Origin of the sequence: Larsenimonas rhizosphaerae (assembly GCF_023700005.1) — a bacterium.
GTDB classification, from domain to species: domain Bacteria; phylum Pseudomonadota; class Gammaproteobacteria; order Pseudomonadales; family Halomonadaceae; genus Larsenimonas; species Larsenimonas rhizosphaerae.
Genome location: NZ_JAMLJK010000001.1, coordinates 1,804,825 through 1,860,852, shown reverse-complemented (window position 1 = coordinate 1,860,852; position 56,028 = coordinate 1,804,825). Strand labels below are relative to the sequence as shown.

Genomic DNA, 56,028 nt, shown 5'->3' with positions numbered 1-56,028 from the left:
AGGCGGCCACTGACCAGGGGCTGAACAAAGGGCAATAGCAGGACAAGTCCGAAAATATCGGAGAGCGGGCCGGGCAGAATCAGCAGAATACCGGCAAAGACGTAGGCAGCAATCTGAATGAAGGCGTCGCTGGGCGCAGCCTGTCCGGCCATGATGCTGGCCTGTGCATCACGCAGGGTTGCCATGCCTTCGCGACGGATCAGGTGAGAGCCCAGAGCAAACGTACCGATGATCCATAGAAGAGTCACGATAAAGCCAAGCTGCTGGCCCAGCATGATCAATGATGCAAGGTCCAGAACCAGCAGTAGCGCAAAAATAAAGAGGATGGGCATTCATGTTCCCCGGTTTCATGTTGAAGTCATGATGTGAGGCCGAGTGTACATGAATACAAGCGCGCCAGCATGCTGGCGCGCTTGTATCTGGAGAGGTGTTCAGGGAGTTTCAAGCGTTACCCTGTCACGATTTCTTTCCAGCAGATTGCTGCCGATACCCTTGACCAGGGTCAGGTCATCAATATGCTTGAAGTCGCCATGTTCGTTGCGATAGTCGACGATGGCCTGTGCCTTTTTCTCGCCAATGCCGGCCAGACCTGCCAATTGCTCTGTGCTTGCCGTGTTGAGATCAATCGGGTCGGTACTTTCCTGTGCCCATGCGCCGGAAAGAGTGGTCAGTGCTGACGCGGTGATCAGTGCAGCAATCAGTTTTTTCATCCGGTTATATCCCTGCAGTTGGTAGTGATTGTGTCGCCTTCACAGTCTAAAAACGTGCGATCTTTTCAATAAGTCAATAAGAATATAATGCTGCCTGTTATTAGTGCTTTTGTGAGTAACGGGGGGCTGCTCGTATACTGTGGTTTTTTACTGCTCGGGATGGGACCGGATGACACCGTTGATTATTGCGCTGGATAACATGAACTGTTCACAGGCCTTGAGCGTAGCCGATACGCTCGATCCTCTTGAGTGCAGGGTCAAGGTGGGCAAGGAATTGTTTACGCGCGAGGGGCCTGAGATCGTGCGCCAGTTGCAGAGCCGTGGATTTGATGTGTTTCTGGACCTGAAGTTTCATGACATTCCGCATACGGTGGCGCAGGCGGTGCTTGCGGCTGCAGACCTTGGGGTGTGGATGGTCAACGTTCATGCACAGGGTGGGCTGGCGATGATGAAGCACGCCGCAGATAGACTCAGGGAAGGCCACTATGACACTCGGTTGATTGCCGTCACGGTACTGACCAGTCTGTCTCAGGAAGAGCTTAACGCCAGTGGTATTCCGGGGTCACTTGAAGCGCATGTAAGGCATCTTGCCGGGCTGACTCGTGACGCAGGCCTGGATGGCGTAGTGTGTTCGGCCCGCGAAGCCGCCATGGTACGTGAGACTGCAGGCAAGGAGTTTCTGAAGGTGACGCCGGGTATTCGGCCAGCCTTTGCAGTCAGTGATGATCAGCACCGTATCATGACGCCGATTGATGCGCTGGCCGCCGGCAGTACTCATCTTGTGATCGGGCGGCCGGTTACGCGATCGGATAACCCCATGGATGCCGTGCGACGCATCAGTGAAGAGATTGCGGCAGGCTGAGACGGTGTGGCTTTATTCACCTTCAATGCCGGTAATGGGCAGTAGTGTGCCCCATTGCCGGCATTGTGGGCACTGCCAGTAATGCTGCTGCGATTTAAAGCCGCACTCCTGACACTGGTATTTGGGCCGCTGCTTCAGTAGATGTTCGGTATGCTGCTTGAGTAACCCCATTCTTGAATACAGGGGTTCGTCGCACTCATTCTCTAGGTACAGGGCGAGCAGGTAGTCAACGCCCTTGAGGCTGGGCGTCTGTTCAAGTTGTCTGCTGACCATTTCTGCCGCGCGCTCGGACCCTTCCTGTTGTTGAAGGCGTTCGGCAATAGTGATCAATGTTGTGCTGTGAGGATGATGGTGAAGCAGGTTGTTCAGATACTGCATCAGCCCGCTTTCATCCCCCAGTGCCTCATGGGCGCTGACAACTCGGGGCAGGATCAGCGAGATGCATCGTTGGTCCTGTACCTGCATGCGTTTCAGGAACTTGATTTCATCGCGGTATCGACCCTGCCGATGCTCCATGTCGGCCAGCAACCAGTTGGCTCTCAGGCACTCGGCATCTGTTGAAAGGGCCTGACGCAAGTGCTTGCGGGCATTGCCTGCCAGGCCGGCACGCAGCTCATCTTCGGCCAGTTCACACTGCCAGTGCGCTGCGGCTCGGCGTGTTGATGGAAAATGCCTGACAAGCGGTTGCGCAATGTCCAGCGCGCGCTGCCATTCCTGTTCGCGCTGGTAGATTTCAACCAGCAGTTGTCTGGCGGCCTGATTCATTTCCTGTGCAACGGTCGGGCGAATCAGTGCAATCAACAAGCGCTCCGAGCGGTCCAGAACGCCCAGGTGATAAAAATCGCGCGCCAGCTCGAGTTGCACCTGATCACTTTGCTGTTCCGACAGTGCCGGCCTGGCCAGAAGATTCTGGTGAATACGGGCCGCCCGGTCGGCTTCACCACGTAATCGAAACAGGTTTCCCAGCGCAATATGGGTGTCTATGGTATCGCTGTTGACTTCCAGGGAATGAGAAAAGGTTTCGATGGCCTTGTCGGGCTGTTCGTTGAGGAGGTAGTTAAGGCCGACAAAATAATCCCGGGACAACGTAGAGGTTGCTCCGGGACGGGCTGTGCGCCGTGGCCGTTGATAGCGACCCAGCCCCCAGCCGATGGCCAGGGCTGTAGTGATCAGCATCAGGGCTGCCACATTGAACATGATCAGGAAACGCCCTTCAGCTCCCGAGTACGAAGCTGATCAAGTTCCTTTTGCTGGGTGCGCTGTTCATGGCGCGCCTTGACCAGTGCCGTGCGCAGGCGCAGATACATGCCCGTCATCGCGATCATGCCCAGAAGCACGCCGACAACCAGGGTGCTTAAAAGCCAAAGGGAGAGGGACGCAGGAGGAAGGCTGGTCCAGATGATGTCAAGTGGAACCGATGCCTGGTTGCGAACGGCAAACAGGATCCCGAGCACGATAACCACCAGAGCGACGATGGCCATGATGACGCCTTTGATCCAGCGCATGATGTAATCCTTTTTAACTTGGCAATCAAGGAAGGGCAGTGATCAGGTTCAATAGCCCAGCGAGCGGCTGGCGTCGACCTGTTCGCGCAGTTCCTTTCCGGGTTTGAAATGGGGGACATATTTTCCCGTCAGGGGAACAGCGTCACCGGTTTTAGGGTTACGGCCCACTCTGGGTTCCCGGTAGTGCAGGGAGAAGCTGCCGAAACCGCGTATTTCGACTCGGCCGCCCTGGGCCAGCGAGTCGGTGATGTCATCCAGTATAAGGCGAACCGCTGATTCAACTTCCTTGAGCGATAGCGACGATTGGCGCGAAGCAATCTGCTCAATCAGCTCGGACTTGGTCATCGAGTACTCTCCGTACGTCTGCATCCCCGGCTGGGCACGTTTTTATTGTGTCGACAGCATAGCGGCTAACTGCCTTCAAAACAACGAACTAGCACATCACAGGTTATAGATAAAAGGCGGTATACCGCAACCTGCTGTTGTGGCAGCCGGGCAGGCGATATACTGATCAATTCAAGTCGGGACTGAAAAGGACGATGGTATGGAAGAAGCACAACGTAAGCGGCTTTACTGGCATTCACGTCGAGGGATGTGGGAACTTGACCTGATGCTTGTGCCGTTTCTGGAGCGCAGGTTTGATGCGTTGTCCGATGACGATCAACAGCTGTATGTCACGTTGCTGGCTGAAGAGGATCAGGATCTTTTCATGTGGTTGATGCGGCGTGAGGTACCCTCGGATCCCGAGTTGCATCGCATGGTGAATATGGTTATCAATGACGCCGAAACCGCTAACACCCGTGACGTTCGTCCCATCTAGACTGGCGGTTATCGTTCCGTCTCTTCTTGCTGCCTTGATTGCCCTGATCATGGCAGCATGCGTTTCTCCTCTGATTGCCCTTTTTACGGCCGTTGCACTGGCTGCAGCACTGCGTCTTGAATCCTGTCGCGTTCTGCCGGCCCTGTGCCACGATCGTGAACAGGGCTGGCGTTATCTTGACGGCCGTGCCGGCTGGCAATCAGCCGAGGTTGATGTCTTTTATGCCGGTGCGTGGCTGCTGGGCATCAGCTGCAATGGTCGCCATTACTGGGTATGGCCGGACAGTGCCGAGCGTGATGCTCTGTGGCGTTTTCGTCGTTGCTGCCGGTCACTCCCTGTCAGGCACCGTTGACTCCGGTCGTGCCTCCGGAACCGGTAGTGTCTTCTCGGTGCTGATCAGATGATGGCGACGTGATCGCTTGCGCAGTCGCTGGCTTGGCAAATGCTGCATGTTGGACAGGCAGGTGATCATGGCGTTGCTCTGGCGGCCAAGTTCACGGTTGAGCCATAAATATCCTGCCGGACTGTACAGTGCGCGTCCGGAGCTGCTTTTGGCGGTCATGGCCTGGTCTGCATACCTGTCGAGATGAAACAGGCCGACCGACAGATCGATGTTGCGGCCCGTCTTGACCAGATAGCCCAGCGTGCCCAGCGTGGTGGCCAGTTCATATTGCTCGTTTCGTAGCCCTTCAAATCGCTCAATGATGTCGTGACCATCCCTGGTGGCCCAGTGTGTCTCGAGCAACAGCTCTACCGTCGATATCATTCGTCGTTCCAGCGAGATGATATCTTCCAGCGCACCACGCTTGAGGCGGCCTTCCTGATGGACCGGGTCGATCAGGTTGCGCTGCTTTACCAGTTGCGCCGTGATTTTTTTCAGCATGTGCTGGACCTCGTCATCATCGTAACGTCGGTCGGTGGTGTGGGCATGGTAAAGCCGTGACAGCTTGTCGATATTATCGGCGATCAGGAATCGCATCAGGTCGGTTGCCTTCTGTGGCAGCAACAGAGCGGTCACGATAATACCGATCAGTGTGCCAATCAGCACATTGAATGAACGCCACAGGGCAATGGTGAGGTCGTGATTGCCGGCGCCAACGACCATCAGGATCGTGATGCCGAACATCAGGGCGCTATAGCTGAAGCGGCCCGTGAAGGTAATGAACAGTGCAATGGCAATACTGGCCAGCGTCAGAAATGGAATCAGCCAGCCGGGAGGAGACGGTATTGTCAGAATGAGCAGCCCCAGCAGGGCGCCAAGAAGAGTGCCCAGCAGTCTCTGTCCGCCCTTGTCGAGTACCCCTCCGACATGAGGCAGGTTGCCCATGACCATGAGTGTGCTGACCAGCGCCCAGGCACTGTGGGGCAGTTCAAAAAAGGTAATGATCAGAAAGGTGCAGGTCAGTGCAATCGATGACCTCAGGATATGAAGCTGCTTGCGGTAGTAATAAATGAGGTAGGGGTCGCGTAATCGGAACATGGATGTCAGTCATTTACCAGGCGTGGGGGCGCCGGAATGGCAGCGCTTGAGCGGGAGCGTAAAGGGTGTAGCTCGTCAGTGGGTGATGTTCTGAAATGAGTATCGGGACAGCCCCGCGTCATGCCCATCAGCGATGGGACGGGGTATTGAAATCAAGCGAGTGCAGATCAAGCAGGGCGGGGTGCCCATAGGGCCAGGCCATGTTGCGCGGGCCGTGACCAACCGGCAGGCCGCTCGCCAGAGCTATGCCGCGTGGGGTCAAATGATCCGTCATCATGGCTATCAACTCATCATGTTCTGCGCCGGGGCAGCGAACAAACTCACCCAGGACAATGGCTTGAATGGCCTCATCCGGCAGGCTGTCCAGAAGCTGGCACAGGCTTCGTTCAAGCCGGTAAAGCGGCTCGCCTACATCTTCGAGAATCAACAGGGAGTGCGAGGGCGGGGAAAGGGCCCACGGCGTGCCACAAAGACTTGCCAGAACTGTCAGGTTGCCACCTACTACCGTGCCCTTCAGTGGCGCATCAAGTATCAGGGGCGTGATCTCGAAGCGGGGAAGCTGTCCTTCCAGAATGCGCGCGACGGAATCAAGTGAGGTCTGTCGGTTGATGCGGTCTTCATCATGCTCTTCATGAATGCACCACTCGGTCAGCACTGGGCCATGGATGCCGTACCTTCCGTGTCGTCGGGCTGATTCAAGTAGCGCCGTCAGGTCCGAGTAACCGATGAGAGGCCGCTCTACCGAAAGCCGCTGCCAGTCAATCTGCTTCAGTAATTGCGCGCCGCCATATCCGCCGCGTAATGCCCAGACAGGCCCGCCGTGTGAGTCATCAAAGCTTGCATGTAAATCGTCGATGCGCTGAATGACCGTGCCGGCCATCGCTCGATGTCGCGCTCTGACGGCACGGCCCACGGTAAAGTGGATACCCTGATCCTTCAGCGCCCTGATGCATCCTTCGAGTCTCGCACTGTCGAGCGCACCGGACGGTGCCACGAGAGAAAGCGGCATGTCGATGGGCCAGGCGAGCGGAAATAATGGCGCAGGTATGTTCAAGGCGTGAACGTCCTTTTTCTCGCTGATGATCGGTAACAGTGTCGAACAATGTGGGGTGCCAAGGATATTACTCGCGTTGACGGCTTGCAATCCAGTGAGCAGCGTATGCCTTTGATCTGACTTCAAATGGTGACCGGTCTGTCATGCCATTGCCATGGGGAGGTCACTGGTGCAGATCAGGCTTGGGTTGAAGCATGAATTCAACCAGAGCGGGAGAGTTGGCAGATGAAGCAGGCGTTGATCGATGCGGCGATACAGCTGGGGCAGGTAAGGCTCACCTGTAATGGCTGTGCCACGCCACGCAATGAAATGCGCGATGGCTGGTATCATTTTTTCAGTTTTGCGGTAGTGCCGCTAAATGATGATGATCGTTATGTGGTGTGCCGGCGTTGTGGCAGTGCCCAGCGTATAAACGCCATTGGCTGTGGGGATGTCAGGGAAATCATGCGTAAAAAGGGAAGGGAGGATGTTGCGTTACAGGAAGGGTAATGCCAGACGAGGGGAAAAGAAAAAGCTGATGTAGACATGGTGCCCGGAGCCGGAATTGAACCGGCACGCCCTAACGGGCGAGGGATTTTAAGTCCCTTGCGTCTACCTATTCCGCCATCCGGGCCGGATGTGCGTTGAGTCATGAATGGAGGCTGGAGTCGGAATCGAACCGGCGTACACGGAGTTGCAGTCCGCTGCATGACCACTCTGCCATCCAGCCTTTCATGGAGCGGGAAAGGAGATTCGAACTCCCGACCCTCGCCTTGGCAAGGCGATGCTCTACCACTGAGCTATTCCCGCTCAACTCGGAGACGAATTATACGTATGGTGAATGACAAGTCAACAGGCGATCCGAAAAATCGCCTGAAAGCATGGAGTTGCTGATCTACATCGAGCGTGTCAGCTCCGGCCAGGCCGCTCGCAGGTAGATCCACATGGACCACAGCGTCAGCAGGGCCGCGCCGTAGAGTAGTGCGATACCTGCCATGGCAAGTGACGTACCCGGGGTGAAGGCCAGCAGTATGAAAATCGATACCATTTGCAGAGTCGTCTTCAATTTACCGATGTAGGACACCGATACGCTGGCCCGCTTGCCGATTTCGGCCATCCATTCCCTCAGTGCCGAGATCACGATTTCTCGCCCGATAATGACCAGGGCTGGCAGGGTCATCATGGGCGTGCAATAGAGCTCTATCAGAAGCCCCAGGGCCACGGCCACCATCAACTTGTCGGCTACCGGGTCGAGAAAGGCGCCAAACGGTGTGCTCTGATTCAGCTTTCGGGCCAGATAGCCGTCAAACCAGTCCGTAATGCTGGCCAGCCCGAACAGCAGGGCGGCGACCCAGTGCGACCAGCTGAACGGCAGATAAAAGACAACCACGAGAAGCGGAATGCATCCGATCCGGATAAGAGTAAGGATGTTCGGAATATTCATTGTAGCGTTGCGTCCTTGCGGGTCGCTTGAAGGCAGAAGCGGTGACGCCGGATAGTGTAACGTGGTTATCGAGACTTCTCAGCCATGAAGTGCGAGATAGATTTGTTCGGCAAGTTGTGCATTGATGCCCGGGACTCGCGTCAACTCCTCGCGAGTGGCCTGGCTGACCCCCTGAAGGCCACCAAAAAAACGCAATAGCTCCCGCCGGCGCTTGGGCCCGACCCCCTGAATGCCTTCCAGAGATGACGTGCGGCGTTGCTTGTCCCGGCGCTGGCGGTGGCCGGTAATGGCAAATCGGTGCGCTTCATCGCGGATGTGCTGAATCAGGTGCAGGGCGGGAAGGGTGCTATCAAGCGTGACACTGTTGGTACTTGTTTCGATATAGAGTGTTTCCAGTCCCGGCTTGCGGGTGGTGCCCTTTGCTACTCCCAAAAGGATGATGTTGGTCACTCCCAGTTCCTCGAAGACTTCCCGCGCCATGCTCAGCTGGCCCTTGCCACCATCGACGATCAGAATGTCCGGGCGCTTGGCTTCCTCGTTTTGAATTCGCTTGTAGCGCCGCGTCAGCGCCTGCTTCATGGCTGCGTAGTCATCTCCTCCGGTGATACCTTCAATATTGAAGCGACGGTAGTCGGACTTGACCGGGCCTCCGGCTTCAAACACGACACAGGAAGCCACTGTGGCTTCTCCCTGGCTGTGGCTGATATCAAAGCACTCGAGCCGGCATGCCGGTGCCTCGAGTCCCAGTATGTCAGCAAGGTTGGCAAACCGTTTGTCCATCTGATCCTGGCCGCTCAACTGGGTCTTGAGATGCTGCTCTGCATTGGTTACTGCCAGGGATTGCCACTGTGCTCGATGGCCACGTACCTGGTGAGCAATTCGAACGCGTCGAGCGGCCTGCTCGCTGAAGGCGCTTTCCAGTACGTCCTGATCTGTCAGTGCATGACTTACAATGATTTCCGGAGGCAGGTCACGGTCATGGCCAAGGTAATACTGACTGACAAAGCTTCCCAGCAGATCGCTGCCGGTCAGGCCCAGCTCGTTTTTGGGTGTGTAATGACGTGCGCCCAGCATACGGCCCTGTCTGACGGCCAGCACGCTGATACTGGCACCGCCGGGCTGCTCGGCCAGTGCCATGATGTCGGCATGGCCCTGATCCATTTCAACCGACTGCTGGCTTTGCAGGGTGCGAAGATCGCTGATCTGGTCGCGTAGATAGGCTGCCTTTTCAAACTCCAGCGCCTTGCTGGCGGCATCCATTTGTTCGGACAGGCGTATTGTCACCTGCTCACTCTTGCCCGACAGGCACATGACGGCATGTTCCACGTCACGCCGATAGTCTTCCCTTGAAATATAATCGACACAGGGCGCGGTACAGCGACCGATCTGGTATTGGAGGCAGGGACGTGTCCTGTTTGCAAAAACGCTGTCTTCGCAATTACGAATACGAAAGACCTTCTGCATCAGTGACAGGCTTTCCCGCACGGCAACCGAGCTGGGGTAGGGGCCGAAGTAACGGCCATCGGTTCCTCGCTGTCGAACTCGTTTGAACTCGAGTGCCGGATAGTCATGGCGCTGGCTGACAAATATGTAAGGATAGGACTTGTCGTCGCGCATGAGGATGTTATAAGGCGGTCGAAACGATTTGATCAGGGTCTGTTCAAGAATAAGCGCTTCGATTTCACTGCGGGTAATCGTGACCTGGATGTCGTCAATGCGCGCAACCAGAGCCCGAGTCTTGATGTTCAGGCCGGTCGTTCTGAAATAGCTCGCCAGCCGTGCCTTGAGGCGCTTGGCCTTTCCGACGTACAGCACATTGCCCCCATCATCCAGCATGCGGTAGACGCCAGGGGATTCCGAGACGGTTTTCAGAAAGGAGCGGGCATCAAACGCCATGAATAATGTCCTGGGCTTGTTGTGGGTAGTTATCACTGTAGGTGGGTTATGGCGTCGTCGGGGATAAAACTCAAGGCGAGCTCATGCAAAAAAGAAACCTGACCCCTTGACCTTAAAGAGAAAAATCCGTAAAGTACGCCCTGTCTTTAGGGGCCTTAGCTCAGCTGGGAGAGCGCAACGCTGGCAGCGTTGAGGTCATCGGTTCGATCCCGATAGGCTCCACCAGATTTCAAGGCCGCCGGAATAAATTCCGGCGGCCTTTTTAGTGCGCGATTTTATTGCCCATGAGCAGTGCGCCTCATTGGTAGCAGGGGCCGCAATATCGTTGCGGCCCCTCGTATGTCAGTCGTTCACTTCACCCAGCAGTAAAAATTCAATCATGGCCTTCTGGGCGTGCAGGCGATTGCCTGCCTCCTGCCATACCACGGCACGATCATCTTCAAGCAGCGTGTCGCTGATTTCCTCGCCCCGGTGAGCCGGCAGGCAGTGCAGGAAAATGACCTCATCATCGGCACTGTCCAGCATCGCTTCCGTCACCTGAAAGTCCTTGAAGGCGGCCTCCCTGATGGCCTGTTCCTCCTCCTGACCCATGGAAGCCCACACGTCGGTGGTAATCAGGTGCGCCCCTTCTGCTGCCTTCATGGGATCACGCTCGATGCGAACCCGATCTCCTGCGGCCTGCATGATATCGGCATCGGGCTCGTAGCCCTCCGGGCAGGCAATAACCAGGTTGAAATCGAATTGCCGTGCAGCATTGATCCAGGAGTGGCACATGTTGTTGCCGTCACCCACCCAGACAGCCGTCTTTCCGGCCATTGGGCCACGGCATTCCTGCCAGGTCTGCATGTCGGCCAGTAGTTGGCAGGGATGATAATCATCTGACAGCGCATTGATAAGCGGCACTTGGCTGTGCGCTGCAAAGTCGGTCAGTTTGGTGTGCTCGAAGGTGCGAATCATGACGATATCGACCATTTCAGACAGTACACGTGCAGTGTCCGCAACGGGTTCACCACGGCCAAGCTGGGTGTCACGGTTGGACAGGAACAGGGCGTGTCCGCCGAAGTGCGCCATGCCTGTTTCGAACGAGACCCTTGTTCGCGTCGAGGATTTCTCGAAGATCATTGCCAGCGTACGGTTGGCAAACGGGGTGTAAACCGGGCCTTTCTCCTTCAGGCGCGTCTTGAGCGTAATGGCGCGTTGTATAACATGTCCCAGCTCCTGAGGAGATAGGTCCAGCAAGGTAAGAAAGTGCCTGACGGCCATGATGTCGCTCCTGTTTCCCTTGTTGTGTCACCGTAGCGTCTTGAAAGGGGCCACGAATGAAAAAAGCGCCGCATCGGCCTTGAAGCCCATGACAGCGCCCGGTGGTCATGGCGCAAGGGTGGGTAAGTGCGCCAGACACGTTGTTGGAAAACATCCTATCCTAGCCATAGTCATTGACTGACGCAATTGTGCCCCCATCTTTCAGGGCAGTACGCTGGCACCCGCTGATTTTCACTGATCAGACAGGTAGAATGGAAAAATACACACCTTGCCCCTGATCACAGGGGGCAGACATATTATCGAGGATGGTCATGAGCGCTACTGTAGACACGATCAAGCAGCAGATTTCCGAAAACGACATTCTGCTTTACATGAAGGGGACTCCCCAGCTGCCGCAGTGCGGATTTTCTGCACAGGTAGTTCAGGCCATGATGGGGTGTGGCGAGCAGTTTGCCTTCGTTAATATTCTGGATAACCCGGACATTCGTGCCGAGTTGCCGAAATACGCCAACTGGCCGACCTTCCCGCAGCTATGGGTGAAAGGGGAGCTGGTAGGTGGCTGCGATATCATCGTTGAAATGTATCAAAACGGTGAGTTGCAGACCCTGATCAAGGAGGCCGGCCAAAACCGCGCCGAGTCAGCCGAATAAGCTGCCTTCCGAGTAAAGAAAAGCCCGCCGAATGGCGGGCTTTTTCATGTCCAGGGATAAAAGAAAGGTTGGCGCTTATACGGCGGGCCTATATTCCTGGGTTTCACGCAGAACAAGGCCGGCACGCAGGCCAATATCGACGCCAGGATTGGGAAAGATCAAAAAACGGCTGTGCTCATCGGTCATCCAGCGGTGCGCACCATCTTCGGCCAGGCAGCTGTTTGGCGGATAGGCTACAAAGTTGGCCTGATCATTCGGTACGTGCAGCACGAACTGATCGCTGGTGCGAATGATCTCGAAGGTTACGTCAAACAGCCGTAGTGCATGAGGTGACTTTTCAGCGTGCTGCCGGTGTTCGATCAGCGCGGTCAGCAGTGATTCCAGCGCCTCGACCCTGACGCCCTGATTCTGGCCAAAGGGCCGTGCCTTTCCCAGTTCCAGGGTGACCGCACGAGCACCATGACGAAAATGGCTCAGGCTACTGAATGTGACACCCGGGGTGTGCTGTTGAATAACCGCTTCGATTTCTGTGTGTGACAGCATCGCCAGTAGCTGAGGGTCCGGGGTAGTTTCTTCATCGCCCGGCAGCAGGGCAAAGGTGGGGATGCGTGATTCCCGAATGGCCGTGTGCATATCGATATGAAGAGCCGATGGCGTCTGCTCGAAAAACTCGGCCGTTCTTGTCTCGATGATGCGTGCCCGCCGATGTTCTTCGGTATCACCGGCAGGGGCATCGGGTTGATTGAATAGCCGGTTGATATCTCTGATGATATAGCGGCGCTGGGCGCGAATGGCGGGTGGATTGCCGTAGACGATCAGGATCGGCCCGGCAGGACGAATCGTGTCTCTGGCAATGGCGCGCGTCAAGCGATCCAGCAGCTCCATGGGCGCGGTTTCGTTGCCATGAATGCCTGCCGAGAGCATCAATCGACGTGCCCCTGGCACGTCAGCTGCCGGTGTGATGCGCAGTATCCCTTCTTCCAGGTAGTCAAACCGGGTGCCAGCAGGAGTGATTTCCTGTTGTATCTCAGGTGTTTCCTCGCGGCGCACCAGGTCCAGTAACTGTTCCAGCATGCTTGCATCCTTTCCTGTATGACGTGTTTCTTGCGTACGGCATCGTAGCGCACCGGGCGGTATTATCCGCGCTGAAATCCATAGACATTGCCCAGCTGCAACAGGCCGGTCAGTTCATCAAGGGCATATCGGCTTTCGGACAGCAGGGCCGGGTCGGCCAGATCTGCGGCGACCAGATGGTCGCGATAGTGACGACGAACCCAGTCCTCGAGCTGGTCCAGACGGTCGGGCGTCATCATGACCCCGGGCGTCACGGCCTGACGCTGAAGGTTGTTCAAGACTACTCTGAGGCGCAGACAGGCCGGCCCACCGCCATTTTGCATACTCTGGCCGAGGTTGAAGACCCGAACGTCATTGATGGGGCCGTCGGATGCAACAAGATTATCGAGCCAGGTCCTGACGGAAGGCACTTCCATGCATTCGCTTGGCACTACCAATCGCTGCCCACCCTCTGGAATATCCAGTAGCTGGCTGTTGAACAGATAGGTCGCGACAGCATCTTCGAGGCTGACTTCACTCGTGGGAACTTCGATGGGCACCAGTGAGGTGCCAACCTGCGCCATGGCCCGGTTCAGGTCATCGATCACACGATCTGTGTCGATAAAGGCCTGCTGATGGTAGAAAAGGGTTCGTCGGCTACCCACGGCAATCACATCGTTATGAAAGACGCCGGCATCGATGGCATCGGGGTGCTGCTGGGCAAATACCGTACGCTCTTCCTTGATGCCATGCTGTCGGGCTATGGCCTGGCTGGCCTCACGGGTCTGGCGCGCCGGATAGCGACGTGGTGCCGGCCTTGTTCGATCCAGACCGTACTGGCCATACACGAAAAAACCGATGCCAGGTTCACCATGGGTGTGGCATAGCCGGGTATGGTTGGCTGCTCCCTCATCACCCAGGGCTGCGACAGCAGGCAGGGCCGGGTGATGGGCAAAATAATCCTCATCGGCGAACATGGCTTTCAGCAGACGTTCCGTCGCTGGATGTTCGATGCTGCGATGAAAGCTGGTCGCCATGTTGGCCGGTGTGAAGTGAACCCGGCCATCCAGGGTGTCGGCACCGGGAGTAACCGTTGCGGCATTGGCTACCCACATGCTGGCAGACGAGCTGACCTGACTCAGCAGTGCGGGCGCGGTTTGCGCGGCAGTCTCAAGCACACGTGCGTCGGTGCCGGTAAACCCCAATCGGCGAAGCGTGGCGACATGCGGGCGTTCCTGGGGGGCGATGATGCCCTGGTGATACCCCATATCCACCAATGCGCGCATTTTGGCCAGCCCCTGCAGTGCAGCTTCCCTGGGGTTGGAGGCCGTAAGGCCATGGCTCTGGCTGGCAATATTGCCTTCGGCCAGTGCGCCGTAGTGGTGGGTTGGCCCGACCAGACCGTCGAAATTGACTTCCGTACTCATGATGTGACTCCGGCAGCAGTTCGCAGGGGCAGGGAGAAATGCCCCTGACATGATGCGTCTTCTTGAAAGAATAAGCGGTAACTGCGCCGTTGTACCAGTCAGTCTGCGGCAGAAGACAAATGGTTCAGTCAGAAGGCGGGTGTGTCAATTGCGCCGAGACATGAAGACAGATTATTGACGCCCCGGCCGGTGAAGCCGTACAGGGCGCACAAGGTAAGGAATATGATGACGTGAGTCTCGGGCTCAGCGTGTCAGCGCTGTCTGATTATTCAGTGTCATGATGCAGGCACCGGCGGCTTCTGCTCCCTTTTCAATGAAGTGCTCCTTGAAAAAGGCCAGATGAGCGCTGCTCTCCTGAAAATGGTGTGGGGTCAATACCACTGACAGAATCGGGCAGTGAGTATCAAGCTGCACGCGCATCAGTGCATCAATGACGGTCGAGGATACAAAGTCATGGCGATAGATACCGCCATCGACAATAAACCCCGCGGCTACCAGCAGATCATAGCGGCCTGTATCAGCCATGAGTCGCGCCTGCAGCGGAATTTCCAGAACGCCAGGCACAGTGACATCTTCGATCTGATCAGCCTGCAGGCCCAATGCCACAAGCCTTTGCTCGAATCCTTCGCGGGCGCGGGAAACAATATCTCCATGCCAGCCGGCCTGGATAAAACCGATACGTGCCTGACGGGCATGTGAGGAGGGGGACGTGCTTGACTGATTCATGGTTTGCCTCAAGGTAAAAAATAGCACCAGAATCAGGGCTTTAACAAGGCATACGGGGAGGCTCGGGCATGGGATGTCCCGGGCTCATCGGTAGCGTTGTATTCTCTTTCATCCGGACTATCACCGTCGGCTCCGGCATCACACCGGATCTGCTGACCCTGCCATGGCAGGCGCTCGCGGGCTCCTTTCAGCGACTGACATTATCCTGCCAGCATGAAAGATACCGCCGGTGGGGACTTGCACCCCGCCCTGAGAATAATACGCCTACACCAAAATAAGCGTCGGATGAGCATATCCTGCGAAATCCTGGAAATCAATCAGGTGACTCTGGCGCAGTTTTCCATCAGCGTCGACAGCGGCGTGGGGCGGCCGAGGTAATATCCCTGCAGGAACGTGCAGCCCATGGCATGCAGCGTTTCTGCCTGCTGATGGGTTTCGACGCCTTCGGCTATTACATCAAGCCCGAGCTGCCTGGCGAGCACCATGATGGTTTCTACGATCGGAGTGCTGTCCTTGACGTTATCACCGCCCCCCAGCCGCTTGATGAATGAGCGGTCCACTTTCAGGATGTCGAAGGGAAACTGATCAAGGTAGGCCAGTGATGAATAGCCGGTGCCGAAGTCATCCATGGCCAACCGTATGCCACGCTGGTGAAAGTGGCCCAGCAGACGTGTGGCCTTGTCTGCATTATGCATGAGGGCACTTTCCGTGACTTCCAGTGTCAGCCGAGAGGGGGCCAGGCCATGGGTGGCCAGCGCTGTTTCGACGGTATGCAGCACGTCATCGGTCTTGAGTTGATGCGGGGAGAGATTGACCGCAACGCCGTACTCGGCCGGCAATCTGGACAGTACGGCGCATGCCTGGTCGATGACCCAGTTGCCCAGCGCATGTATCAGCCCGGTTTCCTCGGCCAGGGGAATGAAGACATCGGGGCCGATAAATCCTCGCGTCGGGTTATTCCATCGAAGCAGCGCCTCGAAGTGGGTCGGCTGATGGCTGCCGGTCATGACAATGGGCTGAAAGTAAAGCTCCATTCCCTTGTCATTTATGGCCTGACGCAGATCGGTAATCAGCTGTCGGCGCTCCCGGGCTGCCAGATCCAGCTGGTGGTAATAGGGTACAGCACAATGTCCACCTCGGCGCTTGGCTTCGTAGAGCGCAAGGTCTGCCTGCTGCATCAGTTTCTGGACATTAATTGTCGCACCGGCATGCAGGGTCAGGCCGATCGAAAAGCGTGCCTGTACTTCCTTCTGCTGAATGTTTAGCGGGATATCGAACCGTTTCAAAAGACGGTCAGCGAAATCAAGCGCTGCGGCCTCGCTTTTGAAGATGCCGAGAAGGGCAAATTCATCTCCACCCTGACGAGACGCACAGATGTTTTCAGGTGTGCACAGTATCTTCAGCAGTTCCGAGAAGGCGATCAGAAAACTGTCACCGAACGCGTGACCCCATTGATCGTTGAGTGGCTTGAAATTGTCGATATCAAGCATGAACAGCACCGGCACACCCTGACTTGTCCGTGGCTTTTCAATGGTGACGTGCAGATGCTGCTGAAACCAGGCACGGTTGCGAAGCTTGGTGAGGCTGTCGTGCTCGGCAAGGTACGTCATGCCAAGGTGAGCCCGCTGGCGCTGAGTGATATCACTGCCGACGCCACGGTAGCCAAGAAATTCACCCCGGTCGTCAAAATAGGGTTTGCCTGAAATTTCCCACCAGCGTCGGGATGAATGAGCATCGATGCAGATGATCAGGCGCTTGAAGGGACGGCGTGCCTGAACGAGGGTTTCAATTGCTTCAATACCCTGAGCGCCTTCCAGATGCTGCAGCGCCGATGCACGGCCAAGCGCTCTCTCTGACATGCCGGTAACGCGCAATAGGCGAGGTGAGGCATGAATGATGAAGTGACCGGCATTCGTTTCCCATATCCAGTCGCTGACCGAGTGCTCGTATTCGTTGAGCATGACTTCAATAAAGTCATTGCGCCGAACAAGCTCGGCTTCATTTTGAAACCGGTGACAAAGGATCGAGGATATCTTCCAGGACAGAAGCGCGCTGACGCCGCTGTAAAATGTCAGGAAGGTGACAAGTAACAGCGGGCGATCAAAGGCGCACGCCCATATGGAAATGAATGCCCCCAGGCTGATGATGGCAATCCAGCCGAGCGAGGCCGTCAGGCTGGCGGCACGGGTAAAGCTGCCGGCGCCGAGAACGCTCATCAGCACCAGCCCTATAACCGCCTGATGTATCGGGTCACTGCCGGGCAGGGCGAGCAGCGGAAAGATGGCCCACATGCCCGCCAGGGCAAATGTATACTGCAGAAATCGTTTCTTGATGCGCTTCAATGCCTTTTCCGACTGACGCGTCGGAAACCGGTGGAAGAGGCCGAAATGCACCATGGCAATGGCAATGATGGCCACGCTCCAGAGCATCATCCCGATCGAAGGCATGTGCATGCTGAAAAAGGGGATGACCAGGGCACAGGCGCATTGAAATATAACGGCAAAGGGAATGATGCCTCGGATATAGGCCAGCCTGGCGTGTTCTACCATTACCCGCGTAGCCTGGGGCGTCCTGGCAGGTACGGCGCTTTTGGAGATGCTCATGTCGTATCAGCCTGATCACGGTCGGCACCTGCGCCGGCCTGTCCCTGATTATCGTCATTCATGGGCGGTAATTAATGGTTCGGCCGCTATTCACTCATGCAGCAGGTAGTTGGCACCTCCGTTAATGCACCATGTCGGTGTCAACTACTGCGCACAATGACCGATAATCCGGTGTGGGCGTATCCGTTACGTGCGCAGGGTAATGATCCAGATAAATAACCTGCCGACAGGCAGGCGCGAGGGGAAGCAATGAATATGATGCGAGTGGTGCTGGTCATGGCACTGGCGACAACAGTAGCGGCCTGCAGTTATCATCCGGCCCGCATTTCTGCAGAGCCACCGGTGATCATCGATGGTGGCCATGGCGGGCATGGTAATGGCAGCTTCTGCCCACCAGGCCAGGCCAAAAAGGGTAATTGCTGACAGGAACGCCCCGTAAGGGGCGTTCCTGTCTCATGGCCCTGGTATAACCTTGTGTGGCGGGCGTAGTCTGGTACCACATTGAAGGCCTATTCCTGTGGCGAGTGCCTGTCGAGCAAGTCGGTTTCGCCAGTGTTTTCGGCAATTTCCTGATCCACCTTTGCCATCAGCCTTTCATCGGGTCGTGCATCGAAGACGGTTTCGGCGCCCTGGCTGCGCAATATCTGTCTGGCTCGCGCCTTTGCCTTCTTCTTGTCCCTGTCATTGATGATGCCATGATCCGTGGTTGTCCGCGCCGTCGGCGTCGGCGCCACCTCCGGGGAGGCGTGCCCCTTTTCCCTGCTCTGAAGCTGCTCCAGTGCCTGTTCGAGCGTACTGTTGAACCTGAGTCGATAAATGGGTTCCGGCAGGCTGAAGCCCTGATTTTCCAGCGCATGCTTGGTTTCCCGAATGGCAATGCTTCGTGCTCTGGAAAAATCCGTTTTCGATTGATCCACCCACACCTGAAATTCGAGCACAATGTTGGAGTCGCCTACATGAGTGATGACGGCCATGGCTCGAGGGTCGCTCAGTACGAAATCCAGCTGATGGACGGCATCGAGTCCTACCTTGATGGCTGCCAACGGGTCATCGTTGGCATCCACCCCCAGTTCGAAGGTGAAGCGGCGCTCCGGATTCTGGGTATAGTTCAGGATGGTCCCCTTGAAGACCTCGGAATTGGGAATGCGTAACTGGTTGCCATCCAGTGTCATCAGAATGGTGGCGCGTGACGTCAAGCGTACGACAATACCTTCCTGGCCATTGATGACGATCTGGTCGCGCGCCCGAAAGGGCTGGCGGATACTGAGCATCAAGGAGGCAATATAGTTTTCGATGGTGTCCTTGACCGCAAAGCCAACGGCGATCCCGATGACGCCGGCTCCTCCCAGCAGGGTGCCCAGAATGGTTTCGGCACCGATCAGACTCAAGGCCAGAATCAGCCCGACCACAATGAAAATGACCCTGATGGTCTGTGACAGCAGTTCGGCCACGAAGGGGTTGGGGGTAAGCCGCTGCCATAGCGCCTGCCTTCTGGATAACCAGCTGCCAAACCAGGCAACCAGCCCGAACAGCAGCATGCCGACCAGCAGTAGGGGAAGTGCCTTGACCAGACTTCTGCCCTGAGCCACGAGGCCCTGAAAAACGGTTGAAACATTATCCTGAACGTCCAGCGTGCGATTGATGCTGTCGTCGACCGTGACGACATCAGTCAATCGGTTGGCCAGATTAATGGCCTGCTGAGCCTTCCTGTCATTTGAGGTCTCGCCGGACAGCGTGACTACCCCCTGGGAAACACTGATATCGACGTCTCCCAGACCCTCGATTTCCGAGAAAATCCCCTGAATGCGCGCCTGTATATTCCTGTCCTTGAGTGGCGTCGGTGTGGTTTCAATCCGTGCATTGTTGGAGCTCTCACCATTGGTCGCTGACGCTTCACTGGCCGCGGCCTGAGCAGGAGCCGCCCACAACATGCCCAGCATCAGCAGTAACAGACCGCCTGTGCGGTATCCGGTAGTTCCGGGTCGGGAAACGATCATGAGCATTCCTGATAATGGTGTCTTTGTTCGGGCGGGTGGGATGGTATGACTCGCCGCGTCGATGAGTTCATCCGGGTGATGATAGGCATTATCCGGCATTAAGCGACCATGAGAAGGAAAGAGGCGCGATGTACCCCAGCCAGGGGCTCCCTGAATCGCGGTATCCTGTAGCCTGTCAACAAACACGGTGCGATGACACGGGGGATGGTGAAATATCCATCGTGCGCCCTGTTGCGGCCTTCCTTGTGCCAGGCTTGTAGCCTGTACCTTTAACACCAGAATTCATACGGACGAGGAGAGCGCCATGGATGGCGAGACGCCCGCGATCGAATGCCGTGGCATTCATCGGTCATTTGAACATCATGTCCTGTTTACGGATTTGAACCTGAGTCTGCCCGCTCGTCAGGTAACGGCGCTGGTCGGGGCCAGTGGGTGTGGGAAATCGTCCCTGCTCAATCTGATGAATGGTCTGCTGCTGCCCGATCAGGGTGACATTCGCGTACTGGGTGAGCCGCTGGATTACGAGCGCCTGCCCGCCATGCGGCGCAACATGGGGTATGCCGTACAACAGATCGGTCTAATGCCGCATATGACCGTCGAACGCAATATAACGCTTCTGGCAACGCTGGCCGGCTGGAGTGCATCAGCGTGTCAGACCCGGTTGTCCACGCTGCTGTCGTTGATGGCGCTGGATCCAGCCCTGACATCACGCTATCCGCATCAGATCTCCGGTGGCCAGGCGCAGCGCGTTGGCCTGTGCCGGGCAATGATGCTGAATCCACCCATTCTGCTGCTGGATGAAGCCTTTTCGGCGGTAGACCCGATTACACGTGTCGATGTGCACGCCCGGTTTCAGGATTTACAGCGGGAAGAGCCGCGTACCGTGGTAATGGTCACGCATGACATGAGAGAGGCGATGAAACTGGCGGATTACCTCGTTGTGATGGGGCCGGGTCAGATCCTTCAGACGGGGGCCCCTGGGGACATCGCGGCCGCGCCGATCAATGAACAGGTCAGGCAGTTGATGGAGGTGGCCCAATGATGCGCTGGATACTGTTACTGGCTGGTCTGGTGTTGGGAGGACAGGCCCTGGCGGCGGATATTACCGTGGGCAGCAAGGCCGACCGCGAAGGCCACATGCTGGGTGAGCTGTTTGCCCAGACGCTTGAACATGCAGGTTTTACCGTTGACCGACGCTTTGGGCTGGGGCAAACGATTGTTTCCTGGCAGGCCCTCAAGGGTGGAGAGATCGATGTGTATCCGGAATACACCGGTACCATGGCGCAGGCCCTGTTTGACATGCCCGGTGCCGATATCGAGACGCTTCGCCGAGAAGCCGAGCGCCGGGGAGTGCGCATTCTGAAGCCGCTTGGGTTCAATAACACTTATGCCCTGACCATGAAGGCCAGCGAGGCCAGGGCAATGGGGCTTGAAACGATTTCCGATCTGGCGACGGCTCCGTCGCTTAAACTGGGACTATCCCACGAATTCATTGAGCGTGAAGATGGCTGGAAGGGGTTGAGCCGTGCATATAACCTGCCTCAGGTGCCGGTTGGCATCGAACACGGTATTGCCTACCAGGCCATTGTCGATAACCGCATAGACATGACCGATGCCTATTCCACCGATGGTGACCTTGATCGCCTTGACCTGATGCTTTTGAAGGACGATCGGCATTATTTTCCGGAGTATCTGGCTGTGCCCTTTGTCCGCGCCACGCTACCGGACAAGGCCGTCGATGCGCTTGATCAGCTGGCGGGGTCGATTACCGATCAACGAATGCAGGCGATGAATGCCGCCGTATCGGCGGATGGCGCAGGTTTTGGTCAGGTAGCTCACGATTTTCTGGTCAAGCAGGGCATTCTTGAGGCGGGGAGTGAAGTGGCTGTATCCACGCCCTGGTCACGGCTGGGGCATGATCTGGTCAGGCACCTGGAGCTGACGTTGAGTGCACTGCTTCTGGCGGCGCTGGTAGGGCTGCCGTTGTCGCTGGCGGTTTATCGGCTGCCGAAACTGTCCAGAACGGTGCTGTACGTGGCAGGTCTGCTACAGACCATTCCCTCGATTGCCCTGCTGGCGTTGATGATCCCGTTGTTCGGAATCGGGGTCTTTCCAGCCATTGTGGCGCTCTTTCTGTATTCGCTGCTGCCGATTGTGCGGGCCGCCATTACTGCCTTGCTGACCGTGGATCCGTTACTGACGCGAGTAGCGCGTGGTATGGGGTTGACCCGTCGGGAGCAGCTTCGTCATGTGATCCTGCCCCTGGCGGCCCCGAACCTGCTGACCGGGCTTAAAACAGCAGCGGTCATCAACATTGGCACGGCCACGCTTGCCGCCTTTATTGGTGCTGGTGGGCTGGGGGATCCGATCGTGACCGGGCTGAGTCTCAACAATTACGAACTGGTACTGTACGGGGCAATACCAGCGGCGATGCTGGCGATCGTGACTGAGCTGATATTTGAAATGCTGGAGCGCTGGTTGATACCTGCCCATATGCGTGGTCAGGTTGCAACGCCGGATAACAGGGCGTAAATCGACTAGACTGTTCAGTGACACGATGAAACACGCCTCGGGAGGCATCGAGAATGTATCGTTTGACAGCAGTAGTGTGTGCTTTGGGGCTTGCCGCCGGACTGGCCGGGTGCAGTAGCCAGCCGTCTGCGGATGACTATACCGTGACGCTGGAGCCCCCCAACGTGGTCAATAATGGCGAAGAAAACGGCGCATCCCCCTGCGTGCCGGGTCCGCAGTCGCCTTCATCCTGCCAGTAGTGCTCGTGGATTGACGTCAGCGTTACAGTTGATCGGGGGCGTGCCTTTCGGCGCGCCCCCGATCTTTATCATGATGCTTCAGAGGGCGTCTCGTCTTCTGACTTGCCCTTTAGGATACGGCGCAGCAGTGGCCGACCGGCCATGACCATGAAGACAGGTGCGCCGGCAACCAGATAAAAGTAATAGGTAACGGCACGCCAGATCAGAATCGCCGCGGCTGTCGTGGCCTGTCCCAGAATCGGTGCCAGCAATGCCGATGAGCTGATCTCAGTGCCTCCGGCGCCCCCTGGTAGTAATGTCAGCTGGCCGGCCGCCATGGAAAGCATCTGCACCAGAAAGGTCCATGACCAGTCCAGATGTTGCCCCAGCCCGATTACCGTGAAGTACAGCACGCTGTAGCGCACCATCCAGTGCGCTACGCTCACCACAAAGGCACCGATCAGCAGTTTTCTGGGCATGCCCAGGGTGTCAACCAGCGAGTTGCGAAAGACCAGCAGGCGTCGGTTAAGCCGTTGGCGTCGCTCCGGCTTGATTCGAAACCTGACCAGACTCTGTGCGATCAGGCGGATGGTACGGTCGTGATAGCGTGCCAGTAGCCCGATCAGCACCAGCCCGACGCTGAGCAGCAGAATCGGTACGCCCATCAGCCAGCCGATATGTAGATCCACCGCCTTGGTGACAATATAAAGCGTCAGGGCAATCATGGATGACAGGAAAAAAACCAGATCAATGATCTGGTCAACGGCAAAAATGGCCGTGGTCTGGGCCGGTTTCATGCCGTAGCGAGTCAGCAGGGTGATCAATGTCAGTGGCCCGCCAGTGCCGCCGGGGGTGGCGCAGATGGCAAATTCGGTGGCCATTATCACGCCGAAGGCGCGAGTTTGATTGAGCCCACGCGCGCGCCCCTTGAGCAGAATGCGCAGCTTCAGGGCATTCAGCTGCCAGCAGACCACGACCATGCCGAGCATGCCGATGAAAATGGACAGCGGGAAATCGCGCAACTGGGCAAATAGTCCGCTGCCGCCCAGAAAGAGCGGCACCAGCATGATGGCCAGCAGGCCAATGCCCAGTAACCAGAGAGTACGGGTCATGACGTCATCACCCGTACAGGGGGATTTGATGAAGCAGGCATCAGGCTGACCGCCGCTGTGTACTTGTGGTGCACAGCCACTGATGCTTGGTCAACGGGGCCCGACCTTCATCCATCATCTGTTCGATGGCAGACAGCCAGTAATCAAAGGCCACCTTGTGGCGCATATCGACCGGATGCAGCCCGAGGCGCAGCACGTCGGCCTGCTGGTGGCGTCGTTTGGCCACTTCATTGACCACGTAGGACATTTTGCGACGCCATGCGCTGCGCGCACTCCACACAAGCGTCGGGGCATCATGAGCCTCAAAGGTGGGCAGGCTGTAGATGTGCTTTGGATCGGTCGTGTATTCAAGCGAGCTTTGTGCCAGCGCATGGCGCGTGCCGTCACTCATCAGCCATGCCGGAGCCACGAACCCTTTCAAGGGCCAGCCCTGGCGTTCGAACAGGGCGATGCCTTCTTCCAGACGCGCCCGGGCATCAGGAGCGGGTAGTCCGTAGAATTCACCTTCATAGGTATAAATGCGGCGCATGAAATATTCATGAGGTGTTCTGGGGCGCGGGCCATCATCACAGTGATAAAACCCGTGCAGAATCAGCTCATCGCCCCTGGTCAGTCGGGACTCCAGCAGTTTCAGAAAGGCCGGGTCATCGAAGGTGGACCGGCCATGATGAAACTGGGGGACGACCAGCCAGCTCATGGGGACATTCACCGACAGGCGGTCTACTGTCTCCACGAATGGGCGATAGTCTTCCCAGGTTTGCGGTGCAATATCATGCAGCGCTACCAGCATGCTGGCAGAGGGCAGGCGTGAATCAACCATGTTCCATACTCATGTCATGAGAAAGAGGCGTGCCGACCAGGTGGTGATAGTGAGCGTTGATATCGCTGACCACCACGTCCCAGTCATGGCGCTGTTCTACATACTGGCGCGTGGCGGCCTGTAACCGGGTCTGGTCTTCTTCAAACAGGGAGTGTACCGCACGAGCCATGTCCCGGGGATTGTCCGGCTCACACAGGCGCCCGCAGTCGTCCGGTATGTTTTCAGGGAGGGCGCCGGCACGCACGGCCACCACCGGAGTCCCGCAGGCCATGGCTTCCAGTACGATCAGCCCGAAGGTTTCCTGTGTGCCCGCGTGGAGCAGGGCGTCACTTGATGCCATGTAACGAGCGACTTCATCCGGCGGGCAGAAATGATTGATCAGGCTGACGTTGTCGGGCACGCGGGCAGGGAGGCTGGAGCCTACCAGCAGAAGGTGATACCCCGTTCCCAGACACTGCATGGTTTCAAGCAGCACCGGCAGGTTCTTCTCGGGAGAACCGCGTCCGGCAAACATCAAAAGCCTGGTGGTCTCATCAAGGCCGAGCTCACGCTTTACATTCGGATCGGCCAGTGCCGGTCGAAACGTACGGGTATCCACCCCCAGCGGCTGCACACTGACGTGATTTACTCCGGCCTGGCGGAGCTTGTCTGCCATCAGCTGGCTGGGGGCCAGGACGCTTTGATAGTGGTCATACAATCGCCTGACGTAGCGGCGAGTATACGCTTCAAGGCGCTCGCCGAAGCGTTTACCTACCAGAACAGGAAGATCCGAGTGGTAGAAGCCGACCACGGGCACATCCAGCCGCCGAGCGCTGTCACGCACGGCCCAGCCGGTAACATACGGGTCGCCCGCTTCGATGACATCCGGCTGTCGGGCTTCAATGGCCCGGCACCAGTGATGGCGACGCAGGGGAAACCGGTAGCCGTTGCTGAACGGCAGGGGGGGGGAGGGCACGCTGAAAAGGCCCGGCCCGATCTCGGCATGTTCACTGCCCGGGACCAGAACACTGTGGCGCGTGTCCGGCATATGACACAAGCGTCGTCGCTTGGCCTCGATATAGGTACGAACACCCCCGCTCGAGGGTGCATAAAACATCGTGACGTCGGCTACATGCACAGTGCCGATACCTCCATGCAGCCTGCCGCCTCGTCCTTCGCCAGGCGTTTTATGGAGGAACAGGGCAGGCATTTGAACGTGGGGCCTGCCATGAGGCAGGCCCGTACTGCTGAGAATCTACTCGGATGCTGCCGGTCGGCCGACCAGCGAGCGGGTTTCTTCTCGTGCTTCCGTCAGGGCGATGGTGAGCGTGTCTCCCAGTCGCCAGGTCAGAGCATCCTTGATGGTCACCATGCCTTCCTTGTCATCAATGGCGACCGCATCACGGTCGCTGTGAAGGCTGGACGCGGGCAGGAATACCGTGGCTCCGTTTTCCGGCAGACGTACACGCATGCCGCCGCGACGAATATCCATGATTTCCGCAGCAAATTCACGGGCGTTGGCCGCGTCATCACTCAGGAAACGCACATAAAGCCAATCCTTCACGTCACGCTCGGCCATCCGGTTAAGACGGCGACGCTCGGTCAGGTGCTCGGTTTCTGCCTCGGTTTCCGCGGCTGGCATGCCATCTGCCTGACCGGAGAGCGTTTGCTTGATAAGGCGATGGTTGATCATGTCGCCATACTTGCGAATCGGTGAGGTCCAGGTGGCATAGGCGTCAAGGCCCATGCCGAAATGCGGCCCGGGGGTTGCCGTCATGTTGACGTACCCCTGGAAGCGGCGCAGCCGTGCTTCCAGCCAGAGATTGCCGGAGGCATCGATATCACGCCGCAGTGCCGTGAAGTAGTCCAGCTGGTCCAGCTGCTCTGCCGTGGCATTAATGGACTGACCGGCCAGAAATTCAGCCGCCGCTTCGCGCTTTTCAGGAGCGATGCCCAGGTGCACGTTATAAATCCCGTGTCCGACATGCTCGGCCAGATGGCGTGCACAACAGACGTTGGCGACAATCATTGATTCTTCGATCATGCGCTGGGATATATGGCGATGCTCGGCATGGATGGCCAGTACATTGCCTGCCTCGTCCAGCTCGAAGGCGTAATCCGGGCGGTCTCCGAAAACCAGGGCATGAGTCAGTCGCCACTGGTAGCGGGCCAGCGTCATGGCTTCCAGTGCCTTGAGCTGCTCGGCACCGCGCTCGAAGTTCGGCGCCCAGTCGGCCTGTTCCGGTGTTTCGATCCAGGCAGATACCTTGTCATAGGCCAGCCTGGCCTTTGAGCAAATGGTGGCGGCAAAGAAACGGTGGCCTGTCAGTTCACCGTCGGCCGCGATATCGATATCGCAGGCCAGTACCGGCCGCTGCTCGTTTTCCTTCAGTGAGCACAGGTCATTGGCCAGGGATTCCGGCAGCATGGTCACGTTCTGACCCGGCAGGTATACCGTAAAGGCCCGCTGGCGTGCTTCGCGATCGACCGGATCATTCGGAGCGATATAGCCGGTGGGATCGGCAATTGCTACCGTCAGGCGCCAGCCACCTTCGGGCCGTTCGATAATGCTCAGGGCATCATCCATGTCCTGGGTCGAGGCGCTGTCGATGGTGAAGAAGGGCACCTCGGTAAGATCTTCCCGCTCAAGGCCTTCATCGCGCAGGGTTCGCGGCGCCTCGTCGGCGGGTGAGGCCTGCTCCAGCGCATGGCGGGCCAGGGTGACGCGCCAAGGAACATCGGCGGCGTCCTTCGGGGCGATCAGTGCTTCGATCTGAACGAAAAAGCTTTTGTCGTCCGGTTTCATCGGGTGGCGGAGCAAGCGTGCCTCGACCCAGTCACCGTCGGCAACCTCCTGATCACCCATGCGCTTGCCCATTCGGGCATTCATCGCCAGACGGATCGAAGGGTGATCCGGTGTGACGGCCAGCTTGCCATCACGCTTTCTGACGCGGCCGATGAAACGATCAAGCCCCGGCTCCAGCAGGCTATCGGGCTCGACGCTTTGACGCTCGTTTTCGGTATGCAGAACGGCTTCTACCCGGTCACCGTGCAGAACGTTTTTCATGAAGGGCGGTGGCACAAAATAGCTGTTGCCATCATCGGCATCCATGAAGCCATAGCTTTTATCGGTAGCCTTGATGGTGCCGGTTACCCGTGGCGTCTGGCTGCGAAGGTTTTGCTTGAGCTGGGCGAGCAGCGAGTTGTTTTGAAGCATGAGTCTCGATCGTGTCTGGCGGGTCAGGGCGCCTTACTATAAGGGGTCGCCCTGAATGGGGAAAGGGGAAGTGACTATTTCAGCCGTGTGACAGTGATTTCTCAAGTTCGGACCAGGGCGTATCGCCGTCCAGCAACGGGAGATCAAGGGCGTCAGTGACGGGGGTGCCCAGAAGGTGCACGATAGCCTCGGCGACATTGTCACGGCTGGTTCGGCCACCATTTTCCTCGGTTACCGCGATGGAATAATGCCCTGTACCCCTGTCATCGGTCAGCCGTCCGGGACGTACCAGTACATGGGGGACAGTAGAGGCTGTTACCCGATAATCCGCGGCGCGCTTGGCCGCAAGGTACGGCACCAGGGCGTCGGGGCCATCCAGAGGCTCCCTGTGCAGGGTGCTGACCATGATAAAGCGTTTCATGTTCAGTGCCTCTGCGTATTCCACACAGCGCCATGCGCCGTTGAGATCGATCATGAGGGTCTTGTCGGCGCCGGTGTGAGGGCCTGAGCCGGCAGTGAATACCACCTCGTCACATCCTTCAAATGCATGAGCCAGATCACCTTCAAGATCACCGATTACCGTCTCGACGCCAGTCCGGGCAAGCTCGTTCTGCTGCTCCTCGTTGCGCACCAGCGCCCTGACCGACAGTCCTTCGCTGACAGCACGCTCGCACAGACGCTGACCGATCTTGCCATGGGCACCTACTACCAGTGTTGTCATGATGTTCTCCGTAAGCGGATAAGTATGTTCCTGTTCAGGATGGGATGGTGTCGATGGCGTCGAAATTCAAGCCGCCGAAAGCCAGGGGGATAACGCCCTCACGGCCTCATTCAGCCAGCGGGTGTCCTCGGCCGATCCCAGAATGAATACCAGTTCAAGCAGTGGGGAGGCAGCATCGTGTGAAGTGAGCATGGCCTGCAGGGGGGCTCGTTGATGCCTCAGGCCATTGATCAGCCACGCCTGCCCCTGCGGGCCGCGAAGCAGGCCCTTTATGCGCAGGATACGGTCTCCATGAGCATAAAGAAGTGCATCCAGCCAATCTGTCATGGCTTCCGGACCTGGAGGGATCCCGCTGGACTGCTGATACCCCATCGCCACACAGCCTGCAGTATGGCGAGGGACTGGCACCGGCATGAACAGTGGCCCGGCCGGTGGGAGGCGCGTGGGCCGGAAAGTCATCGCTGCCAGAAGTTCCGGTGTAGTGCACGCCTTTATCGCGGTGGGGTAGCGTGCGTTCAGTGTTGCCCAAAGGCGCTGGATTTCCGCCTCTGTTACCAGGTCGGTTTTGGTAAGCATCAGTACGTCTGCCAGAGCCATCTGTTGCAGCGCTTCGGGATGATGCTCAAGGGTAGCGTCGATATGGCAGGCGTCTACGGTCACGATCAATTGGTCAAGATGAAGCTGGCGTGCGAGGCGTGGATCCCGGGTCAGGGTATGAAGAATCGGTGCCGGGTCGGCCAGCCCTGTGGTTTCGATGATAACCTGATCAAACTGACGCTGGCCCTGACGTGAAAATCGCCACAGCACATCCCTCAGGGTGTGTTGCAGATCCTTTTGCAGGGAGCAGCAGATGCACCCGCTTTTTAATGTAATGATCTGCTGGTCATGACTTTCGGCATACAGGTGATGATCCAGGGCAATATCGCCAAACTCATTGACGATGACCAGCGCTCGGGAAAGGTCGGGCTGCTGTACCAGATGATTGATCAGTGTAGTCTTGCCGCTTCCAAGAAACCCGCTGACCAGATGAACCGGCAGGGTCGGCCGGGAAGATGATAACGCCATGAATGCTCCGGTGCAGGTTGGGTTTCGGCTCAGCGTGCCGGGAAGCCATGGTGCTGTCTATTTTATACCGTTATCTTCATGATGTCCGGACACGGTTGATTTCGCGACGACGTGAGCCGGAAGCCTAAACACGGTAATCTGGTGATCACTCAGTGACCACAACAGTTATCTATCGGCAAGGACACGATCGAGCATGCGATTGACTGGTTATCTACTCACGCCCGATGGCTGGCTGGACGGCACCCTGACCATACGCGATGGCATCATTGATGATATCAACGGGGTGCCGGTGACCCCTCGGGATAACGATACGCCACGTATTCTTCCTGGATTTATCGATCTGCATGTCCATGGTGGTGGCGGTCGGGATGCCATGGAAGGCGGTATGGCCCCCGGCGTCCTGGCACGTACACACGCCCGGTTTGGGACCACCAGTGTACTGGTGACTACCATGACTGCCCCCATGCCGGATATCGAGCAGGCACTGGACGCTGTGGCGGAAGCGATGGCCAGCGACACTCCCAGTGGTGCAGATATTCTGGGAGTGCACCTGGAAGGGCCTTTCATTCACCCGGACAAGCTTGGCGCACAGCCTGCGTTTGCCCGGCCCGGCTCGTCGGAGCAGATGATGGCGTTGATGGCTCATGCGCCGATTCGCGTTGTAACACTGGCGCCGGAGATCGACGGTCACACGGAAATGATTACCTTTCTGGCGGAGCAGGGGGTCCGGGTGCAGGTCGGGCACAGCTGCGGCTGCTATCAGGACGGTGTAACGGCACTGGCCGCTGGTGCCAGCGGGTTTACTCACCTTTTCAATGCCATGACCGGCGTATCGCATCGTGATCCGGGGATCGCCACTGCCGCGCTGGCTCACTCATACTACGCTGAGATCATTCCTGACCTGGTGCATGTCGAGCAGGGTGCCATGCTGACGGCGATGCGGGCCATCCCCTGTCTGTATGGGGTTACCGATGCCACGGCTGCGGCCGGGATGCCTGATGGCGAGTACAAGCTGGGAGCGCATCGGGTTTACAAGCATGGCAACAGCGTCCGTCTGGAGGATGGCACGCTGGCAGGCAGCGCACTGACGATGGATCAGGCCTTTCGAAACTGGATCGCGCTGGGAGACAGCTGGGCAGTAGCCTCAAGGCGTCTGTCCACCTGGCCCGCTCGTTATCTTGGCCTTGAGGACCGAGGTGAGCTTTTACCCGGAAAGCGGGCTGATCTAGTCGTCATGGGACGTGATCGCCGACTTCAGCGTGTGCTGGTGAATGGGCAGGAGGTAAACCGTGACGTTATCTGAGACCGGTACGGCGCGGATTATCGTGGATGGCGGAGGCACCGGTACCCGGCTTTTATACCATGCTACCAATGGTGTCACCATCGAGGTGACTGGAGAGGCTTCCGCTCTTTCACTGGGGGTGATCTCGGCCTGGCAGGTGATTGAGGCACTGGCCTGCCGTGCTGCCACCGAGGCCGGTGAGTCTCTTGACTGGACACGGTGCGCGCTGGCGGCCGGCCTTGCCGGCATGAACCATGTCGAATGGCGTGATGCCTTTGCCTCCCAGGCGCCGGCATGTCGGATGCTGGTGCTTGAAAGCGATGCAGTGACCTCGCTGTGGGGGGCTCATCCTGAACGGGCAGGGGTCATGCTGGCACTGGGCACCGGCAGTATTGGTGCCATGCGCGATGAAGGGGGCAATCATCGACTGCTTGGCGGTTATGGGTTTCCGGCCGGAGATGAAGCCAGCGGGGCCTGGCTGGGGCTGCATGTACTCCCGCATCTGCAAAAGGGGCTGGATGGTCGAGGCCCTGCCGATGCGCTGTGTCAGGCGCTGGCCGATGCACTTGATGTAGCAACCCCGGAGGCACTCGTCAGCCGATTTGCCGGGGCCAGTGCACGTGACTATGGTCTGTTGGCCCCTGTGGTGCTGCGCCAGGCCGGTCACCCGGTCGCGGCTGCCTTGCTGGCCCGTGCCGGGCAGGAAATGGCGCTCATGATTGATGCCCTTGACCCTGAGGGCAGTTACCCCGTGGCCCTGACCGGCAGCCTCGGCCCTTTGCTTGCGCCCTGGTTGCCTGATCGTCTGGCTCGACGTTACGTGCCGGCTACAGGCTCTGCGCTGGACGGTGGTGCCTGCCTTTTACAACGTGCGCTGACCGCCGGTCGCGCACTCTCCTGATTTACACTCATACTGGGAATGTTTGATGACCAAGAAGCTGGTGGTTACTGATCTGGATAATACGCTGCTCAATACCCGCCATGAGCTCGATCCCCTGACGATCGAGACCTTTCAGGCACTTGAAGCCCAGGGGCACCATCTCGCCATTGCCTCCGGTCGTCACGCCATTGATATCGCGGAAGTACGGCGCCAACTGGGCGTTCAGGCACACATCATCAGCACCAATGGCGCATGGTTACAGTCGCCCGACGACGAGGTACTGTTCGAGCGCCCCCTGGAGGCATCTATCGCCCGGTCTCTGATGACCGAGCTGGACGTGCCCGCGGCCGTGCGGCTTAACGTGTATACCCGGGAGCACTGGTGGGTCGATGCACCGGATGAAGCATTGCTGGCTTTCCATGAAAGTACCGGCTTTGCCTATCGGCTTGGTCAGCCCGGGGCTGACGAGCATTCACACATCGGCAAGGTATTTTTCATCGGTGAGCCACGGCTGCTGGCATCGCTTGAAACAGAAATTCTGGCACGGTTTGATACGCGCGTGTATGTGACCTATTCCCTGCCCAACTCCCTGGAAGTCATGGCCCCGGATGCCAACAAGGGGCGGGCCTTGAGCTCGCTGCTGGAGCGCCTTTCACTGAACGCTGACGACTGTCTGGCCTTTGGTGACAACCTCAACGATCTGGAAATGCTGCAGGTGGCCGGCAGGCCGTTTGTCGTCTCCAACGCCAATCCTCGCTTGTTCACACTGTTGCCCGAGGTTCCCGTCATTGGTGATCATCATGATGCGGCAGTAGCCAGAACCCTGCGGAGTGAGCTGCTTGATCGTCGGTAAAAGTGAACTGCAGGTGCGAATGATTGTCATATCGAAAGTAGAGTGTTTATACTCCGTGGCATAACAGCTGGTGGGCGGCCCTTGGCACAGGCTGTGCCTGTGCGCCGCCTGGCCACATGCCGAATGCATTCCCTGAAACGGCCGTCCTGATGGGATGGCCTTTTTATTGCCCGTGGGGCAGGCCCGCATCGGTTTTCTCTTGGTTCTGTCAACTTGCAGCGGAGTAACATGACTTCATCCCTGACCCAGGCGGGCCTGGAAGACGCAAGCCTTGTGCGTTATCGACGTCAGATCCTGCACCGTTCGCTGCTGCTGATTCTGTTGATGGTGCTGGCGGCCGTGGCGCTGGTAGCAGATATCATGATCGGCTCGGGAACACTTTCATTCGGTCAGGTACTGAAGGGGCTGGTAGACCCCGGCGCCGTGTCGGACAGCACGCGTGTCATCATCTGGCAGCTTCGCATGCCCATGACCGTGATGGCGGTGCTGGCGGGGATGGGGCTGGCCCTGGCAGGTCTGCTGATGCAGATTGTACTCAATAACCCTCTGGCCGAGCCGCTTACGCTGGGCATTTCATCTGCTGCAGGCTTTGGAGCTTCGCTTGCCCTGGCGTTCAATACCTCGGTCCTGTCGGCGTTGCCGTTCTTGAATGAGAGCCTTGTGGTCGCAGGCAACGCCTTTTTCTTTTCGCTGATTACCGTTGGACTGATCCTGCTGCTGGCGGGGCGCCAGATGGGGCTTCAGACCATCACGCTGCTGGGGATTGCCATTCACTTTGTCTTCAGCGCACTTCTGGGCCTAGTGCAGTACCTGGCAACGGCTGATCAGTTGCAAAGCATGGTGTTCTGGATGATGGGATCGTTGCTGCGCGCGTCCTGGGACAAGGTTCAGCTTACGGCCGTGGTCATTGGGGTAGTGGTGCCGCTGGTGCTGCTCAAGGCCTGGGCACTGACGGCGCTGCGCAGCTTCGGTGACGAGGCGGCGGTCTTCGGCATCAATGTTCGCAGGCTTCGTATTCTGATGCTGGTAGCAGCAGCAGTCATGGCCGGGGCGGTAACATCCGTGGTGGGAATCATTGGTTTTGTCGGACTGGTGGCGCCTCATGTTGCACGGATGATGGTTGGTGAGGACCAGCGTTTTCTGGTCGGAGTGACGCTTGCCTGCGGGGCCATTTTCATGACCGTGGCATCGCTTGTCAGCAAGCTGGTGGTGCCGGGCGTGGCCCTGCCGATCGGTATGGTGACCTCTCTGATCGGTCTGCCCTTTTTCATTATCCTGATTATTCGTGACCAGAGGTTGAGTGCTCGATGAGTTTCCGGACAACGGACATCTGTGTGGATCTTGGCGGGCGCCGTATCGTGGATCACGTCTCCATCTCCCTTGAAGCGGGGGAGTCCCTGACAGTGCTGGGCCCAAATGGTGCGGGCAAGACCACGTTCATGCGCGCTATCTGCGGCCTGCAGGCCTTCACCGGCCAGGTTGAGGTGGATGGCGATACGCTGAGTCAGTTATCCCGGGTCGATGCGGCCCGAAAAATCGGTTATGTCGCTCAGGACATGACATCCTTGAACGTGCGCCTGAGCGTTTTTGAATTGCTGCTTCTGGCCCAGAGCAGTACGAAGCTGTCCTGGCGAACCGGCTCTGACAGTCGACGTCGGGCATCGGAGGTTCTGGGCCGGTTGGGGCTTGAGCGTTTTGCAGACAGTTGCCCGAAGAATCTGTCTGGCGGGGAGCGCCAGATGATCGCGCTGGCGCTGGCACTGGTACGCTCGCCAAGGCTGCTGTTGCTGGATGAGCCGACCTCGGCACTGGATCTGGCCAACCAGTTGTCAATGCTCGAGGCGGTCACGGAGTACACGCGTGAACACGGCATCATGACCATTTCGATTCTGCACGACATGAACCTGGCGACACGCTACGCCGACCAGGCCGTCATGCTGGTCAACGGACAGGTGCGCCATCAGGGGCCTACCGCTCAGGTCATGACGCCTGCGCGATTATCCGAGGTCTATGGAGTGACCTGTCGTACCCTGGCGGTAGATGACGGGGCATATACCGCCATTTATCCCGTGCATGTGTTGAGACACCGCTAGCGCGGCTCGGCCTCATTGCTGCCCTTGACCTGCTGCCACAGCTGGCGCCGGATATGACTGATTCGCGGGCGTTCTTCTTCACGAAAGGGTAGCGGGCGCAGCATGCGCTGAGTACGAAGCCCCAGGCGTGCACTCAGCAGGCCGCTTCCAAGCCCCTGGGCGGCCCGACTCGAGAGTTTCTCGGCCAGATTCATGGTGACCAGCTCGGCACCCATATCCACGGCGATCTCCGAGGCACCGGCGAAGGCCATATTGGACAGTACGTGACGGCACAGGGTCAGCCGGCTGGCATAGCCAAGCTCCAGTCCGTAGAGTCTGGCAAGACGATCGATCATACGGACATTGCGCCAGGCCATCAGGCCCATGTCCAGTAATGTCATCGGGCTGATAGCGACCAGCGCGGCAGTTTCAGTGGACATGCGGGTAATCAGTCGCCGGGCTTCGCGGTCCCGTGGGGCCAGCACATGGTGTTCAAACAGGAGTTGTCGTTCTCGTTCGTCATGATGATCGGCCTGTGCCTGCTGCCACGCCAGCAGGTGCGGGTCATCCCGACCAAGCCCCATGTGACGTGCCAGATCATCCAGCGTCCCTACCGGCGCGCTGTCATCCTCAAGCCTTTCCCGAAGGCGGGCATGGCGACGCAGTCGAGATAATCGCTTCAGTTCCTTGAATACGCCACGGGCCAGAAAGCCGGCAGCCAGAACACCCAGCCCTGCCCACAGACCACTGAACCAGTTACTGTACTGCCACGCCTCATAGACAGCGACACCGCACTGTGCCGTACCGATGGCAAGGCTGCCTGCCAGAAGGGCAAACAGGCCTCGCCGACGTTTGCCTGGCCGGGCCAGTGCGCGGTCCAGTGCACTGTCCGTGCCGTTTTCCGGGGCTGAGGCCGGAGGTTCCCAGACCGTCACGGGTGTGGTCGTGTCATAGGCATGGGGAGGTTTCCAGTGAACCGAAGTGTCGGTCTCAGGCATCTCGAAATAGCGGGGTGGGCGAGGGTCGGTCATAGCCACTTGTCTCCGAGTAACCAGTCCAGCAACGCGTCCATACGAATATGAGGCAGGGCCCCACTGGTGTGTCGGGCCGGATGAAAGGGGGTAAAGGAAAATCCCTGGCGCGCCCAGAAGGTCTCATCCGGCAGTGTCGATGGAACATCCCCCGGAAAAAGCAGTACCTCCTGGTCTTCAAGCGTTCTGCCACTCAGGGCAAGTGCATTCGGAGTGACGTTTTCAAGCTTCTTGACGGTGGTCGCGCGTATGGAAGCCAGTGCGAAGGCGCGTGCCGGAATATTGGCATAGCGCATGTCCTGCAGTGGCTGGGACATCAGCGTGCTCAACAGGGTCTGAAGGGCATCGTGCTGGTCCGGTGTGACGTGATCTGCCTTGGTCGCTGCAATGGCCAGACGATCGATTCGCGGGGTAAACAGTCGGCTGAATAGCCCATTGCGTCCATAGTTGAAGCTTTGCATCAAGGCGTTCATGGTATAACGCAATTCATTGAAGACGGCCGGGCCGCTGTTGAGTGCGGTCAGCACGTCGACCAGCACCACCTGACGGTCAAATCGCTGGAAGTAGCTCTTGTAGAAGGGCGTAATGACGTGCCTTTTATAGTGCTCGAAGCGGGCCTTGAGCGTTTGATACAGGCTGTCTGCCGGCAGTGCGTCCAGTGCTTCGCGTGACCAGCCCTCCAGCTGGACCAGCGGATAGAATTGCAGTACCGGGGCATCCCTGAGTTCACCGGGCAACAAAAAGCGTCCTGGCTGAATAAAGTAAAACCCGCCGTCGCGCCGGGCCTGATGCAACCCATCGGTATAGTGGGCCGCCAGTTCGGCCAGCGTCTGTTCCTCGACTACTGAATCGGGAGTGTGTGCCGACGCCTTTTCAAGCCAGGTGCTCATGAAGGCGCGGCGCTCCGGAGTCATCAAGGAGGCCATGGTGCCGCTCCAGTCATGAAAGTCCTGCTGAAGCATGGGCAGGTCCAGCAGCCACTCTCCTGGATAATCGATCAGATCCAGCGTCAGTGTGGCTTCTTCACCGGTCAGGTGGCGTGACGCTCGGCGCGTGCGGTACTTGATGGCCAGACGAAGCTCACTCATGCCGCGTGTTGGCGTAGGCCATGCAGCGGGCGATGCCTGAAGACTGGCCATTGCCTCGTCGTAAGGAAAGCGGGGGATGGAAAGGTCCGGCTGGTCTACACGCTGGGCGCCAAGCAGCCGGTGTTCACGTACGGCACTGACCAGCTCGAGCTGTGCATCCAGGCCGGCGTGGCGAAGCTGATTGATGAGGGAGGTCAAAAAAGCGGTCTTGCCGGCCCGGGAAAGCCCGGTAACGGCGAGGCGAACCTGACGATCAAGGCCACGTTCAAGTACATCACGCAGGTGTTTGGGTAGGGTCCAGGCCATGACCGTTGATGCTCCACAACCGATAGAAATGAAACATGCAATCTAGCACGTAAAAGGGCAGCGCCGAAGCGCTGCCCTTGGTACTTCAGTGGCGTTCAAGCCGTATCAGTGCTCGTGGCCGTCTTCGCCATGCACGTGACCATGTTCTACTTCTTCAGCGCTGGCATCGCGAACGTCTTCGATGCTGACGTCAAAGTTGAGCGGCTCGCCGGCCAGCGGATGGTTGCCATCCACGGTCACGGTATCGCCCTGAACGTCCTTGACGGTAACCAGCAGCGGGCCGCCTTCAGTCTGTGCCTGAAACTGCATGCCCGGCTCGACGTTTTCAACGCCCTGGAAGGCATCGCGCGGTACTTCCTGAACGAGGGCCGGCTGGATTTCACCGTAGCCTTCTTCGGATTCAACGCGAACTTCCAGCTTGTCACCCGCAGTCTTGCCTGCCAGTTCCTTTTCAAGGCCCGGAACAATGTTGCCCGCGCCATGCAGGTAGGTCAGGGGCTCACGGCCTTCAGAGCTGTCGAGAACTTCACCGGCGTCGTTCTTGAGTGTGTAATGAAAGGCGACGACCTTGTTCTGTTCGATTTGCATAATATGTCCTTGAAACGGATGCATGTCGGGTGCTCTTGAGGCCAGGACAGGGATCTTTGTATGCCCTGGCGTTCCTTGCATCACTACGTTGTGATGGCCGATGCATCTTTCAAGGCCCAGCCATGAAATTATTTGAAGAAATGTGGGTGGGCAAGGAATGAAATTGCGCCGACGGCGGCTCGAGGGGTACTCTTTTCATTTTACATTCATTGAAAATGCGGGCGATATTTCCCCATGACTCTCAAGTATGCGTGCATTACGGTTACCCCCTTTGCCCAGAACTGTACGGTCCTTTACTGCGATGACACGCTTGAAGGTGCCATTGTCGATCCGGGTGGTGAGCCGGAGCGCATCATCGCGACGGTGTCGGAACTGGGCATCAAGGTAACGGGCATCCTGTTGACGCACTGCCATCTGGATCATGTCGGGGCAGTGGCTGACATGGTGGCCCATTATGATGTGCCGGTGACCGGTCCTCATCAGGCGGATGAGCCGTTGTTGTCCAATCTGGCCATGCAGGCTGCCCGGTTCGGTTTTCCGTCGCCGGCACCGTTTACCATCGACCGCTGGCTGACGCAGGGTGACGAGATTGTCATCGGCAAGCGGACGCTCAGGGTTTATCATTGCCCCGGTCATGCACCCGGGCATGTGATTTATGTGGATGAACAGGCGCGTCTGGCGCAAACCGGAGACGTGTTGTTCCAGGGGTCGATAGGGCGTACTGATCTTCCCGGAGGTGATCATGGCACCCTGATCCGCTCGATTGTTGAAACACTGTGGCCGCTGGGGGATGATCTGCGCTTTATTCCCGGTCACGGTGCGCCGTCGACGCTGGGAGAGGAGCGTCGTAGCAACCCCTTTGTAGGCGATCACGTTCTGGCGTGATGCCCCTGATGGCGCCGCTGGCGTCGCTGATGACTGTTGACTGTAATGGAGAGAAAGAATGGTAGCGTTGATCTGGATAGTGGTATGCGGTCTGGTCGCATTTTTCGCCTTCAAGAACTGGGATGGCGGGTTTGGTCGGTTTGTTGAAAAATGGGTGCCCGATGCGCTCAAGGTAGATGACAATGACCGTTATCTGTGGAGTGGTGTGGTGGGTGTGCTGGTCGCCACTTTGATTGTTCGTCCCATTTCAATGTTTCTCACCCTGATCCTCCTGGCGATCATCGCCTATGTGGTCCAGAAGGTCATGGTCTGGGCGCTCAGCAAGGTTCATTGAACCCTGGCGTCGCCGTAGTGAAAAGCCCGGTTTCTTCCGGGCTTTTTTACGTCTGCACTTCGGTGTGAGCAGGCATGATTTCCCTGATGAGCCAGTGGGACGTGAAACGAGCGTGTGCAGGAGTGCAGCCTTGATGCAGGTTCACACGAGTACCTCGGGCGGTGGCACGTGGTGGAATCAGGCCGGAGGGCATTTTCCTGCGTGGCTGAGGAGCTGGCTGGCGCCATTTTCGATTGGAAGCACTTTCAGACACCTCAGACTTTGACGATGTTGGGCAGCAACATGGCTGGTACATCGCCATTTCAATACCACTGCGTCCGTGTGAGGGCGGGCTCTGCAGGTGATTTTACCAAACGCGTGCTGTAAAGCGCCTTGGACCTTTGGCACAAAAAAGCCCGCACAAGGCGGGCTTTTCACGACAGTTCGTATCAGCGCTGGTTTACGACGCTGTCGAACTCTTTCCTGATGGCCTCATCCGGCTCCTTGGTCATGAGCGAGACGACAATGATCGCGATGTAGGAGAAGATCACACCCGGAACAATCTCGTACAGATCAAAGATACCACCACTCAACTCGGACCATACCAGTACCGTAATGCCACCGACCAGAATGCCTGCGAGGGCACCCCAGCGGTTCATGCGCTTCCAGTACAGGGACAGGATGAGTGACGGACCAAAGGCAGCACCAAAGCCGGCCCAGGCATAGGACACCAGAGTCAGAACGCTGGCATCCGGGTTAAGGGCCAGGAGGTAGGCCAGCAGGGCAATGCCCAGTACCGATATGCGGCCAACCCACATGAGCTCCTTCTGCGAGGCATCCTTGCGGAACAGAGCCTTGTAGAAGTCATCAGCCAGTGCCGAGGAAGAGACCAGCAGCTGTGAGTCCGCGGTTGACATGACCGCCGCCAGAATGGCGGCAAGCAGGATGCCGGCGACCGCAGGATGGAAGATGAAGTTGACCATGATCATGAAGATCTTTTCACCATCTGCCAGATCGCGCGGTACGTAAACCAGTCCCAGCAGGCCGATGCAGACGGCAGCAACCAGACCCAGCATGGACCAGATCACGGCAATGCGGCGTGCGGTGGGCACATCGTCCGGGCTGCGGATGGCGGAAAAGCGCGCCAGAATATGCGGCTGGCCGAAATAGCCAAGTCCCCATGCCAGGGAAGAGACAATGGCAATCCAGGTCAGGTTGTCGCCGGTCGCTGCGTCACGGAACCACTCAAGCAGCAACGGATTTTCCGCATTGATACGGGCAATGGAATTGCTGATCCCACCCATGTCGAACACGGCTACGATTGGCACTACAACCAGCGCAGCGGCCATCATCAGACCCTGGATAAGGTCGGTCCATGAAACCGCAAGGAACCCGCCAAAGAAGGTGTAGGAAATGATGGCAATCGTGCCGAAGGTGACCGCCCAGAAGTAATCGATCCCGAAAACGGTATTGAACAGCTTGCCGCCGGCAACCAGCCCGGAGCTTGTGTAGAAAAGGAAGAATACCAGGATGAAGATGGCCGAGATAACGCGAATGGCGTGGCTGTTGTCCCGGAAGCGCCGCTCGAAGTACTCGGGCAGTGTCAGGGAGTCGCTGGCCACGAAGCTGTAGATGCGCAGACGGCGCGCTACCAGCAGCCAGTTCAGCCAGGTACCTGCCAGCAGGCCAAAGCCGATCCAGGCTGCGGAGAGGCCACTCATGTAGGCCGCGCCAGGCAGGCCGAGCAGCAACCAGCCTGACATGTCGGACGCGCCGGCAGAAATGGCCGAGGTCCAGGGGCCCAGCGAACGGCCGCCGAGAATGTAGTCGGATAAATCACTGGTGCGCTTGTAGGCGAGTACACCGATCCCCAGCATAAGAAGCAGGTAGACGGCGAACGTTATGCCAATCAGTAAACTGTTTTCAATCATGGTATGTTCCTCGGGTTATTGTTATACGAGCACGGCAGACAGGTGCCGTGCTCGCCTGGGGCTATTACCTATTCGTCACCCAGTGCCAGCAGGGAGGCGTTTCCGCCCAGCGCTGCCGTATTGATGGTACGGGTCTGTTCCGTACCGAACCGCAACAGGTAGTGGGGACCACCTGCCTTGGGGCCGGTACCGGAGAAGCCCTGACCACCGAAGGGTTGTACGCCAACCACCGCACCGATGATGTTTCGGTTGACGTACACGTTGCCGACACGAATGCGTCCCGCGACGTGGCGTGTGAACGATTCGTTGCGGCTGTGTACACCAAAGGTGAGGCCAAAGCCCTTGGCATTGATGGTATCAATCACCTGGTCTATCTCGGATGCCTTGAAAGTGGCAATGTGGAGTATCGGCCCGAACTGCTCGGTCTCCAGCGTATCGATACCATCAATTTTGAAGGCAGTAGGTGCAATGAACGAGCCCTTGGACACGATGGACTCATCGACCGGCGTTTCGGCTACCAGCCGATTTTCACCCTTGAGCTTGTCGATATGTGCCTGCAGGCCCTTGCGTGCATCTTCATCGATGACCGGCCCGACATCGGTAGACAGCAGTGACGGGTCACCGACGCTGAGTTCTGCCATGGCTCCCTTGAGGGTGTCGATTACCCGATCGGCCACGTCTTCCTGAACATACAGTACGCGCAGGGCAGAGCACCGCTGGCCTGCACTCTGGAAGCTTGAGCCCACTACGTCGGATACCACCTGTTCCGGCAGGGCCGTGGAATCGACAATCATGGCATTAAGACCGCCGGTTTCAGCGATCAGTGTCGGCAGGGCGGCATTTTCGCGCGCGGCCAGCGAGCGGTTGATGATCTGGGCGGTGTGAGTCGAGCCGGTGAAGGCAATACCGGTGATGCGCGGGTCGCTGGACAGGACCGCGCCGACCGTCGGACCGTCGCCGGGCAGCAGCTGGACCACGTCCTTCGGCATGCCTGCTTCATGCAGCAGTTCGATGACACGCGAAGCTACCAGCGACGTCTGCTCTGCCGGCTTGGCAAGCACGGTGTTACCGGCGACGGCTGCGGCGATGGTCTGACCGCAGAAGATCGCAACCGGGAAGTTCCATGGGCTGATGGTGGCAAATACACCTCGGCCCATCATCATGAGTTCGTTGGACTCACCGGTCGGCCCCGGAAGCAGGGTGGCTTCGCCGAACACTTCACGGGCACGGGCTGCATAATAACGGGCAAAGTCCACGGCCTCGCGAATCTCGTCGACACCGTCAGTCAGCAGCTTGCCGCCTTCACGAGTACACAGGGCCATCAGCTCGGCCATGTTGGCTTCAAGCTTGTCCGCGAAGCGCTCAAGAATGGCGCTACGCTCTTCAACCGGGGTGGCATCCCAGCCCGGGAACGCCTTCCATGCCGCTTCGACGGCCTTCTCGGCTTGGCTGGCAGTTGTCCACTGGATGCTGCCGACTACCTGCTCATGGTCGTACGGAGAGATGACCTTTTTGACCTGTGAATCATCCTCGGGCACATCAAAGCCGAGCAGCGGGCGATAATAATATTGCTTGTCCATGAAACGGGCCATGTCATCGACGAGCGGCTGGTATTGACTGTTGATATTCAAGTTCACACCTTTTGAATTCCGACGGCCTGAGCCATAGATATTGGGCGGTAGCGGAATGCGACGGTTGGAATAGGACGCGTACTGCCTGAGCGTATCCACCGGATGGATGCACAGGTCCTCGACAGGCACCTTGGGGTCGACCAGCTGATGGACAAACGAGGAGTTTGCGCCATTTTCAAGCAGGCGTCGGACCAGGTAGGGCAGTAGATCCTTGTGAGCGCCTACCGGGGCATAGATTCGGCAGTAGGTGCCCTTCGGCGCACGCTTGAGCGCTGCATCATAGAGCGCCTCACCCATGCCGTGCAGTCGCTGGAATTCGAAGGGACGATTGCGTTTACCGGCAAGATCCAGCACGGCACTGATGGTGTGCGCGTTGTGGGTCGCAAACTGGGGGAAGATGCGTCCGTCGGTGTTTTCCGACAGCAGGAACTTGGCGCAGGCCAGATAGGAAATATCGCTGCAGGCCTTGCGCGTAAATACCGGGTAGGCTTCCACGCCGATCTGCTGGGATTCCTTGATTTCGGTATCCCAGTACGCTCCCTTGACCAGACGAATCGGAATTTCGTCGCCCTGTTCGTCAGCCAGCCGGTTCATCCACTGAAGGACGGGCAGGGCACGTGAGGAATATGCCTGTACTACCAGTCCGAACTTGCCCCAGCCCTTGCACACGGCGTGGCTGTAAACGGCCCGGAATACTTCCAGTGACAGCTCGAGACGATCTACTTCTTCTGCATCGATGGTCAGTGCAACGTCACGTTCCCGGGCCATCTTAACCAGTTCACGTACGGTAGCCGACAACTCTTCAAGGACCTGGGTGCGCCGTGCGAATTCATAGCGCGGGTGCAGGGCGGACAGCTTGATCGATACGGACGGTGACGGTGTGGTATCACCCAGCTTTTTGACAGCTCCGCCAACGGCTTCAATGGCGCGGGCATAATCGTCGAAATAGCGTTTGGCATCCTTGCGGGTCAGTGCTGCCTCGCCAAGCATGTCGTAGGAATAGGTATAGCCCTTGTTGAACAGGGGCTTTGATCGCTTGAGGGCTTCGTTGACATCTCTCCCCAGGACAAACTGGCGCCCCATGACCTTCATGGCCTGCATCATGGCCTGACGAATAACCGGCTCGCCCATCCGGTTGACCATCCTGTTGATGAAGGTCGCCGGTCGGCCATCTTTCGGCTTGTCCATCTTGAGGACGTTCCCGGTGGTCAAAAGACCCCAGGTCGAGGCATTGACAAACCATGACTCGCTCTTGCCCAGATGGGACTTCCAGTCGGCCACACCCAGCTTGTCATCAATCAGTGCATCAGCGGTAGCCGGGTCCGGTACTCGCAGCAGTGCTTCTGCCAGACACATCAGCAGAACACCTTCCTGGGTATCCAGGCTGTATTGCTGCAGGAGTTCATCGATGGAATCCACGGAGGTATCCATCGCGCGGACTTCGCGTACCAGCGTGGCAGCCTGATCACCGACGCGCTTCAGATCACGGTCGTCGGTATAGATCAGTTTGATCAGGGCCTCTACATAGGCATCTTCATCAACAATGTAATGATCGCTGATCTGCTTGAAAAGGTGATTCAGGGGTTGCTGCCAGGTGGCGGCGTCGAGCATTTGATCGGTCGATAGCATGTGGGTTCCTCTCGAGGCCATGAATAGCGCAGTAGGGTCTCTGTTGTCGGGAAACAACAGGAAATTTGTTGGTGTTATTCCCGGGGAGGGAAGGATGCGCCTTGCGGTGACTTTACGTTCTGCCGGGGGTGGCGTCTTGTCATTTTCAAGGAGTCGCATGTCAGAACTGCGGAAGGTGTGTCTCTTTGTCGCGCTCAGGTCTGCCGAAGGCGCTCGCGGGTAGGGGCGTAACCGAAATGGCGCCGATAGGCATGGGACAGGGCGCTCTGGTTGGCAAAGCCGCATTGCTCGGCGATGGCCGTCAGCGAGGAGGCGCTGCTTCGAAGCAGAAACCGGGCCTGAGCCAGCCGTTGCCGCATGACATACTGGTACGGTGGCATGCCTGTCTGCTCACGAAACAGGGCACTGAAATGGGCAGTACTCAAAAACATCAGCTGGGCCAGGCCCGAAACATGGACCCCCTCGCGCATGTGTCGATAGATATAGTCATCGATGGCGGTGAGGTCGAGTCGCTGGGTAGCATGCCCGTGGGTAAAGAGCCGATGATAGATGCTGCTCAGCAGGGTTGTTGCCAGCAGATCATTACCGGTCCCGGCTGGCTGTTGATCGATTTCCTTGACCATGAAGGCCAGGTAGTGGGCCAGCCCTTCATCGATTTCAAAATAGCGGGGTACTTCAAACAGACGGCGATGCCGATAGTAAAGGCCTGATACGGGCTGTGAGTTTTCCGGCAGATCGAGAATCAGCTGGCGATTGCTGCCAATGCCTGCAAAGGCATGCTCTCGCCCCGCAGGCACCAGGCAGCCCTGAAAGGGACCGATTTCTCCTCCCTGGCCATCGATCACGAAGGCGGCTCGCCCGGACAGGCCAATGACAATCTGAAAATGATCATGGGCATGATGCTGGCTGACGGCATCCAGCGGAGCGATGCGAATCAGATGGCGTGATGCGCTGGTCATGAAGCACTGCTCCTTCCTGTCGGCGTGCTCAGGCTGAAACACCCAAAAGGCCAAGGCGAGCGGCGAGATGACTGCGCAGGGCGTCCAGCTCCTCCATTCCGGCGGCTGAAAACAGCCGGCCCTGTCGTTCAAAGCGCCAGGGCTGCCCGTGCTGCTCCATGATGATCTGGCAGCGCCGACGAACGCCCTCCAGGTAGTCATCATGTCGTATTGGATAACCTATGACCGCATTCCATTGATGTTCACTGAGGCGATGGTCAAGCGCTGCTTCCAGCAGGTCCAGCAGCTGGCCCGGCTCGGTGCGATAACGCGAAGTACGGCGTGAAAGCACCAGCGCTACCACCATGAAACCCAGAATGACAAGGCAAACGGAAAAGGTCAGAAGATATAGTGCCATGGACATCGCCTCTGACAGCTTCAGGAAAGGAGTATTTTAACACGTAGTCCGGCTGTGAAACGAGGCTGAACATGGGTGGCAAAAAAACGGCCTCTTCAGGAAGAGGCCGTTTTGATGAGCTGCGCGGTCGACTCAGGAACGTTGCATGCGTTTTCTGAGTACCGGTCCCACGATATAAGGCAGTACCAGACCCAGAATGGCGACGGCCCAGATGCCGATGGCCAGTGGCGTGCCCCACAGTACACTCCAGTCCCCATCTGACAGGGTCATGGCATGACGCAGGTTTTTCTCCATTTCAGGCCCCAGCAGCAGGCCCAGAATCACGGGTACCAGCGGAATTTCGGTTTTGCGCAGGATATAGCCCAGCACCCCGAAGGCCACCATGAAGTACAGATCAAAGGGCGAGTGGCTGATGGAATAGATGCCCACGATGGCTACCAGCGTCACGATCGGCATCAGGTACTTCGGCGGCACTGACAGCAGTTTGACGAAAATACCGATCATCGGGATGTTGAGCAGCAGCAGGAGCACGTTACCGACCAGCAGTGCGGCAATAACCCCCCATACGATGTCTGCATGCTGCTGAAACATCATTGGGCCCGGCGTAATGTTGAGTGACACCAGCATGGCCAGAAGGACCGCCGTGGTACCACTGCCCGGAATCCCCAGCGTCAGCATGGGAACGAGTGCACCATTGGCTGCGCCATTATTGCCGGCTTCCGGCGCGGCTACGCCGCGAGGATCACCTTCTCCGAAGCGGTTTTTGCTGCCGAGGATCCGTTTTTCAACGGTGTAGCTCAAAAAACTGCCCAGTGAGGCGCCGGCGCCTGGCAGTACCCCGGCAATAAACCCGACGACACCGCAGCGAAGGCTGGTCGGCAGAACAGCGATTACTTCCTTGATGCTGATGGTCAGCTTGTTCATTTTGACCATGCTTTCTCCTTCACCCATGTGCTTTTCGATGAAAAACAGGAGTTCGGAGATGGCAAAAAGGCCTACGATGGCAATGATGAAATCTATGCCTTCAAACAGTTCCAGGGTGTTGAACGTATAGCGAGGCTGGCCGGTAGAGATATCGATACCGATGGTCGACATCATCAGACCAAGTGCTGCTGCCACAATGGTCTTGACCGGATTCTTGCCGGTAATGCCGCCCAGGGTAGCAAAGGCCAGCACGAAAAGGGCAAAGTATTCTGCTGCTCCGAAATGCAGGGCAAAGTCAGCCAGTACCGGCGCCAGGATAATCAGGCCGATCGTGGCCACTATGCTGCCGATGAACGAGGCTACCGCTGAAATGGTCAGTGCCTCGGCAGCCTTGCCCTGCTGTGCCATGGGGTAGCCGTCCAGGCAGGTCATCATGGCTGGCTCGTCACCCGGGATATTCAAAAGAATCGAGGAAATCCGACCACCATACATGGCGCCGGCGTATACGGCTGTCAGCATGATCAGTGCCGATTCCGGCGGCAGGCCCAGCGTAAAGGCCAGAGGAATGAGAATGGCCACGCCATTGGCCGGACCAAGGCCTGGAAGGGCGCCGATCAAGGTGCCCAGGAAGGATCCGATCAATGCCAGTAATAGATTGGTTGGCGTCAGGGCAACACTGAAACCATCCATCAGGTAATTGAGTGTTTCCATCAGCCCAGCTCCAGAATGCCGTCAGGCAGGGTGAGTTCAAGCCCGTAGTTGAAAATGACAAAGGCCACTACGGCACTGACAAGCCCGGTCATCAACGCCTTGAGCGGTGGGGCCTGCATGCGCCAGCTGAGCAGGGCAACAGCCAGGGTGGTCATGATCACGAATCCGACCGTTTCAAGCAGTGCGGTGTAGACCACCAGAATGACGATGATGCCGATAAGCTCCACCAGCGTTTTCCCTACCGGCCAGGCTTCATCCTCGTCCGGCTTGAGCATCATATAAAGGCTGCCAAGCCCCAGAACGACAGCCAGTAGCGTGGGGAACGTTGACGGTCCGATGGCTTCACTGCCCCCCATGGGCTCGGGGAACTGTTGTGCCTGCCAGCCGTACGCGACGGCCAGCAGGAGGAAAAGGGCTCCGAACAGGCGATCATTGATCCTCATTTTGTCAGGCCGATTTCTTTGGACAGTGTGCTGATATCCTTGATCTGTTGATGTACGTAGTCCGAGAATTCCTGACCTGAAAGATGGAAGGGCATCAGTCCGTTTTGCTTCATGACCGATTTCCAGGCGTCCGTGGCGTAAAGCTGATCCATGGTCTTGACCCACCACTGGTAGCTGTCATCCGACACCTTGCCGGGCATGTAGAAACCGCGCCAGTTGGCACCGACCGTATCCACCCCTTGTTCCCTGGCTGTCGGAATGTTGTCCAGCGGCTCCGGCAGTCGTTCGTCAGACAGCACGGCGAGAACCTTCAGGTCGCCGGACTCGATAAAACCTACCGATTCGGAAATGTCGCCGGTAAAGGCCGTAATGTGGCCACCCAGGATCTGCGTGATGGCTTCACCGCCATTATTGAAGGACAGATATTTGATGCGCTTGATCTTGTCTACCCCGGCGGCCTCGGCTGTCTGGAGTACCTTGAGGTGGTCCCAGCCGCCGGTTGCACTGCCGCCGGCAAAGGATACCGAGCGTGGGTCCTTCTTGATGGCTGCAATCAGGTCATTCAGTGAGTTGTAGGGGGAGTCCTTGCCAACTGCAATGATTCCGTAGTCTGCTCCCAGCGCCGCGACCCACTTCACCATGTCGGCACTCATGCCCGGGAACTGCTTTTGTGCCAGGCGGGTGGTGGTTGCCGTACTGGCCGCCACAATCAATTGATCATCGGTGCTGCGTTTGCTGATGGTGTGAGCGAAAGCTACGCCGCCACCGGCACCAGCCATATTGGTGGTCTGAACGCTGGCCGGCACGATGTCCTGTTGCTCAAGGAGTCGGCCAACACTACGGCAGGTGAAGTCCCAGCCGCCGCCCGGGTCAGAGGGCGCGATGCAGTCAACCTTTCCATGCGGTTCAAACGCCAGTGCGGAGCCGGCAGCGAACGTAAGGGTAGTGGCCGCAAGCCAGGCCATGGGAATCGTTTTTTTCATTGAAGTGCTCCTCGCAGACCGGTTTTCGAACCTTACAATTCTGTAAGGTAGAATATTGTTCTCTCAGACAAAATCTAGCGACCGCTACGCTGGCTGTATAGACACCTTTGGTCTAGTTGACGAAAGGTGCAGGGAGGAAGCGGCATCTGGATCGAAAACATGGGATAATTCCCCATCGGTTACGACATCAACAGTTGCAGGAGATTAACGTGAGCTCATTTTTACACCAGCTGCCCAAGGTCGAGTTGCACTTGCACATTGAAGGAACGCTGGAGCCCGAGCTCATGTTCGAGCTTGCTCGCCGCAATGAGGTAACGCTGCCTTTTGATTCGGTCGAGGCTGTCAGGGCTGCCTATGACTTCGAGGATCTGCAGTCCTTCCTTGACCTCTATTATCAAGGCATGAACGTGTTGTTCACCGAAGCGGATTTCTATGATCTGACGTGGGCCTACCTCACGCGCTGTCAGGCCAACAATGTGGTCCATACCGAGCTTTTCTTTGATCCGCAGGCTCACCTGTCACGCGGGGTGGCGCTGTCAACCCAGCTTGAGGGGATTACCCGGGCATGTCAGGACGCCGAGCGGGAGATGGGTATTTCCAGCGCCATCATCCTGAGCTTTTTGCGCGACATGACCGAGGAGCACGCCCTTGAAACCTACGAAGCGGCACTGGCGTATCGCGAGCATTTCATCGGGATCGGCCTTGATTCTGCCGAGGTGGGCAACCCGCCCGAGAAGTTTGCCCGGGTCTTTGATCGTGCCCGTGAAGACGAATTCCACCTCGTGGCACACGCCGGGGAAGAAGGGCCTGCCAGCTATATTCGAAGTGCGCTGGACACCCTGGGGGTCGAGCGTATTGACCACGGCATTCGGTGCCTTGATGACGAGGCACTGGTAGAAACCCTGATTGCCCGCCGCATTCCATTGACGGTCTGCCCGTTATCGAATGTCTATCTCAAGACCGTTCCCGACATGACCGGCCATCCCTTGCCCGCCATGATCGAGCGTGGCCTGTGTGTCACCATCAATTCCGATGACCCGGCTTATTTTGGCGGGTACATGAATGCCAATTACGAGGCTGTTCAGAACGCCTTTGCATTTTCCCGTGATACCTGGGTACTTTTGACACGCAACGCCATTGAAGCAGCATTTGTAACGCCAGCACGTCGCGAAGCGCTTTATGCCCAGCTTGAAAAGGCCACAGGTAATCCCTGAAATAAATCGTCGGTTTTATAATGTGTCATAGCGCTCCAGTCGGAGCGCTTTTTTATGGTGGTGTGGCCTGTACATCATTAAACATTAATGAGTCGATGTAGCCACTATATTATTTTTTGTATATTAACGTAGATTAAATAGACCCTTGTCGCGGATTATTGGATGATTAAATGATATTTAATCCGCAGGCAGTGATCATGAGTGTAGATGCAAAGGGAAGGATGGACTGGATTGATGCGGCCAAGGGGGTCTGTATTGTTCTGGTTGTACTCTATCACGCCGTTTATTTCATGATGGATGCCAGTACTTTCAATCAGACGCTGGCGCACAAGGTCTGGTATAACCTCGTCATTGCCCTCAAGCCTTTGAGAATGCCGCTGTTTTTCCTGATCTCCGGACTGCTTGCACATTCAGCCATCGTCAAGCGGAGTTGGGGGGATTCCATCAGGCCTCGGCTTTATCTGATGCTTTGGCTTTATGTGTTGTGGTATCTGGCGCGCACGGTAACGGCCTGGCTTCTGGCGCATTATGCCAATACTGCAGCAGTACCCAATGCCGGTGAACTGCCTGCAGGGCCTGGCGAACTGCTTTCAACAATACTGAATGGTACCAACGGTGTGTGGTATCTATATGCGCTGGCGATTTATTTTGTCGCGTTCAAACTGATGCGCCGGTATGGCCATGCGGCGGTACTCGTTTCCCTGATGCTGTCGATCTTTTCGATCTCGTTTATTCATAACTGGGGCATCAAGGGCATTGCGGAAAATGCTTTCTTTTTCGCCGTTGGCTGTTTTTACCGGGAACAGTTGCTGCTGGCATTTCGGGAGTTCAGTCTCAAGCGATTTCTCTGTTTCTCAACGCTGACCTGTCTGCTGTTACCGACTGCGGCCTATTATGACTGGCTTTATGTACCGGGCGGGCGAACATTGCTGGCCATTTTCATGGTGCTGGCAGGTCTGGACTTTTTCTGTCTGGTATCCCGCTATCTGTCGCTGAAGACTACCTGTTACATGGGGCGAAATACCCTTCCGATCTATGTCATGCACAAAATGACCATCCTGCTGACCTGTCAGCTTGTTCTGCCTTTTGCCGAACTGGGCCTTTATTCTGAACTGAGTGCCGCTGTGCTTCCGATCATCGCAACAGCTGTCAATATTGCGGTGTGTCTGGGGGTCTACAGGCTATTGAATCAGGGAGCAGGCAAGGGGCTTTTCTCACTTCCGCAGTGGCAGCAGGGGATGTTGCTGTCAGGCAGGCGCTGAATATTCATGCATAAAAAAAGCTGCCCATAAGGGCAGCTTCCACGTGCCGAGATATTCTCAGCCGCAGATCTGACCAGCAGTACCGGAGAAATAAGAGGTAGTGGTGGTAGAAGTAGTCTGGGAGTAGGCATAAGCGCCGGCAGTAACGCTGACAGTTACGATAACAGTTGTAACGATTTTAGCAGTGAAAGCCTTGAACATTTCATATTCCTTGGAGTTTAGAATAATGGTTTTTCGTAATCCTGAAGCATGTAATCATACTTCGGGCGCAAGTCTAAGTTAGATTTCAGCTAATGTCTGTGCCGTGATAGCCAACAAATACATTTTTTGTGTAGATTTTCGTTACAAATTGATATATGACCAAAGTATAACGAGTATCGCCTTCTGAAGGTAAGGGTCAGTAGTTGTTTTTGAACGTAAGAAGAGGTGATTTTCGTCGAAAAACGCTTATCTGTTTCTGCTGCCCGGGTTGGCGCGATGGCAGTGTTCGATGGTCACTATAAAAAGGGCAGCCCTCTCGGGGCTGCCCTTTTTTGATGTCTAACCGTGGCTGCTGTCGATCAGTGCCGGAAATGGCGCATGCCGGTGAAGACCATGGCAATACCGGCCTCATTGGCAGCATCGATGACTTCCTGATCCCGCATGGAACCCCCTGGCTGAATAACCGCCTTGATGCCTGCGGCGGCGGCATTGTCGATGCCATCCCTGAACGGGAAAAAGGCATCGGAGGCCATGACTGATCCCTTGACCTCAAGTCCTGCGTGTTCAGCCTTGATGCCGGCGATGCGTGCCGAGTTGACACGACTCATCTGGCCTGCACCGACACCGACAGTGCGCTGATCACTGGCATATACAATCGCATTGGATTTGACAAACTTTGCTACGCGCCACGCAAACAGCAGGTCAGCGAGCTCGGCATCGCTTGGTGCGCGCTCTGTCACCACGACAAGCTCTTCCTTCTCGACCATGCCCTGATCGAGGTCCTGCACCAATAGGCCGCCCTTGACACGCTTGAAGTCAACATCGCCGGAGAGGGGGGTGCCTGACCACTCACCACATTCGAGCAGTCGTACATTGGCCTTGGCCGCTACGATGTCCTGAGCTTCGGTACTGATGCTCGGTGCAATGATGACCTCAACGAACTGACGCTCGACAATAGCCCTGGCGGTGTCTGCATCCAGAGAACGGTTGAAGGCGATAATGCCGCCGAAGGCAGATTCACTGTCCGTGGCAAAGGCCCGCTCGTATGCATCCAGCAGGCTTGTCTGGCTGGTTGCCACGCCACAGGGATTGGCATGCTTGACGATGACGCACGCCGGTACGTCGAAGCTTTTGACACATTCGAGCGCGGCGTCGGTATCGGCCACATTATTGAACGACAGTGCCTTGCCCTGTAGTTGCCGGGCAGTCGAGATGCTGGGCTCGCTGGCATGGGGGTCAATATAAAATGCGGCCTTCTGATGAGGATTCTCCCCGTAGCGCATGGACTGCTTCTTGTCGTACTGCGTCGTCCAGGTCGCGGGGAAGCCATCGTCTTCGATCTGCTGGCTCAGGTAGGTCGCAATGGCCGCATCGTAGCCTGCGGTATGTTCGAACGCCTTGACCGCCAGGCGGTACCGGAAGTCGTCACTGACGGCCCCCTGACAGGTATCCAGCTCGGCGATGATATCGTTGTAGTCATGATGACTGACGACAATCGATGTCCAGGCATGGTTCTTTGCGCAGGAGCGCACCATGGTCGGGCCGCCAATATCAATATTCTCGACAGCTTCGCCCAGGGTGCAGCCTTCCTTGAGAATGGTTTCACGGAAGGGGTAGAGGTTGACGACCACCATGTCGATCGGAGCAATATCGTGCTCTGCCATGACTGCATCATCCTGACCGCGGCGTCCCAGAATGCCACCATGGATTTTGGGGTGCAGTGTTTTGACACGGCCATCCATGATTTCGGGGAATCCGGTGTGCTGCGATACTTCCGTGACGGGAATGCCGTTGTCACTAAGCAGCCTGTAAGTGCCACCGGTCGATAGCAGTTCAATGTTGCGGTCTGCCAGCTGCCTTGCAAAGGCAACGACATCGGTCTTGTCGGATACGCTCAGCAGGGCGCGGCGAACGGGCAGGCGTTGATCAGTCATGATGCTCCGAAATCAGTGAAGTGGCGGGAGGAGGCTGCCATGAAGCGGCCTAGATAAGATCGTACTGCTTTAGTTTCTTGCGAAGCGTGCCACGGTTGAGGCCCAGCATCTGGGCGGCCAGTGTCTGGTTGCCTTCCGTGTTGAGCATGACAGCCTGCAAAAGCGGCGCTTCCACTTCAGCCATCACCATGGCATGAAGATCGGTGACATTGCCGCCATCCAGGTGCTGGAAATAGCGTGTCATTGACTGCTCGACCGCTTCACGCAGCGTGCGCGGTGGGTCAATCGTGGCAGGTGTTGAGTCGATCATGTCACTGGCTATCGCTGGTTTGCTGGTCATGCGGCAAAGGTTCCATCAGGCGCTGTAAAAAGATCGGCGTGATCAAAAAAAGTATCAATGAAGGCATGCTGTTGTGCTGGCGACTCCAGCTTGTTGAAGCGTTGTCGCCATTCCCCGGGAGCCTTCAGGCCGTCGAGATACCAGCCTAGATGTTTTCTGGCGATACGGACGCCCATATGCTCACCATAAAAGTCGAGCAGGGCGCCGAGGTGGTCGTGAATGACCTGACGACGCTCGGTGTTCGAAGGTGGCGCGGAGTGCTCGCCGGTAGCCAGAAAATGCACGATATCACGGAATATCCATGGGTTGCCCTGCGCCGGACGACCAATCATGACAGCGTCTGCGCCGGTCAGTTCCAGAACCCTGGCGGCCTTGTCCGGAGAATCGATGTCACCATTGGCGAAGACAGGAATGGCGACGCTCTGCTTGACCTGTCTGATCGTGTCGTATTCAGCTTCTCCGGTGTAGCGCTGCTCCCGGGTCCGGCCATGAACTGCCAGTGCAGCAATGCCGGCGTCTTCTGCCATGCGGGCGATGCGTACGGCATTGCGGCTATCTTCACACCAGCCGGTGCGCATCTTGAGGGTCACCGGAATGCTGACGGCGGATACCACGGCATGCAGGATGTCGTATACCAGCGCTTCATCGCGCATCAGGGCCGAGCCGGCGGCCTTGTTGCAGACCTTCTTGGCCGGGCAGCCCATGTTGATGTCGATGATCTGTGCGCCAAGATCGGCATTGGCGCGGGCGGCATCAGCCAGCATGTCCGGATCCCCGCCGGCAATCTGGACGCTGCGCAGGCCGCTTTCACCGCTGTGATCAAGCCGCAGGCGAGACTTGGGGGTATGCCATAACCGCCTGTCGGCGGTGACCATTTCCGATACGGTCATGCCTGCACCCAACCGCCGGCACAGGGTGCGAAACGGTCGATCCGTCACGCCCGCCATGGGCGCAAGGATGACTCTGTTATCCAGTGTGTACGGCCCTATGCAGGGTGATAAATGTGTCATGGATCGCATGTCGGCAGGAAGGCGGAAAGCGGCCCATGATACCGAGCGTGTGCAGGATATTGAAGCACTCTCTCGGTATCGGGGCCTTATTTCAGCAGTGAGTAGGACAATAGCCGTCCAGTCGGACCCAGCCTTCGTCTTCTTCCGGGGAATTCATGATCAATCCCCGGGCTTCGTAGGCAGCCATGACCTCATCGGCCTGGTGCGCCAGAATACCGGACAGGGCGATGAGACCGCCGGGGGCAACAGAGCCTGCGATCATGCCGGCCAGCTCAATCAGGGGCGAGGCCAGGATGTTGGCAATGACAATGTCGTACTGGCGTGCTGGTGCCTGTTCCGGGTAGTGCAGCACGAATTGCTCGTCGGTAACGCTGTTGCGTTCGGCATTGTCACGACTGGCCTGCAGGGCCTGGGGGTCAATGTCGGTACCATCGGCAAAACCTGCGCCAAGTTTCAGGGCGGCAATGGCGAGGATGCCCGAGCCGCAGCCCACATCCAGTACATCCTTCCCTGTCAGGGCGCCGGCGCAGGCCAGGCTATCCAGCCAGCGCATGCAAAGGGCCGTGGTCGGGTGTGTGCCGGTGCCAAAGGCAAGTCCCGGGTCAAGCAGCAGGTTGACGCCCTCCGGGTCCGGTGCCTCATGCCAGCTTGGAACCACCCACAGGCGTTGTCCCATGCACAGGGGTTTGAAGTCTTCCATCCAGGTCCGGCTCCAGTCCTGGTCATCCAGAACATCGTAATCGATGACCGGGCAGGGCTCGCCGGGCTGCTGCGTCGCCCAGGCAGCAGCCACCCGGGCCAGCATGGCATCGGCGCCGCCAATATCATCGTAAAGGCCGGTTAAAACGGTCTGATTCCACAGGGGGGTTGAGCCGCGTTCAGGCTCGTAGACCGGGGAGTCCTTTGCGTCTTCAAGCGTGATCGCGCAGGCGCCTTCCGTGAGCAGAAGCTCTTCCAGAATCTCTGCCTGCTCGGGAGCAATATGGGCTTTAAGCTGTAGCCAGGGCATAACGTATCCGTGCAAAAAAGCGATAAAAAAGGGGCGATTGGATCGCCCCTTGAGTGTCGTACCAGTCGCGCGGCTAGCTAAGGCCGAGCTTCTTCTCGAGGTAGTGAATGTTGACACCGCCCTCCTGGAAGGCCTCATCACGCACCAGATCCTTTTGAAGATCAATATTGGTCCGAATACCTTCTACCAGCAACTCGTCCAGGGCATTGCGCATCCGGGTCAGTGCACTTTCACGATGCTCGCCCCAGGTAATCAGTTTGCCGATCAGCGAATCATAGTGAGGCGGTACCGTATAGCCGGTGTACAGATGTGAATCCATCCGAACGCCAAGGCCGCCGGGGGCATGATAAAATGTCACCTTGCCCGGTGATGGCATGAACGTGCGTGCATCCTCGGCGTTGATCCGGCACTCGAAGGCGTGACCATCTGCCTTGACGTCTTCCTGGCGGATGCTCAGTGGCATGCCCGAGGCAATCTTGAGCTGCTCCTTGACAATGTCGACACCGGTAATCATTTCAGTGACCGGGTGTTCGACCTGAACCCGGGTGTTCATTTCAATGAAATAGAACTCGCCGTCTTCATACAGGAACTCGAATGTACCGGCGCCGCGGTAATTGATCTTGATGCAGGCATCAACACAGGCCTGTAGTACCCTGGCCCGGGCTGTTTCATCAATATGCGGAGCGGGCGCTTCTTCCAGTACCTTTTGATGACGACGCTGCAGCGAGCAGTCGCGATCGTACAAATGAATGGCATTACCCTGACCATCGGAAAGTACCTGAACCTCGACGTGCCGGGGTTTTTCCAGGTATTTTTCCATATAGACGACATCACTGCCGAAGGCCGCGTTGGCTTCGGCCTTGGTGATGCTGACAGCAGAGAGCATCTGGCTTTCAGAGCGCACGACTCGCATTCCGCGTCCACCGCCACCCGCTGCTGCCTTGACCATGATGGGGTAGCCGACACGGCGACCGATGGCCAGAATTTCCTCGTCATCATCCGGCAGGGGGCCGTCGGAG

General features: G+C 57.4%; 54 protein-coding genes, 4 tRNA genes and 1 riboswitch (2 of these 59 cut by a window edge). Of the genes, 19 read left to right on the top strand and 39 right to left on the bottom strand.

Going from position 1 to position 56,028, the window contains the following annotated elements:
• On the bottom strand, positions 1–332 hold the 5' portion of the coding sequence (locus tag NAT21_RS08525; protein WP_250937319.1) for an FxsA family protein. It extends 145 nt beyond the left edge of the window; 332 of the gene's 477 nt are visible here — the first part of the coding sequence; it begins with the start codon at positions 330–332; its stop codon lies off the left edge, out of view.
• A gap of 99 nt (positions 333–431) precedes the next feature.
• Positions 432–710, bottom strand: coding sequence for a ComEA family DNA-binding protein (locus NAT21_RS08520; protein WP_265895750.1), 279 nt, complete (start codon positions 708–710; stop codon positions 432–434).
• Between the two features lie 169 nt (positions 711–879).
• Between NAT21_RS08520 and pyrF the strand changes: the two genes are divergently transcribed.
• The gene (gene pyrF, locus NAT21_RS08515) at positions 880–1,572 is read left to right on the top strand and encodes an orotidine-5'-phosphate decarboxylase (RefSeq protein WP_250937318.1); all 693 of its coding nucleotides are present in this window, start codon (positions 880–882) and stop codon (positions 1,570–1,572) included.
• 12 nt (positions 1,573–1,584) lie between these two features.
• On the opposite strand, the gene lapB is transcribed toward pyrF, so the two are convergent.
• From lapB to NAT21_RS08500, 3 genes are read right to left on the bottom strand one after another with little or no spacing between them, the layout of a single operon-like run.
• Complete coding sequence (lapB, locus tag NAT21_RS08510; RefSeq protein WP_250937317.1) at positions 1,585–2,769, bottom strand: lipopolysaccharide assembly protein LapB; 1,185 nt, start codon at positions 2,767–2,769, stop codon at positions 1,585–1,587.
• 2 nt (positions 2,770–2,771) lie between these two features.
• Positions 2,772–3,077, bottom strand: a complete 306-nt coding sequence (locus NAT21_RS08505) for a lipopolysaccharide assembly protein LapA domain-containing protein (protein WP_250937316.1) — start codon at positions 3,075–3,077, stop codon at positions 2,772–2,774.
• 48 nt (positions 3,078–3,125) lie between these two features.
• Positions 3,126–3,422 (bottom strand): integration host factor subunit beta, encoded by a 297-nt coding sequence (locus NAT21_RS08500; RefSeq protein ID WP_250937315.1) that lies wholly within the window; start codon positions 3,420–3,422, stop codon positions 3,126–3,128.
• 199 nt (positions 3,423–3,621) lie between these two features.
• Here NAT21_RS08500 and NAT21_RS08495 point away from each other — a divergent pair, with 199 nt between their 5' ends.
• Both NAT21_RS08495 and NAT21_RS08490 read left to right on the top strand, forming a co-directional pair.
• Complete coding sequence (locus NAT21_RS08495; protein WP_250937314.1) at positions 3,622–3,897, top strand: FAD assembly factor SdhE; 276 nt, start codon at positions 3,622–3,624, stop codon at positions 3,895–3,897.
• Between the two features lie 49 nt (positions 3,898–3,946).
• Complete coding sequence (locus NAT21_RS08490) at positions 3,947–4,249, top strand: hypothetical protein (RefSeq protein WP_250937312.1); 303 nt, start codon at positions 3,947–3,949, stop codon at positions 4,247–4,249.
• Here the strand turns inward: NAT21_RS08490 and NAT21_RS08485 are convergent.
• Together NAT21_RS08485 and NAT21_RS08480 are read right to left on the bottom strand one after the other, a co-directional pair.
• Positions 4,226–5,377: an FUSC family protein gene (locus NAT21_RS08485; RefSeq protein WP_250937310.1), complete on the bottom strand. Its 1,152-nt coding sequence runs from the start codon at positions 5,375–5,377 to the stop codon at positions 4,226–4,228. The genes NAT21_RS08490 and NAT21_RS08485 overlap by 24 nt on opposite strands.
• A 127-nt stretch (positions 5,378–5,504) precedes the next feature.
• Entirely contained in the window at positions 5,505–6,386 is an 882-nt protein-coding gene (locus NAT21_RS08480) for a S66 peptidase family protein (RefSeq protein WP_250937307.1), read from the bottom strand.
• Positions 6,387–6,656: 270 nt separating this feature from the next.
• On the opposite strand from NAT21_RS08480, the gene NAT21_RS08475 reads away from it, so the two are divergent.
• Entirely contained in the window at positions 6,657–6,920 is a 264-nt protein-coding gene (locus NAT21_RS08475; RefSeq protein ID WP_250937305.1) for a hypothetical protein, read from the top strand.
• Between the two features lie 37 nt (positions 6,921–6,957).
• Here NAT21_RS08475 and NAT21_RS08470 read toward each other — a convergent pair.
• The 5 genes from NAT21_RS08470 to uvrC all read right to left on the bottom strand — a co-directional run bounded on the left by NAT21_RS08470 (position 6,958) and on the right by uvrC (position 9,750).
• Positions 6,958–7,044: transfer RNA gene (locus NAT21_RS08470), tRNA-Leu, on the bottom strand.
• Between the two features lie 22 nt (positions 7,045–7,066).
• Positions 7,067–7,140 (bottom strand) — tRNA-Cys (locus NAT21_RS08465).
• Positions 7,141–7,145: 5 nt separating this feature from the next.
• Positions 7,146–7,220, bottom strand: a tRNA-Gly gene (locus NAT21_RS08460).
• A gap of 85 nt (positions 7,221–7,305) precedes the next feature.
• A complete protein-coding gene (pgsA, locus tag NAT21_RS08455) occupies positions 7,306–7,854 on the bottom strand; it encodes a CDP-diacylglycerol--glycerol-3-phosphate 3-phosphatidyltransferase (RefSeq protein ID WP_250937301.1) in 549 nt (182 codons plus the stop codon).
• Positions 7,855–7,932: 78 nt separating this feature from the next.
• Positions 7,933–9,750, bottom strand: a complete 1,818-nt coding sequence (gene uvrC / locus NAT21_RS08450; protein ID WP_250937298.1) for an excinuclease ABC subunit UvrC — start codon at positions 9,748–9,750, stop codon at positions 7,933–7,935.
• A gap of 149 nt (positions 9,751–9,899) precedes the next feature.
• On the opposite strand from uvrC, the gene NAT21_RS08445 reads away from it, so the two are divergent.
• Positions 9,900–9,975: transfer RNA gene (locus NAT21_RS08445), tRNA-Ala, on the top strand.
• A 117-nt stretch (positions 9,976–10,092) separates the two neighbouring features.
• Here the strand turns inward: NAT21_RS08445 and argF are convergent.
• A complete protein-coding gene (gene argF / locus NAT21_RS08440; RefSeq protein WP_250937296.1) occupies positions 10,093–11,013 on the bottom strand; it encodes an ornithine carbamoyltransferase in 921 nt (306 codons plus the stop codon).
• A gap of 311 nt (positions 11,014–11,324) precedes the next feature.
• Here argF and grxD point away from each other — a divergent pair, with 311 nt between their 5' ends.
• Positions 11,325–11,663 (top strand): Grx4 family monothiol glutaredoxin, encoded by a 339-nt coding sequence (gene grxD, locus NAT21_RS08435; RefSeq protein WP_250937294.1) that lies wholly within the window; start codon positions 11,325–11,327, stop codon positions 11,661–11,663.
• Positions 11,664–11,738: 75 nt separating this feature from the next.
• Here the strand turns inward: grxD and astE are convergent, their stop codons facing one another.
• The 4 genes from astE to NAT21_RS08415 all read right to left on the bottom strand — a co-directional run bounded on the left by astE (position 11,739) and on the right by NAT21_RS08415 (position 17,472).
• Entirely contained in the window at positions 11,739–12,737 is a 999-nt protein-coding gene (astE, locus tag NAT21_RS08430; RefSeq protein WP_250937291.1) for a succinylglutamate desuccinylase, read from the bottom strand.
• 62 nt (positions 12,738–12,799) lie between these two features.
• Entirely contained in the window at positions 12,800–14,143 is a 1,344-nt protein-coding gene (gene astB, locus NAT21_RS08425; protein WP_284732670.1) for an N-succinylarginine dihydrolase, read from the bottom strand.
• Positions 14,144–14,386: 243 nt separating this feature from the next.
• Complete coding sequence (locus tag NAT21_RS08420) at positions 14,387–14,869, bottom strand: 6,7-dimethyl-8-ribityllumazine synthase (protein WP_250937289.1); 483 nt, start codon at positions 14,867–14,869, stop codon at positions 14,387–14,389.
• Between the two features lie 96 nt (positions 14,870–14,965).
• Positions 14,966–15,130: riboswitch (FMN riboswitch) on the bottom strand.
• Positions 15,131–15,186: 56 nt separating this feature from the next.
• Positions 15,187–17,472, bottom strand: a complete 2,286-nt coding sequence (locus NAT21_RS08415; RefSeq protein ID WP_250937286.1) for a putative bifunctional diguanylate cyclase/phosphodiesterase — start codon at positions 17,470–17,472, stop codon at positions 15,187–15,189.
• A 249-nt stretch (positions 17,473–17,721) separates the two neighbouring features.
• Here NAT21_RS08415 and NAT21_RS08410 point away from each other — a divergent pair, with 249 nt between their 5' ends.
• Positions 17,722–17,895, top strand: a complete 174-nt coding sequence (locus NAT21_RS08410; RefSeq protein ID WP_250937284.1) for a hypothetical protein — start codon at positions 17,722–17,724, stop codon at positions 17,893–17,895.
• An 86-nt stretch (positions 17,896–17,981) separates the two neighbouring features.
• Here the strand turns inward: NAT21_RS08410 and NAT21_RS08405 are convergent, their stop codons facing one another.
• Positions 17,982–19,469, bottom strand: coding sequence for a mechanosensitive ion channel family protein (locus NAT21_RS08405; RefSeq protein ID WP_250937282.1), 1,488 nt, complete (start codon positions 19,467–19,469; stop codon positions 17,982–17,984).
• Between the two features lie 304 nt (positions 19,470–19,773).
• Here NAT21_RS08405 and NAT21_RS08400 point away from each other — a divergent pair, with 304 nt between their 5' ends.
• The 3 genes from NAT21_RS08400 to NAT21_RS08390 are packed head-to-tail and all read left to right on the top strand — an operon-like array spanning position 19,774 to position 22,240.
• Complete coding sequence (locus NAT21_RS08400; protein WP_250937279.1) at positions 19,774–20,511, top strand: ATP-binding cassette domain-containing protein; 738 nt, start codon at positions 19,774–19,776, stop codon at positions 20,509–20,511.
• A complete protein-coding gene (locus NAT21_RS08395) occupies positions 20,508–22,001 on the top strand; it encodes a glycine betaine ABC transporter substrate-binding protein (RefSeq protein WP_250937277.1) in 1,494 nt (497 codons plus the stop codon). The genes NAT21_RS08400 and NAT21_RS08395 overlap by 4 nt, the downstream gene beginning before the upstream one ends.
• A gap of 53 nt (positions 22,002–22,054) precedes the next feature.
• Entirely contained in the window at positions 22,055–22,240 is a 186-nt protein-coding gene (locus NAT21_RS08390; protein WP_250937275.1) for a hypothetical protein, read from the top strand.
• 68 nt (positions 22,241–22,308) lie between these two features.
• On the opposite strand, the gene gpgF is transcribed toward NAT21_RS08390, so the two are convergent.
• The 6 genes from gpgF to NAT21_RS08360 form a co-directional block, all read right to left on the bottom strand.
• Positions 22,309–23,331, bottom strand: coding sequence for a glucosaminyl phosphatidylglycerol flippase (gene gpgF, locus NAT21_RS08385; RefSeq protein WP_250937272.1), 1,023 nt, complete (start codon positions 23,329–23,331; stop codon positions 22,309–22,311).
• A 40-nt stretch (positions 23,332–23,371) separates the two neighbouring features.
• Positions 23,372–24,151, bottom strand: a complete 780-nt coding sequence (gene gpgD / locus NAT21_RS08380) for an N-acetylglucosaminyl phosphatidylglycerol deacetylase (RefSeq protein ID WP_250937270.1) — start codon at positions 24,149–24,151, stop codon at positions 23,372–23,374.
• On the bottom strand, positions 24,144–25,268 hold the full coding sequence (gene gpgS / locus NAT21_RS08375) for an N-acetylglucosaminyl phosphatidylglycerol synthase (protein WP_250937267.1): 1,125 nt from the start codon (positions 25,266–25,268) through the stop codon (positions 24,144–24,146). Before gpgS ends, gpgD begins: the two co-directional genes overlap by 8 nt.
• A gap of 117 nt (positions 25,269–25,385) precedes the next feature.
• On the bottom strand, positions 25,386–27,347 hold the full coding sequence (locus tag NAT21_RS08370) for an exoribonuclease II (RefSeq protein ID WP_250937255.1): 1,962 nt from the start codon (positions 27,345–27,347) through the stop codon (positions 25,386–25,388).
• A gap of 79 nt (positions 27,348–27,426) precedes the next feature.
• Positions 27,427–28,068 (bottom strand): SDR family oxidoreductase, encoded by a 642-nt coding sequence (locus tag NAT21_RS08365; RefSeq protein WP_250937253.1) that lies wholly within the window; start codon positions 28,066–28,068, stop codon positions 27,427–27,429.
• Between the two features lie 66 nt (positions 28,069–28,134).
• Complete coding sequence (locus NAT21_RS08360; RefSeq protein WP_250937251.1) at positions 28,135–29,133, bottom strand: CobW family GTP-binding protein; 999 nt, start codon at positions 29,131–29,133, stop codon at positions 28,135–28,137.
• A 193-nt stretch (positions 29,134–29,326) separates the two neighbouring features.
• On the opposite strand from NAT21_RS08360, the gene nagA reads away from it, so the two are divergent.
• The 5 genes from nagA to NAT21_RS08335 all read left to right on the top strand — a co-directional run bounded on the left by nagA (position 29,327) and on the right by NAT21_RS08335 (position 34,241).
• A complete protein-coding gene (gene nagA / locus NAT21_RS08355) occupies positions 29,327–30,436 on the top strand; it encodes an N-acetylglucosamine-6-phosphate deacetylase (RefSeq protein WP_250937248.1) in 1,110 nt (369 codons plus the stop codon).
• The gene (locus NAT21_RS08350; RefSeq protein WP_250937243.1) at positions 30,423–31,316 is read left to right on the top strand and encodes a glucosamine kinase nucleotide-binding domain-containing protein; all 894 of its coding nucleotides are present in this window, start codon (positions 30,423–30,425) and stop codon (positions 31,314–31,316) included. Before nagA ends, NAT21_RS08350 begins: the two co-directional genes overlap by 14 nt.
• 25 nt (positions 31,317–31,341) lie before the next feature.
• Positions 31,342–32,148: a Cof-type HAD-IIB family hydrolase gene (locus NAT21_RS08345; protein WP_250937242.1), complete on the top strand. Its 807-nt coding sequence runs from the start codon at positions 31,342–31,344 to the stop codon at positions 32,146–32,148.
• Positions 32,149–32,376: 228 nt separating this feature from the next.
• Complete coding sequence (locus NAT21_RS08340; protein WP_250937241.1) at positions 32,377–33,459, top strand: FecCD family ABC transporter permease; 1,083 nt, start codon at positions 32,377–32,379, stop codon at positions 33,457–33,459.
• Positions 33,456–34,241 (top strand): ABC transporter ATP-binding protein, encoded by a 786-nt coding sequence (locus NAT21_RS08335; RefSeq protein WP_250937240.1) that lies wholly within the window; start codon positions 33,456–33,458, stop codon positions 34,239–34,241. The genes NAT21_RS08340 and NAT21_RS08335 overlap by 4 nt, the downstream gene beginning before the upstream one ends.
• On the opposite strand, the gene NAT21_RS08330 is transcribed toward NAT21_RS08335, so the two are convergent.
• The 3 genes from NAT21_RS08330 to NAT21_RS08320 all read right to left on the bottom strand — a co-directional run bounded on the left by NAT21_RS08330 (position 34,238) and on the right by NAT21_RS08320 (position 37,233).
• Complete coding sequence (locus tag NAT21_RS08330; RefSeq protein ID WP_250937239.1) at positions 34,238–35,251, bottom strand: YcjF family protein; 1,014 nt, start codon at positions 35,249–35,251, stop codon at positions 34,238–34,240. The two genes, NAT21_RS08335 and NAT21_RS08330, sit on opposite strands and share 4 nt — an antisense overlap.
• Entirely contained in the window at positions 35,248–36,645 is a 1,398-nt protein-coding gene (locus tag NAT21_RS08325) for a YcjX family GTP-binding protein (RefSeq protein WP_250937238.1), read from the bottom strand. The genes NAT21_RS08330 and NAT21_RS08325 overlap by 4 nt, the downstream gene beginning before the upstream one ends.
• A gap of 105 nt (positions 36,646–36,750) precedes the next feature.
• Positions 36,751–37,233 (bottom strand): FKBP-type peptidyl-prolyl cis-trans isomerase, encoded by a 483-nt coding sequence (locus tag NAT21_RS08320; RefSeq protein WP_250937237.1) that lies wholly within the window; start codon positions 37,231–37,233, stop codon positions 36,751–36,753.
• Positions 37,234–37,467: 234 nt separating this feature from the next.
• On the opposite strand from NAT21_RS08320, the gene NAT21_RS08315 reads away from it, so the two are divergent.
• Entirely contained in the window at positions 37,468–38,118 is a 651-nt protein-coding gene (locus tag NAT21_RS08315) for an MBL fold metallo-hydrolase (RefSeq protein WP_250937232.1), read from the top strand.
• Positions 38,119–38,176: 58 nt separating this feature from the next.
• Positions 38,177–38,452: a hypothetical protein gene (locus NAT21_RS08310; RefSeq protein WP_250937231.1), complete on the top strand. Its 276-nt coding sequence runs from the start codon at positions 38,177–38,179 to the stop codon at positions 38,450–38,452.
• A 428-nt stretch (positions 38,453–38,880) separates the two neighbouring features.
• Here the strand turns inward: NAT21_RS08310 and putP are convergent, their stop codons facing one another.
• From putP to NAT21_RS08275, 7 genes are all read right to left on the bottom strand, one after another.
• The gene (gene putP / locus NAT21_RS08305) at positions 38,881–40,362 is read right to left on the bottom strand and encodes a sodium/proline symporter PutP (RefSeq protein WP_250937229.1); all 1,482 of its coding nucleotides are present in this window, start codon (positions 40,360–40,362) and stop codon (positions 38,881–38,883) included.
• A gap of 68 nt (positions 40,363–40,430) precedes the next feature.
• Entirely contained in the window at positions 40,431–43,622 is a 3,192-nt protein-coding gene (gene putA, locus NAT21_RS08300; protein ID WP_250937227.1) for a bifunctional proline dehydrogenase/L-glutamate gamma-semialdehyde dehydrogenase PutA, read from the bottom strand.
• A 194-nt stretch (positions 43,623–43,816) separates the two neighbouring features.
• Positions 43,817–44,581, bottom strand: coding sequence for an AraC family transcriptional regulator (locus NAT21_RS08295; protein ID WP_250937224.1), 765 nt, complete (start codon positions 44,579–44,581; stop codon positions 43,817–43,819).
• Positions 44,582–44,609: 28 nt separating this feature from the next.
• A complete protein-coding gene (locus tag NAT21_RS08290; protein ID WP_250937221.1) occupies positions 44,610–44,978 on the bottom strand; it encodes a hypothetical protein in 369 nt (122 codons plus the stop codon).
• 132 nt (positions 44,979–45,110) lie between these two features.
• Positions 45,111–46,613, bottom strand: coding sequence for a tripartite tricarboxylate transporter permease (locus tag NAT21_RS08285; RefSeq protein WP_250937219.1), 1,503 nt, complete (start codon positions 46,611–46,613; stop codon positions 45,111–45,113).
• Entirely contained in the window at positions 46,613–47,056 is a 444-nt protein-coding gene (locus NAT21_RS08280; protein WP_250937216.1) for a tripartite tricarboxylate transporter TctB family protein, read from the bottom strand. Before NAT21_RS08280 ends, NAT21_RS08285 begins: the two co-directional genes overlap by 1 nt.
• Positions 47,053–48,039 carry a Bug family tripartite tricarboxylate transporter substrate binding protein gene (locus NAT21_RS08275; protein WP_250937214.1) on the bottom strand — a complete coding sequence of 329 codons (987 nt, stop codon included), beginning with the start codon at positions 48,037–48,039 and terminating at the stop codon, positions 47,053–47,055. Before NAT21_RS08275 ends, NAT21_RS08280 begins: the two co-directional genes overlap by 4 nt.
• A 209-nt stretch (positions 48,040–48,248) precedes the next feature.
• Here NAT21_RS08275 and NAT21_RS08270 point away from each other — a divergent pair, with 209 nt between their 5' ends.
• Entirely contained in the window at positions 48,249–49,253 is a 1,005-nt protein-coding gene (locus NAT21_RS08270) for an adenosine deaminase (protein WP_250937205.1), read from the top strand.
• A 197-nt stretch (positions 49,254–49,450) separates the two neighbouring features.
• Positions 49,451–50,515: an acyltransferase family protein gene (locus NAT21_RS08265; RefSeq protein ID WP_250937202.1), complete on the top strand. Its 1,065-nt coding sequence runs from the start codon at positions 49,451–49,453 to the stop codon at positions 50,513–50,515.
• A gap of 560 nt (positions 50,516–51,075) precedes the next feature.
• On the opposite strand, the gene purH is transcribed toward NAT21_RS08265, so the two are convergent.
• The 5 genes from purH to accC form a co-directional block, all read right to left on the bottom strand.
• The gene (gene purH, locus NAT21_RS08260; RefSeq protein ID WP_250937200.1) at positions 51,076–52,650 is read right to left on the bottom strand and encodes a bifunctional phosphoribosylaminoimidazolecarboxamide formyltransferase/IMP cyclohydrolase; all 1,575 of its coding nucleotides are present in this window, start codon (positions 52,648–52,650) and stop codon (positions 51,076–51,078) included.
• 49 nt (positions 52,651–52,699) lie between these two features.
• Complete coding sequence (fis, locus tag NAT21_RS08255; protein ID WP_250937196.1) at positions 52,700–52,990, bottom strand: DNA-binding transcriptional regulator Fis; 291 nt, start codon at positions 52,988–52,990, stop codon at positions 52,700–52,702.
• The gene (gene dusB / locus NAT21_RS08250; protein WP_434084392.1) at positions 52,987–54,009 is read right to left on the bottom strand and encodes a tRNA dihydrouridine synthase DusB; all 1,023 of its coding nucleotides are present in this window, start codon (positions 54,007–54,009) and stop codon (positions 52,987–52,989) included. Before dusB ends, fis begins: the two co-directional genes overlap by 4 nt.
• An 82-nt stretch (positions 54,010–54,091) precedes the next feature.
• Positions 54,092–55,009 carry a 50S ribosomal protein L11 methyltransferase gene (prmA, locus tag NAT21_RS08245; RefSeq protein WP_250937191.1) on the bottom strand — a complete coding sequence of 306 codons (918 nt, stop codon included), beginning with the start codon at positions 55,007–55,009 and terminating at the stop codon, positions 54,092–54,094.
• A 73-nt stretch (positions 55,010–55,082) separates the two neighbouring features.
• Positions 55,083–56,028, bottom strand: partial view of an acetyl-CoA carboxylase biotin carboxylase subunit gene (gene accC / locus NAT21_RS08240; protein ID WP_250937188.1) — the 3' portion only. It continues 398 nt past the right edge of the window; the window shows 946 of its 1,344 coding nt (coding positions 399–1,344); the start codon falls outside the window, past its right edge — the gene reads right to left on this strand; its stop codon occupies positions 55,083–55,085.

Bases quoted from the DNA above. Each gene is read 5' to 3' on its own strand.
- NAT21_RS08520 (WP_265895750.1), bottom strand. From the start codon at position 710: ATGAAAAAACTGATTGCTGCACTGATCACCGCGTCAGCACTGACCACT.
- pyrF (WP_250937318.1), top strand. From the start codon at position 880: ATGACACCGTTGATTATTGCGCTGGATAACATGAACTGTTCACAGGCC.
- lapB (WP_250937317.1), bottom strand. From the start codon at position 2,769: ATGTTCAATGTGGCAGCCCTGATGCTGATCACTACAGCCCTGGCCATC.
- NAT21_RS08505 (WP_250937316.1), bottom strand. From the start codon at position 3,077: ATGCGCTGGATCAAAGGCGTCATCATGGCCATCGTCGCTCTGGTGGTT.
- NAT21_RS08500 (WP_250937315.1), bottom strand. From the start codon at position 3,422: ATGACCAAGTCCGAGCTGATTGAGCAGATTGCTTCGCGCCAATCGTCG.
- NAT21_RS08495 (WP_250937314.1), top strand. From the start codon at position 3,622: ATGGAAGAAGCACAACGTAAGCGGCTTTACTGGCATTCACGTCGAGGG.
- NAT21_RS08490 (WP_250937312.1), top strand. From the start codon at position 3,947: ATGGCAGCATGCGTTTCTCCTCTGATTGCCCTTTTTACGGCCGTTGCA.
- NAT21_RS08485 (WP_250937310.1), bottom strand. From the start codon at position 5,377: ATGTTCCGATTACGCGACCCCTACCTCATTTATTACTACCGCAAGCAG.
- NAT21_RS08480 (WP_250937307.1), bottom strand. From the start codon at position 6,386: ATGCCGCTTTCTCTCGTGGCACCGTCCGGTGCGCTCGACAGTGCGAGA.
- NAT21_RS08475 (WP_250937305.1), top strand. From the start codon at position 6,657: ATGAAGCAGGCGTTGATCGATGCGGCGATACAGCTGGGGCAGGTAAGG.
- pgsA (WP_250937301.1), bottom strand. From the start codon at position 7,854: ATGAATATTCCGAACATCCTTACTCTTATCCGGATCGGATGCATTCCG.
- uvrC (WP_250937298.1), bottom strand. From the start codon at position 9,750: ATGGCGTTTGATGCCCGCTCCTTTCTGAAAACCGTCTCGGAATCCCCT.
- argF (WP_250937296.1), bottom strand. From the start codon at position 11,013: ATGGCCGTCAGGCACTTTCTTACCTTGCTGGACCTATCTCCTCAGGAG.
- grxD (WP_250937294.1), top strand. From the start codon at position 11,325: ATGAGCGCTACTGTAGACACGATCAAGCAGCAGATTTCCGAAAACGAC.
- astE (WP_250937291.1), bottom strand. From the start codon at position 12,737: ATGCTGGAACAGTTACTGGACCTGGTGCGCCGCGAGGAAACACCTGAG.
- astB (WP_284732670.1), bottom strand. From the start codon at position 14,143: ATGAGTACGGAAGTCAATTTCGACGGTCTGGTCGGGCCAACCCACCAC.
- NAT21_RS08420 (WP_250937289.1), bottom strand. From the start codon at position 14,869: ATGAATCAGTCAAGCACGTCCCCCTCCTCACATGCCCGTCAGGCACGT.
- NAT21_RS08415 (WP_250937286.1), bottom strand. From the start codon at position 17,472: ATGAGCATCTCCAAAAGCGCCGTACCTGCCAGGACGCCCCAGGCTACG.
- NAT21_RS08410 (WP_250937284.1), top strand. From the start codon at position 17,722: ATGAATATGATGCGAGTGGTGCTGGTCATGGCACTGGCGACAACAGTA.
- NAT21_RS08405 (WP_250937282.1), bottom strand. From the start codon at position 19,469: ATGATCGTTTCCCGACCCGGAACTACCGGATACCGCACAGGCGGTCTG.
- NAT21_RS08400 (WP_250937279.1), top strand. From the start codon at position 19,774: ATGGATGGCGAGACGCCCGCGATCGAATGCCGTGGCATTCATCGGTCA.
- NAT21_RS08395 (WP_250937277.1), top strand. From the start codon at position 20,508: ATGATGCGCTGGATACTGTTACTGGCTGGTCTGGTGTTGGGAGGACAG.
- NAT21_RS08390 (WP_250937275.1), top strand. From the start codon at position 22,055: ATGTATCGTTTGACAGCAGTAGTGTGTGCTTTGGGGCTTGCCGCCGGA.
- gpgF (WP_250937272.1), bottom strand. From the start codon at position 23,331: ATGACCCGTACTCTCTGGTTACTGGGCATTGGCCTGCTGGCCATCATG.
- gpgD (WP_250937270.1), bottom strand. From the start codon at position 24,151: ATGGTTGATTCACGCCTGCCCTCTGCCAGCATGCTGGTAGCGCTGCAT.
- NAT21_RS08370 (WP_250937255.1), bottom strand. From the start codon at position 27,347: ATGCTTCAAAACAACTCGCTGCTCGCCCAGCTCAAGCAAAACCTTCGC.
- NAT21_RS08365 (WP_250937253.1), bottom strand. From the start codon at position 28,068: ATGACAACACTGGTAGTAGGTGCCCATGGCAAGATCGGTCAGCGTCTG.
- NAT21_RS08360 (WP_250937251.1), bottom strand. From the start codon at position 29,133: ATGGCGTTATCATCTTCCCGGCCGACCCTGCCGGTTCATCTGGTCAGC.
- nagA (WP_250937248.1), top strand. From the start codon at position 29,327: ATGCGATTGACTGGTTATCTACTCACGCCCGATGGCTGGCTGGACGGC.
- NAT21_RS08345 (WP_250937242.1), top strand. From the start codon at position 31,342: ATGACCAAGAAGCTGGTGGTTACTGATCTGGATAATACGCTGCTCAAT.
- NAT21_RS08340 (WP_250937241.1), top strand. From the start codon at position 32,377: ATGACTTCATCCCTGACCCAGGCGGGCCTGGAAGACGCAAGCCTTGTG.
- NAT21_RS08335 (WP_250937240.1), top strand. From the start codon at position 33,456: ATGAGTTTCCGGACAACGGACATCTGTGTGGATCTTGGCGGGCGCCGT.
- NAT21_RS08330 (WP_250937239.1), bottom strand. From the start codon at position 35,251: ATGACCGACCCTCGCCCACCCCGCTATTTCGAGATGCCTGAGACCGAC.
- NAT21_RS08325 (WP_250937238.1), bottom strand. From the start codon at position 36,645: ATGGCCTGGACCCTACCCAAACACCTGCGTGATGTACTTGAACGTGGC.
- NAT21_RS08320 (WP_250937237.1), bottom strand. From the start codon at position 37,233: ATGCAAATCGAACAGAACAAGGTCGTCGCCTTTCATTACACACTCAAG.
- NAT21_RS08315 (WP_250937232.1), top strand. From the start codon at position 37,468: ATGACTCTCAAGTATGCGTGCATTACGGTTACCCCCTTTGCCCAGAAC.
- NAT21_RS08310 (WP_250937231.1), top strand. From the start codon at position 38,177: ATGGTAGCGTTGATCTGGATAGTGGTATGCGGTCTGGTCGCATTTTTC.
- putP (WP_250937229.1), bottom strand. From the start codon at position 40,362: ATGATTGAAAACAGTTTACTGATTGGCATAACGTTCGCCGTCTACCTG.
- putA (WP_250937227.1), bottom strand. From the start codon at position 43,622: ATGCTATCGACCGATCAAATGCTCGACGCCGCCACCTGGCAGCAACCC.
- NAT21_RS08295 (WP_250937224.1), bottom strand. From the start codon at position 44,581: ATGACCAGCGCATCACGCCATCTGATTCGCATCGCTCCGCTGGATGCC.
- NAT21_RS08290 (WP_250937221.1), bottom strand. From the start codon at position 44,978: ATGGCACTATATCTTCTGACCTTTTCCGTTTGCCTTGTCATTCTGGGT.
- NAT21_RS08285 (WP_250937219.1), bottom strand. From the start codon at position 46,613: ATGGAAACACTCAATTACCTGATGGATGGTTTCAGTGTTGCCCTGACG.
- NAT21_RS08280 (WP_250937216.1), bottom strand. From the start codon at position 47,056: ATGAGGATCAATGATCGCCTGTTCGGAGCCCTTTTCCTCCTGCTGGCC.
- NAT21_RS08275 (WP_250937214.1), bottom strand. From the start codon at position 48,039: ATGAAAAAAACGATTCCCATGGCCTGGCTTGCGGCCACTACCCTTACG.
- NAT21_RS08265 (WP_250937202.1), top strand. From the start codon at position 49,451: ATGAGTGTAGATGCAAAGGGAAGGATGGACTGGATTGATGCGGCCAAG.
- purH (WP_250937200.1), bottom strand. From the start codon at position 52,650: ATGACTGATCAACGCCTGCCCGTTCGCCGCGCCCTGCTGAGCGTATCC.
- fis (WP_250937196.1), bottom strand. From the start codon at position 52,990: ATGACCAGCAAACCAGCGATAGCCAGTGACATGATCGACTCAACACCT.
- dusB (WP_434084392.1), bottom strand. From the start codon at position 54,009: ATGCGATCCATGACACATTTATCACCCTGCATAGGGCCGTACACACTG.
- prmA (WP_250937191.1), bottom strand. From the start codon at position 55,009: ATGCCCTGGCTACAGCTTAAAGCCCATATTGCTCCCGAGCAGGCAGAG.